Annotated in this window: 58 protein-coding genes and 3 pseudogenes (1 of these 61 running past the window's edge); 28 read left to right on the top strand and 33 right to left on the bottom strand. The window is 72.6% G+C overall.

Going from position 1 to position 54,866, the window contains the following annotated elements:
- A protein-coding gene (locus tag FHS34_RS39745) for a pentapeptide repeat-containing protein (RefSeq protein ID WP_184975106.1) crosses the window boundary here: on the top strand, positions 1–300 show its 3' end. Its footprint begins 534 nt before the window's first position; the window shows 300 of its 834 coding nt (coding positions 535–834); its start codon lies off the left edge, out of view; the stop codon is at positions 298–300.
- Between the two features lie 201 nt (positions 301–501).
- Positions 502–706 (top strand): annotated as a pseudogene (locus tag FHS34_RS43155) (transposase); the annotation flags it as partial.
- 280 nt (positions 707–986) lie between these two features.
- On the opposite strand, the gene FHS34_RS39740 reads toward FHS34_RS43155, so the two are convergent.
- The 3 genes from FHS34_RS39740 to FHS34_RS43150 form a co-directional block, all read right to left on the bottom strand.
- Positions 987–2,687 carry a DEAD/DEAH box helicase gene (locus FHS34_RS39740; RefSeq protein ID WP_184975104.1) on the bottom strand — a complete coding sequence of 567 codons (1,701 nt, stop codon included), beginning with the start codon at positions 2,685–2,687 and terminating at the stop codon, positions 987–989.
- Between the two features lie 89 nt (positions 2,688–2,776).
- Complete coding sequence (locus FHS34_RS39735) at positions 2,777–2,980, bottom strand: cold-shock protein (RefSeq protein WP_023544341.1); 204 nt, start codon at positions 2,978–2,980, stop codon at positions 2,777–2,779.
- A 1,020-nt stretch (positions 2,981–4,000) separates the two neighbouring features.
- Positions 4,001–4,411, bottom strand: a complete 411-nt coding sequence (locus FHS34_RS43150) for a PPOX class F420-dependent oxidoreductase (RefSeq protein ID WP_184975102.1) — start codon at positions 4,409–4,411, stop codon at positions 4,001–4,003.
- A 964-nt stretch (positions 4,412–5,375) separates the two neighbouring features.
- Between FHS34_RS43150 and FHS34_RS39725 the strand changes: the two genes are divergently transcribed.
- On the top strand, positions 5,376–6,599 hold the full coding sequence (locus FHS34_RS39725) for an esterase/lipase family protein (RefSeq protein ID WP_184975098.1): 1,224 nt from the start codon (positions 5,376–5,378) through the stop codon (positions 6,597–6,599).
- Positions 6,600–6,889: 290 nt separating this feature from the next.
- On the opposite strand, the gene FHS34_RS39720 is transcribed toward FHS34_RS39725, so the two are convergent.
- Positions 6,890–7,174, bottom strand: coding sequence for a hypothetical protein (locus FHS34_RS39720; RefSeq protein WP_184975095.1), 285 nt, complete (start codon positions 7,172–7,174; stop codon positions 6,890–6,892).
- 220 nt (positions 7,175–7,394) lie between these two features.
- Here FHS34_RS39720 and FHS34_RS39715 point away from each other — a divergent pair, with 220 nt between their 5' ends.
- Entirely contained in the window at positions 7,395–7,685 is a 291-nt protein-coding gene (locus FHS34_RS39715) for a GNAT family N-acetyltransferase (RefSeq protein WP_184975092.1), read from the top strand.
- Positions 7,686–7,764: 79 nt separating this feature from the next.
- Here FHS34_RS39715 and FHS34_RS39710 read toward each other — a convergent pair whose 3' ends face one another.
- On the bottom strand, positions 7,765–8,280 hold the full coding sequence (locus FHS34_RS39710; RefSeq protein ID WP_184975089.1) for an NUDIX domain-containing protein: 516 nt from the start codon (positions 8,278–8,280) through the stop codon (positions 7,765–7,767).
- Positions 8,277–8,870: a TetR/AcrR family transcriptional regulator gene (locus tag FHS34_RS39705; RefSeq protein ID WP_184975086.1), complete on the bottom strand. Its 594-nt coding sequence runs from the start codon at positions 8,868–8,870 to the stop codon at positions 8,277–8,279. Before FHS34_RS39705 ends, FHS34_RS39710 begins: the two co-directional genes overlap by 4 nt.
- 70 nt (positions 8,871–8,940) lie before the next feature.
- Here FHS34_RS39705 and FHS34_RS39700 point away from each other — a divergent pair, with 70 nt between their 5' ends.
- Complete coding sequence (locus FHS34_RS39700; RefSeq protein WP_184975083.1) at positions 8,941–9,834, top strand: NADP-dependent oxidoreductase; 894 nt, start codon at positions 8,941–8,943, stop codon at positions 9,832–9,834.
- 621 nt (positions 9,835–10,455) lie between these two features.
- Here FHS34_RS39700 and FHS34_RS39695 read toward each other — a convergent pair.
- The 3 genes from FHS34_RS39695 to FHS34_RS39685 form a co-directional block, all read right to left on the bottom strand.
- Positions 10,456–10,677: a hypothetical protein gene (locus FHS34_RS39695; protein WP_184975080.1), complete on the bottom strand. Its 222-nt coding sequence runs from the start codon at positions 10,675–10,677 to the stop codon at positions 10,456–10,458.
- A 520-nt stretch (positions 10,678–11,197) separates the two neighbouring features.
- The gene (locus FHS34_RS39690; protein ID WP_184975076.1) at positions 11,198–11,518 is read right to left on the bottom strand and encodes a GYD domain-containing protein; all 321 of its coding nucleotides are present in this window, start codon (positions 11,516–11,518) and stop codon (positions 11,198–11,200) included.
- A gap of 337 nt (positions 11,519–11,855) precedes the next feature.
- On the bottom strand, positions 11,856–12,053 hold the full coding sequence (locus FHS34_RS39685) for a hypothetical protein (protein WP_184975073.1): 198 nt from the start codon (positions 12,051–12,053) through the stop codon (positions 11,856–11,858).
- 155 nt (positions 12,054–12,208) lie between these two features.
- On the opposite strand from FHS34_RS39685, the gene FHS34_RS43955 reads away from it, so the two are divergent.
- From FHS34_RS43955 to FHS34_RS39665, 5 genes and pseudogenes are all read left to right on the top strand, one after another.
- On the top strand, positions 12,209–12,637 hold the full coding sequence (locus tag FHS34_RS43955) for a helix-turn-helix domain-containing protein (protein WP_308288339.1): 429 nt from the start codon (positions 12,209–12,211) through the stop codon (positions 12,635–12,637).
- 41 nt (positions 12,638–12,678) lie between these two features.
- Entirely contained in the window at positions 12,679–13,452 is a 774-nt protein-coding gene (locus tag FHS34_RS43950) for an RNA-guided endonuclease InsQ/TnpB family protein (protein WP_308288340.1), read from the top strand.
- 682 nt (positions 13,453–14,134) lie between these two features.
- Positions 14,135–15,853 (top strand): SpoIIE family protein phosphatase, encoded by a 1,719-nt coding sequence (locus FHS34_RS39675; protein WP_184975070.1) that lies wholly within the window; start codon positions 14,135–14,137, stop codon positions 15,851–15,853.
- 263 nt (positions 15,854–16,116) lie between these two features.
- Positions 16,117–16,695 carry a hypothetical protein gene (locus FHS34_RS39670; RefSeq protein WP_184975067.1) on the top strand — a complete coding sequence of 193 codons (579 nt, stop codon included), beginning with the start codon at positions 16,117–16,119 and terminating at the stop codon, positions 16,693–16,695.
- Positions 16,688–17,158 (top strand): annotated as a pseudogene (locus tag FHS34_RS39665) (transposase); the annotation flags it as partial. The gene FHS34_RS39670 and the pseudogene FHS34_RS39665, both read left to right, overlap by 8 nt.
- 232 nt (positions 17,159–17,390) lie before the next feature.
- Here FHS34_RS39665 and FHS34_RS39660 read toward each other — a convergent pair.
- The 7 genes from FHS34_RS39660 to FHS34_RS39630 form a co-directional block, all read right to left on the bottom strand.
- Complete coding sequence (locus FHS34_RS39660) at positions 17,391–17,798, bottom strand: TipAS antibiotic-recognition domain-containing protein (RefSeq protein ID WP_225817912.1); 408 nt, start codon at positions 17,796–17,798, stop codon at positions 17,391–17,393.
- 355 nt (positions 17,799–18,153) lie between these two features.
- Positions 18,154–18,576 carry a hypothetical protein gene (locus FHS34_RS39655; RefSeq protein ID WP_184975062.1) on the bottom strand — a complete coding sequence of 141 codons (423 nt, stop codon included), beginning with the start codon at positions 18,574–18,576 and terminating at the stop codon, positions 18,154–18,156.
- Positions 18,576–19,295, bottom strand: coding sequence for a methyltransferase domain-containing protein (locus FHS34_RS43140; RefSeq protein WP_184975059.1), 720 nt, complete (start codon positions 19,293–19,295; stop codon positions 18,576–18,578). The genes FHS34_RS39655 and FHS34_RS43140 overlap by 1 nt, the downstream gene beginning before the upstream one ends.
- A gap of 23 nt (positions 19,296–19,318) precedes the next feature.
- Positions 19,319–20,101, bottom strand: a complete 783-nt coding sequence (locus FHS34_RS39645; protein WP_221510039.1) for a DUF2071 domain-containing protein — start codon at positions 20,099–20,101, stop codon at positions 19,319–19,321.
- Complete coding sequence (locus FHS34_RS39640) at positions 20,098–21,042, bottom strand: BtaA family protein (RefSeq protein ID WP_184975056.1); 945 nt, start codon at positions 21,040–21,042, stop codon at positions 20,098–20,100. Before FHS34_RS39640 ends, FHS34_RS39645 begins: the two co-directional genes overlap by 4 nt.
- Positions 21,039–21,413 (bottom strand): DoxX-like family protein, encoded by a 375-nt coding sequence (locus FHS34_RS39635; RefSeq protein ID WP_221510038.1) that lies wholly within the window; start codon positions 21,411–21,413, stop codon positions 21,039–21,041. Before FHS34_RS39635 ends, FHS34_RS39640 begins: the two co-directional genes overlap by 4 nt.
- A gap of 112 nt (positions 21,414–21,525) precedes the next feature.
- Positions 21,526–21,765, bottom strand: coding sequence for a hypothetical protein (locus tag FHS34_RS39630; RefSeq protein ID WP_184975115.1), 240 nt, complete (start codon positions 21,763–21,765; stop codon positions 21,526–21,528).
- 564 nt (positions 21,766–22,329) lie between these two features.
- Between FHS34_RS39630 and FHS34_RS39625 the strand changes: the two genes are divergently transcribed.
- Together FHS34_RS39625 and FHS34_RS39620 are read left to right on the top strand one after the other, a co-directional pair.
- Complete coding sequence (locus tag FHS34_RS39625; RefSeq protein ID WP_184975053.1) at positions 22,330–23,541, top strand: M4 family metallopeptidase; 1,212 nt, start codon at positions 22,330–22,332, stop codon at positions 23,539–23,541.
- On the top strand, positions 23,538–23,840 hold the full coding sequence (locus FHS34_RS39620; protein ID WP_184975050.1) for a protealysin inhibitor emfourin: 303 nt from the start codon (positions 23,538–23,540) through the stop codon (positions 23,838–23,840). The genes FHS34_RS39625 and FHS34_RS39620 overlap by 4 nt, the downstream gene beginning before the upstream one ends.
- A gap of 102 nt (positions 23,841–23,942) precedes the next feature.
- On the opposite strand, the gene FHS34_RS39615 is transcribed toward FHS34_RS39620, so the two are convergent.
- The gene (locus FHS34_RS39615) at positions 23,943–24,659 is read right to left on the bottom strand and encodes an MOSC domain-containing protein (protein WP_184975046.1); all 717 of its coding nucleotides are present in this window, start codon (positions 24,657–24,659) and stop codon (positions 23,943–23,945) included.
- 598 nt (positions 24,660–25,257) lie between these two features.
- Positions 25,258–26,388 (bottom strand): carboxylate-amine ligase, encoded by a 1,131-nt coding sequence (locus FHS34_RS39610; protein ID WP_225817915.1) that lies wholly within the window; start codon positions 26,386–26,388, stop codon positions 25,258–25,260.
- Positions 26,389–26,788: 400 nt separating this feature from the next.
- Between FHS34_RS39610 and FHS34_RS39605 the strand changes: the two genes are divergently transcribed.
- Positions 26,789–27,460, top strand: coding sequence for a DUF4097 family beta strand repeat-containing protein (locus tag FHS34_RS39605; RefSeq protein ID WP_184975040.1), 672 nt, complete (start codon positions 26,789–26,791; stop codon positions 27,458–27,460).
- Between the two features lie 863 nt (positions 27,461–28,323).
- Here FHS34_RS39605 and rox read toward each other — a convergent pair.
- Together rox and FHS34_RS39595 are read right to left on the bottom strand one after the other, a co-directional pair.
- Positions 28,324–29,757 (bottom strand): rifampin monooxygenase, encoded by a 1,434-nt coding sequence (rox, locus tag FHS34_RS39600; protein WP_184975037.1) that lies wholly within the window; start codon positions 29,755–29,757, stop codon positions 28,324–28,326.
- 552 nt (positions 29,758–30,309) lie between these two features.
- A complete protein-coding gene (locus tag FHS34_RS39595; protein ID WP_184975034.1) occupies positions 30,310–30,654 on the bottom strand; it encodes a hypothetical protein in 345 nt (114 codons plus the stop codon).
- Positions 30,655–30,902: 248 nt separating this feature from the next.
- On the opposite strand from FHS34_RS39595, the gene FHS34_RS43945 reads away from it, so the two are divergent.
- The 3 genes from FHS34_RS43945 to FHS34_RS39585 all read left to right on the top strand — a co-directional run bounded on the left by FHS34_RS43945 (position 30,903) and on the right by FHS34_RS39585 (position 32,113).
- A complete protein-coding gene (locus FHS34_RS43945; RefSeq protein WP_308288341.1) occupies positions 30,903–31,082 on the top strand; it encodes a hypothetical protein in 180 nt (59 codons plus the stop codon).
- Between the two features lie 183 nt (positions 31,083–31,265).
- Positions 31,266–31,574 carry a hypothetical protein gene (locus FHS34_RS43940; RefSeq protein ID WP_308288342.1) on the top strand — a complete coding sequence of 103 codons (309 nt, stop codon included), beginning with the start codon at positions 31,266–31,268 and terminating at the stop codon, positions 31,572–31,574.
- Between the two features lie 158 nt (positions 31,575–31,732).
- Positions 31,733–32,113: an SH3 domain-containing protein gene (locus FHS34_RS39585; protein ID WP_184975031.1), complete on the top strand. Its 381-nt coding sequence runs from the start codon at positions 31,733–31,735 to the stop codon at positions 32,111–32,113.
- Positions 32,114–32,186: 73 nt separating this feature from the next.
- Here FHS34_RS39585 and FHS34_RS39580 read toward each other — a convergent pair whose 3' ends face one another.
- Entirely contained in the window at positions 32,187–33,344 is a 1,158-nt protein-coding gene (locus FHS34_RS39580) for an RNA-guided endonuclease InsQ/TnpB family protein (RefSeq protein ID WP_184975027.1), read from the bottom strand.
- A gap of 23 nt (positions 33,345–33,367) precedes the next feature.
- On the opposite strand from FHS34_RS39580, the gene FHS34_RS44310 reads away from it, so the two are divergent.
- On the top strand, positions 33,368–33,634 hold the full coding sequence (locus FHS34_RS44310; protein WP_184975025.1) for a transposase: 267 nt from the start codon (positions 33,368–33,370) through the stop codon (positions 33,632–33,634).
- Positions 33,635–33,843: 209 nt separating this feature from the next.
- On the opposite strand, the gene FHS34_RS39570 is transcribed toward FHS34_RS44310, so the two are convergent.
- Entirely contained in the window at positions 33,844–34,884 is a 1,041-nt protein-coding gene (locus tag FHS34_RS39570) for a vWA domain-containing protein (protein WP_184975022.1), read from the bottom strand.
- A 500-nt stretch (positions 34,885–35,384) separates the two neighbouring features.
- Complete coding sequence (locus tag FHS34_RS39565) at positions 35,385–35,930, bottom strand: hypothetical protein (protein WP_184975019.1); 546 nt, start codon at positions 35,928–35,930, stop codon at positions 35,385–35,387.
- Positions 35,931–36,680: 750 nt separating this feature from the next.
- On the opposite strand from FHS34_RS39565, the gene FHS34_RS39560 reads away from it, so the two are divergent.
- The 3 genes and pseudogenes from FHS34_RS39560 to FHS34_RS42085 all read left to right on the top strand — a co-directional run bounded on the left by FHS34_RS39560 (position 36,681) and on the right by FHS34_RS42085 (position 38,791).
- Positions 36,681–37,415 carry a class I SAM-dependent methyltransferase gene (locus tag FHS34_RS39560; protein ID WP_184975016.1) on the top strand — a complete coding sequence of 245 codons (735 nt, stop codon included), beginning with the start codon at positions 36,681–36,683 and terminating at the stop codon, positions 37,413–37,415.
- Positions 37,416–37,574: 159 nt separating this feature from the next.
- A pseudogene (locus FHS34_RS44305) lies at positions 37,575–37,643 on the top strand (hypothetical protein); the annotation flags it as partial.
- A 122-nt stretch (positions 37,644–37,765) separates the two neighbouring features.
- On the top strand, positions 37,766–38,791 hold the full coding sequence (locus FHS34_RS42085; RefSeq protein WP_308288343.1) for an RNA-guided endonuclease InsQ/TnpB family protein: 1,026 nt from the start codon (positions 37,766–37,768) through the stop codon (positions 38,789–38,791).
- Between the two features lie 255 nt (positions 38,792–39,046).
- Here the strand turns inward: FHS34_RS42085 and FHS34_RS39550 are convergent, their stop codons facing one another.
- The 3 genes from FHS34_RS39550 to FHS34_RS39540 form a co-directional block, all read right to left on the bottom strand.
- Complete coding sequence (locus FHS34_RS39550) at positions 39,047–39,826, bottom strand: hypothetical protein (protein WP_184975013.1); 780 nt, start codon at positions 39,824–39,826, stop codon at positions 39,047–39,049.
- A gap of 164 nt (positions 39,827–39,990) precedes the next feature.
- On the bottom strand, positions 39,991–41,124 hold the full coding sequence (locus FHS34_RS39545) for a DUF6183 family protein (RefSeq protein WP_184975010.1): 1,134 nt from the start codon (positions 41,122–41,124) through the stop codon (positions 39,991–39,993).
- Positions 41,125–41,496: 372 nt separating this feature from the next.
- Positions 41,497–42,015, bottom strand: a complete 519-nt coding sequence (locus FHS34_RS39540; protein WP_225817920.1) for a MarR family winged helix-turn-helix transcriptional regulator — start codon at positions 42,013–42,015, stop codon at positions 41,497–41,499.
- Positions 42,016–42,101: 86 nt separating this feature from the next.
- Here FHS34_RS39540 and FHS34_RS39535 point away from each other — a divergent pair, with 86 nt between their 5' ends.
- The gene (locus tag FHS34_RS39535; RefSeq protein WP_184975004.1) at positions 42,102–43,400 is read left to right on the top strand and encodes an amidohydrolase family protein; all 1,299 of its coding nucleotides are present in this window, start codon (positions 42,102–42,104) and stop codon (positions 43,398–43,400) included.
- 147 nt (positions 43,401–43,547) lie between these two features.
- Here the strand turns inward: FHS34_RS39535 and FHS34_RS39530 are convergent, their stop codons facing one another.
- Positions 43,548–44,096 (bottom strand): YciI family protein, encoded by a 549-nt coding sequence (locus FHS34_RS39530; protein ID WP_184975001.1) that lies wholly within the window; start codon positions 44,094–44,096, stop codon positions 43,548–43,550.
- Between the two features lie 491 nt (positions 44,097–44,587).
- Between FHS34_RS39530 and FHS34_RS39525 the strand changes: the two genes are divergently transcribed.
- The 3 genes from FHS34_RS39525 to FHS34_RS39515 all read left to right on the top strand — a co-directional run bounded on the left by FHS34_RS39525 (position 44,588) and on the right by FHS34_RS39515 (position 47,761).
- A complete protein-coding gene (locus tag FHS34_RS39525; protein ID WP_184974998.1) occupies positions 44,588–45,457 on the top strand; it encodes an alpha/beta hydrolase in 870 nt (289 codons plus the stop codon).
- 599 nt (positions 45,458–46,056) lie between these two features.
- Complete coding sequence (locus FHS34_RS39520; protein WP_184974995.1) at positions 46,057–47,445, top strand: FAD-dependent oxidoreductase; 1,389 nt, start codon at positions 46,057–46,059, stop codon at positions 47,443–47,445.
- 49 nt (positions 47,446–47,494) lie between these two features.
- On the top strand, positions 47,495–47,761 hold the full coding sequence (locus FHS34_RS39515; protein ID WP_372478650.1) for a carboxylesterase family protein: 267 nt from the start codon (positions 47,495–47,497) through the stop codon (positions 47,759–47,761).
- A gap of 529 nt (positions 47,762–48,290) precedes the next feature.
- On the opposite strand, the gene FHS34_RS39510 is transcribed toward FHS34_RS39515, so the two are convergent.
- From FHS34_RS39510 to FHS34_RS39500, 3 genes are all read right to left on the bottom strand, one after another.
- A complete protein-coding gene (locus FHS34_RS39510; RefSeq protein WP_184974992.1) occupies positions 48,291–48,836 on the bottom strand; it encodes a hypothetical protein in 546 nt (181 codons plus the stop codon).
- Positions 48,837–49,314: 478 nt separating this feature from the next.
- Positions 49,315–49,539: a hypothetical protein gene (locus FHS34_RS39505; RefSeq protein WP_184974989.1), complete on the bottom strand. Its 225-nt coding sequence runs from the start codon at positions 49,537–49,539 to the stop codon at positions 49,315–49,317.
- A gap of 52 nt (positions 49,540–49,591) precedes the next feature.
- Complete coding sequence (locus FHS34_RS39500; RefSeq protein WP_184974987.1) at positions 49,592–49,957, bottom strand: STAS domain-containing protein; 366 nt, start codon at positions 49,955–49,957, stop codon at positions 49,592–49,594.
- Between the two features lie 172 nt (positions 49,958–50,129).
- Here FHS34_RS39500 and FHS34_RS39495 point away from each other — a divergent pair, with 172 nt between their 5' ends.
- On the top strand, positions 50,130–50,609 hold the full coding sequence (locus FHS34_RS39495) for an ATP-binding protein (protein WP_184974983.1): 480 nt from the start codon (positions 50,130–50,132) through the stop codon (positions 50,607–50,609).
- A gap of 165 nt (positions 50,610–50,774) precedes the next feature.
- On the opposite strand, the gene FHS34_RS39490 is transcribed toward FHS34_RS39495, so the two are convergent.
- Together FHS34_RS39490 and FHS34_RS39485 are read right to left on the bottom strand one after the other, a co-directional pair.
- Positions 50,775–51,188 carry a winged helix DNA-binding protein gene (locus FHS34_RS39490; protein WP_184974980.1) on the bottom strand — a complete coding sequence of 138 codons (414 nt, stop codon included), beginning with the start codon at positions 51,186–51,188 and terminating at the stop codon, positions 50,775–50,777.
- 35 nt (positions 51,189–51,223) lie between these two features.
- Positions 51,224–52,066, bottom strand: coding sequence for an SDR family oxidoreductase (locus FHS34_RS39485; protein WP_184974977.1), 843 nt, complete (start codon positions 52,064–52,066; stop codon positions 51,224–51,226).
- A 130-nt stretch (positions 52,067–52,196) separates the two neighbouring features.
- On the opposite strand from FHS34_RS39485, the gene FHS34_RS39480 reads away from it, so the two are divergent.
- Complete coding sequence (locus tag FHS34_RS39480; RefSeq protein ID WP_184974974.1) at positions 52,197–52,709, top strand: MarR family winged helix-turn-helix transcriptional regulator; 513 nt, start codon at positions 52,197–52,199, stop codon at positions 52,707–52,709.
- 224 nt (positions 52,710–52,933) lie between these two features.
- Here the strand turns inward: FHS34_RS39480 and FHS34_RS39475 are convergent, their stop codons facing one another.
- Complete coding sequence (locus FHS34_RS39475; RefSeq protein WP_184974970.1) at positions 52,934–53,554, bottom strand: TetR/AcrR family transcriptional regulator; 621 nt, start codon at positions 53,552–53,554, stop codon at positions 52,934–52,936.
- 109 nt (positions 53,555–53,663) lie between these two features.
- Between FHS34_RS39475 and FHS34_RS39470 the strand changes: the two genes are divergently transcribed.
- A complete protein-coding gene (locus tag FHS34_RS39470; protein ID WP_184974967.1) occupies positions 53,664–54,323 on the top strand; it encodes a DUF998 domain-containing protein in 660 nt (219 codons plus the stop codon).
- A 54-nt stretch (positions 54,324–54,377) separates the two neighbouring features.
- Positions 54,378–54,590 (top strand): DUF4287 domain-containing protein, encoded by a 213-nt coding sequence (locus FHS34_RS39465; RefSeq protein ID WP_184974964.1) that lies wholly within the window; start codon positions 54,378–54,380, stop codon positions 54,588–54,590.
- Positions 54,591–54,866 lie beyond the last annotated feature (276 nt).

The raw sequence follows: 54,866 nt of genomic DNA, 5'->3' as shown, positions 1-54,866 counted from the left end.
CTCCTGAGCGGTGCCTCCTTCACAGGAGCGACCTTGCGCGAAGCCAAACTCTTTGAGTCCCACATCACCGAAGCCGACTTCACGGCTGCCGATCTCAAGAACGCCGGCCTCAATGACGCCGACCTCACGGGAGCTGTCCTGTACGGGGCGGACCTCAGCGGAGCGGACCTCAGCGGCGCGGACCTCACCGGAGCGGACCTCAGGGAAGCGAACCTCACCGGAGCGGACCTGAGCAAGGCCCAGTTGTCCGGTGCAAAGCTCGACGGGGTCCGAGGGCTGCCGGCATCCATGCGCCACTGACCTTCCCTGCCGGCGGCGGACTGCCGGCTCCGTCCTTCCGGTGCGGTCTCAACAAGACGCCCCGTGAGAGGGAAACGACGACCACAGCAAGGCTCGGCGCCTCCCACACCCACGAATTTTGCCGACCATCGATGCCGGCAAGACGACGCCCGAACCGCTGTCGAAATGCTGCTCCTCCACGTGAACAAAGCCAGGTGGAGCCTCTACCAGCACCGACAGGGCATCGAGGCCACCGTTTCACCAAGGTGTCCGCGCCTTCGGCCTGCGGCGGTCCCGATGCCGCGGCCATCCCAAGACCCGCCTTCAGCACCTCTTCACCGCCACCGCGATGAACCTTGCCCGGCTTGATGCCTGGATCACCGGGACACCCCGGGCCGGAACCCGCATCTCCCGCTTCGGACGACTGCGTCCCGCTGCCCGACGGCAGCGGGACGCAACCAAGGGGCCATTCACCAACGGTGTCCGGTCGGCCGGGCCCCTCACCGGTCCCGCTTTGCGTATCTCGGTCCAGTCGCGTATCCGGCTTGCTGGTCAGCGTTTCCGCATCGTGCGGGACGCGGACCTGCGGCCCGGACGGGCCCACGGCCCGCGTCCCGCCGCAGGGGTCCTGGAGGCAGCCGGTGGTGGCCTGCCGGCCGGGGTGGCGGCGGTGCGGGCGGGTCAGCCGGCGAGGCGGTGTGGGCGGGTCAGCCGGCGGCGGGGCGCCGGCCGGTGGTGCGGGTGGTCCTGGAGCGGCCGGAGCCGTTCGCAGCGCCGTTGGCAGTGCCGGCCGCGGGGGTGCGGCTGGGGGTGCGGCCGCCGGTGGTGCCGGTGGTGCCGGTGGGGCTGGTGGTGCCGTTCTTCGTCCGGCGGGTGGTTGCGCGGCCGCCGTTGGCGGGGGTGTTGCCGGTGGCCGGTGTCCCGCTCGCCCCGGTCCGGGGGGTGGTGCCGCGGCGTGCCGGGCGTGCCGTGGCGGGCGCGGTACCGGTCGCCGTACCGGTCGTTGCGCCGTTGCCGTTGCCGTTGCCGTTGCGGCGGCGGGACGGGCGCCGGCCGGGGGTGGCGGTGGCTTTCTGGTCGGTGCGGGACCGGGCGGGCGGGGTGGGCTGGGGGATGTCGAGGGTGACGGCCACGCCGGAGGGTTCGCGGGCGCCGGTGAGGGTGGCCAGTTCGGTGTCGGTGGAGGTAATGCGGGCCGTTCGGGGGCGGATGCCCGCGTCCGACATCAGACGGGTGATGTCGCGTTTCTGGTCGGGCAGGACCAGGGTGACCACGCTTCCGGAGCCGCCGGCGCGGGCGGTGCGTCCGCCGCGGTGGACGTAGTCCTTGTGGTCGGTGGGGGGATCGACGTTGACGACGAGGTCGAGGTCGTCGATGTGTATGCCGCGGGCGGCGACGTTCGTCGCGACCAGGGCGGTGACCTGGCCGTTCTTGAACTGTTCCAGGGTGCGGTTGCGCTGGGGCTGGGAACGGCCGCCGTGCAGGGCGGCGGCGCGGACCCCGACGGCCAGGAGCCGTTTGGCGAGCCGGTCGGCGGACCTCTTGGTGTCGAGGAAGAGGATGACCCGGCCGTCGCGGGCGGCGATGCGGGTGGTGACGGCCTTCTTGTCGGTCTCGTCCGCGACGTGGAGGACGTGGTGTTCCATGGTGGTCACCGCTCCCGCGGAGGGGTCCACGGAGTGCACCACGGGATCGGTCAGGAACCGCTGCACCAGGCGGTCGATGTTGCGGTCCAGGGTGGCGGAGAACAGCAGCCGCTGCCCGTCGGCCCGCACATGCTGCAGGAGCCTGGTGATCTGCGGCAGAAAGCCCATGTCGGTCATCTGGTCGGCTTCGTCCAGGACCGTGATCCGGACGTCGTCCAGGACGCAGTCCCCGCGTTCGACGAGGTCGTTGAGCCGGCCGGGGGTCGCCACGACCACCTCGGCGCCGCGCCGCAGCGTTGCGGCCTGGCGGGTGATGGACAGCCCGCCGACCACGGTGGCCAGCCGCAGGTTCACCGCGGTCGCATACGGGGTCAGCGCGTCCGTCACCTGCTGGGCGAGTTCCCGGGTGGGTACCAGCACGAGGGCGAGGGGCGCGGTGGGCTGCGCGCGCAGTCCGGCCGTGCGGGCCAGCAGCGCCAGCCCGAACGCCAGGGTCTTGCCGGAGCCGGTACGTCCCCGGCCCAGCAGGTCACGGCCGGCGAGCGAGTTGGGCAGGGTGGCGGCCTGGATGGGGAAGGGGGTGGTCACGCCCTGCGCGGTGAGGGTCTTCAGCAGCGCGGCCGGCATGTCCAGGCCGGCGAAGTCCTCGACGGCGGGAAGAGCGGGGGTCGTGCTTTCCGGCATCCGGAATTCCGTCGGCGACGACGCGGACGGCCTGGGGGAGGGGACACGCCGGTTCGGCTTCTGGGGCCTGCGGGACATGCGGTTCTCTGCCTTCCTTCACACAGCACAAACCGGGGTCCGCACCATGACGGTGCCGACCCCGGTGAGCGGGTTCAAGCGTCCGGCGATCAGGCGGGGACGATGTTCTCCGCCTGCGGGCCCTTCTGGCCCTGCGTGACGTCGAAGGAGACCCGCTGGCCCTCCTGGAGCTCACGGAAGCCCTGGGTGGCGATGTTCGAGTAGTGCGCGAAGACGTCGGGACCGCCGCCGTCCTGCTGGATGAAGCCGAAACCCTTTTCGGCGTTGAACCACTTCACGGTTCCCTGTGCCATGACCTTCTCCTTCTGATAGGCAGAGGCCCCATCCGGAGATGCCGGAAAAACAAATAATGCGCCCGAAGGAGAAACATTCCCGTCAGGCGCACATAGGTTCATGGGTACCACAACTGCAACACCGAAACGGTAGCACAGCTTCGCGGTCCGCGGTGGATCAACGAGACGTACGGGCCGGTTTTCCCGGCGCCTTATTTCGGTGGGCGTGCCCTCCACCCGGTTCCGGCCGGCCGCCGCCGCCCGCGCCCACCGCCACGCCCACTGCCCGGCCGCCACCCCTCCCGGCCACCCCCTCCCGCTCGGGCAGCCCACCTCCCGCTCGGGCGGCCCGAAGCGGCCACCCCCTCTCGGGCGGCCCGGGACGGCCGTCCCCCTCGTGGTGGGGCCGGGGCGCCGGCGGCACCGGGTTCCACCGGGGCCGGCCCGGCAAATGATCCTGTGGGGGCGGGCCGCACGGTCTGTGACGGGCCGCCCCCGGCCGGCGGGCCCGGCCGGGGCGAAGCGGCCGGCCACCGTACGGGAGGGGGTGAGCCGGTTGCGGCGAAGCGCTCACCGGGAGCGGACGTTCACCGTGCTCCCGCCGTGCGCCGGAGGGGCCCCTGAGCCTTCCCGGCGGGGCGGGGCGGGGCCGGGTGCCGGTGTCGGGCCGGTTCCGCCGGCCGGGGCCGGGCCGTGGCCGAGGAGCAGCCGAGGAGCGGCCGGCGGTCTGGTGCGGGCGCGCCGCGCCGGGCAACGGCGGTCCGCAGCACGGGCATCACACCCGGCGGGTGCCCGTCCGGTCCGCGGCACGCATGCGTCCGGGGGCGCGGCGACGGTGCTCGGGGGAGGGGCGGCGGCAGCGGGGCCGGGTGCTCTGCCCGGGTGTCCGGCCCGGCGGCCGGAGTCCCTGGGCGTGGCAGGCGCCGCCGCAGCCGCACGCCGGCGGGCGCCCGGCACCGGCCGGGACCGGCCCGCCACGCGCCGGCGGAGATCGCCGGAAGGGGCGAGAGTGCGGGCCCGGCTTGCCGGGGCGGGCGGTTTTCAGTCGGCGAAGGTGCCGGTCAGCCGCTGCGGGGTGATCCTGACGGCCACCCGCACGATCTGCGGCGGCAGTTGCCGGTACTCCTCGCCCGCGCCGGGCCCCTCGTACTGCTCGGCCAGTGCGGCGGCCAGTTTCCGGTCCGGGTCTGCGGTCACCGTCGCGGTGCCGCGTATCTCCAGGTACCGCAGCGGGTCGGAGCGGTCGTAGACGGTCAGGCTGACCCGTGCGTCGCGCTGCACGTTGGTGACTTTCCGGCGGCCGGCCGCCGAGGAGAGCAGCAGGTCGTCGCCGTCCCGGGCGACCCAGACCACCGAGGTCTGCGGGCTGCCGTCGGGGTTCACGGTGGCCAGCACCGCGGGGTTCACATCGTCAAGAAGCCTGCGGGCGGCATCGTTCAGCTTGATCGTCACGTCCGTGACCCTAGCCAGGCCGCCCGAGAAGTGTCGACGGCATGTCCCGGACCGGCCGGCGCACGCGTCGGAACACCCCCCGGGCCGGCCGGCCCGCAGCGTGCACGGCAGGGATCCCGGGCTCGTCTCAAAGGATCCCGGGCTTGTCTCATGTGTGAGAGCGATCAGCGGGCGGCACCGGGCGAGTTCGGCGCTCGCCCCCCCTGGCCGGGGACGTGCGCGGCGGCCGGCCGATGCGCCGCGGTGCTCTGGACCGAGCCGGCCGAGTCCGGTCATGCCGATCGAGCCCTTGCCGGCCCGCCCGGGCCCGGGCGGGCCCGTGTGCTGGGGGAGCACCTGGTGGCAGTGTCCGTGTCGTTTCCCGCCGCGGGAGGCGTCGGCGTGGCCGTCCCGCCCGGCCTTCAGCAGGCCGCGGGGGAGCCGGGAGCCGGGAGCCGGTGTCCGGGGGCTGGACGGGCCGGACGGGCCGGCGGGGGAGGGCGCCACGGCGGCCGGCACGGCAGGCACGGCACGGCAGGCACCGGCACGGCATGGCACGGCATGGGGAGGCACGGCATGGCACGGCATGGGGAGGCGAACGGGCCGGCGGCGGGCTGCTGCAGGGGTGCGTCACCCGACCGGCGTACGTCGCGCGCGGGGAACCGGCCGGGTCGCCGGCGGGGGCGCGGCGGGGGGGGTCCGGACGGGCAGGCCAGGGCCGTACCCGCCGGTGACGCTGCGGTGCGGGGGGTTCTTCCCGACCCGCTGACCTGCGAAGACGCGTCGAGCGGGCCGGGTGGGTGACCGGGCGCCGGGCGGGTGGCCCCCGCTTGCCGGAACCCCCGCGATTCCCCGGACCCCCCTGCGGAAGCACCGAAAACACGTGCGACGCACGAGAGCATTTCCGGCAGGCAGTGTGCCCGAAATGTGACTCATGATGTTTTCGTTCGTCTCCCCCCTTTCCCCTCCCCCGAGGAGTACGACCATGTCCGAAGCGACGGAGCCCCCCGTCATCCCGTTCACCGTCGGTGACCCGCTCGACTCGCCCTCCCGCCCCATCCCCGTACCGGACTTCGACGAAGAGTGGACCGTGGACAAGGGGTTCACCTGGGTCTTCTACGGCGAGGGCAACCGCGCCCTGACCCGGCCGGTGATCATCGCCGACGGCTTCAACCACGGCAGGAGCAAGCTCAAGGAGTTCTACGAGTTCCTCGAGGGCGAGGACTTCCCCCTCATCAGCGAACTCCGCCGGCGCGGCAAGGACGTGATCCTCCTCGGCTTCGACAACCGCACCGACTCCATCCTGACCAACTCCAAGGCGGTCGAGGGGACCATCCGTGAGGCCATCGACCGCCGCACGGGCAACGAGCGGCTGGTGGTCGGCGGCTTCAGCATGGGCGGCCTCGTCACCCGCTACACCCTCGCCAGGATGGAGAGCGACTTCCACGAGGACGAGCACCAGACAGGCGTGTACTTCTCCTTCGACACCCCGCACCGCGGTGCCTCCATCCCCGTCGGCGTCCAGGCGTTCGCCTATCTGCTCCCCTACGGCATCGACCTCAAGCCCCACCCCTTCGAGCAGCAGATGAACAGCCCCGCCGCGCGGCAGATGCTGTGGCAGCACTACGACAAGAAGACCCAGAAGATCGGGGTGGCCCCCGAGCGCACGGCGCTGCTGAACGAGCTGGACCGGGTCGGCCAGTGGCCGCGGATCCCGCGCAAGCTGGCCGTCGCCAACGGCCGCGGCGACGGCATCGGGCTGCCCGGCACCGGGCCCGGCGAGGTCGCACTGCGGCTCGACGTCCGCTACCCCGGCACCACCTTCTACACCCAGGCGCAGGGCGACGACGTGACGGTCGCCTACCTGAACCGGAAGTTCCCGCCGGCCGAGCGGACCATCACCACCAACGGCTTCCCGGAGCTGGACGGCGCACCCGGCGGCACGCTCGCGACGTACAAGATCCTCGCCGAGTCGATGACCGAGGCCGGCGGCGAGGCGGACCTGCGGCACCCGCACGTGTGCTTCGTCCCGTCGGTCAGCGCGGTCGACATCGCGGACTTCGGCCGGCAGGAGGACCTGTACGCGAAGGTCGACGGCATGGACCCGGCCCACAGCGGGCTGGACGAGTTCCGCTGCTCCTCCACGACGACCCCGCACACGCTTCCGACCGAGGAGCTGTGCACCTGGCTGCTGGAGCGGATGCAGTGACCGGGCGGTGAGCCGGTCCGGCACCGCGTCAGCCGCAGCCCGCCGGCTCCGGGGGAGCCGGGCCGGCGGGTGCTGGCTCGCTCCCGTCCGCCGACAGGTGCGCAGGACGGCGGACGGGAGCCGCTGGCGGCCGGGGCGAGGCCGGGCGGCAGCCGCCGGGCGACGGGGCCGGGCGCCCGGCAACCGCGCCCGGCCGGGCGACAGGCCCGGGGGGCGAACCGCGGGTCCGGGACGTCCGCGGACCATGACCGGCGCCGGCCGGGGCGACTGCCTTCGCCCTGCCCGTGGTCCTACCCGTGGTCCTGACCGTTGGCCCGGTCCGGGGCCGAAGCGCGACCGCGCAGGCGTTGCAGCAGGGTGCCGCCCAGCAGGACAAGACCGATGGCGATGGCCTTGCTCGCCTGGTAGGCCAGCGGTGCCGGGGTGTCCGCGGAGGCGGACCGGCCGAAGAACACCCACAGCTCCCAGGCGGCCCCGGCCACGACCAGCAGGAAGGCGCCCACCGGGCCGATCCCCCACCACCACGGCGCCTGGGGATGGGAACGGCCGGCCTGGTCGTGACCGTCGGATGCCATGATCGGTACTCCTTGTCCTGCGGCGGATCTGCCCTGCGGCGAGTGGGACCTGCGGCGGTGGGCCCTGCGGGATGGCGCGCGGCCGCCGGCGTGGGCCGTGGCCGCAGGGGAGACGGGCCGTGCTGGTCACGCCCCCCAGGGAGGACGGCCCGGCAGGGGCATGCGTTCCCGGCCGGGACGTGCGGGCTCGACGGGAAGACCGTGATGCGCCACGCGCCCGGTGCAAGGGTTCGGCCCGTGCGGGCAAACCCCTGCCGGCGCGGAGATCGGCACGCTCTGCACGGTGCCCGAAGCCTGGGGCACCGGGACCGGAAGGCAGTTGATGCCGGCCACGACGGCGAGTGTGGAACAGGCCGGCTGCACCCACGCCCCCTTGTGGGTCCTGCGGGACAACCAGCGCGCCCGGCGCTTCTGCGAAGCTGCCGGCCGGTGCGCGGACGGCACGGTCGTGCAGGACACCACCGGCGGGGGATCCCTCGGCAAGCTGCGTGGTCGCCGCGCTCTGAGCTGACGGTTCTGCGCCGGCAGGTGGTGCCGGAGGGGGATCCCCCGGACGGACGCGGTCGTCCTCCCCTTTCACGGCAGCCGGGTCAGATCCATCGGTAGGTGGTGTCGTCCAGGGCCGGCAGCAGGGCCCGGGCGGCGTCGAGCGGCGCGGTGGGGGCGGCGAGTTCGGCGAGGGGGACCGGCGGGAACAGCGCCAGGCCGGCCGTGTCCTTGTAGGGGTGCCAGAGGAGGCGGCCGGCGCCGGCGGTGTCGTCGTACTCGGTGGTGCGCAGGCGGGCGCGGACGGGGCCGGTGATGTGGACGCGGAAGACGAGGTGCAGTTTGCGGGGCGGGGTGCTGCCGGGGCGGGTGACCATGGCGTCCTGGAGCCAGGTCAGCTGCGGGGCACCGCTCGCCTCGGCCAGGTCCAGGGCCAGTTCCTCCTCCAGCTCGCGTGCGAGGGCGTGAGGCAGGGATTCGCCGGGCTCGACGTTGCCGCCGGGCAGGGTGTACTGGTCCCGGCCGTTCCGGCTGCGGTGGATGAGGGCGATCTCGTCGCCGTGGAACAGGGCCGCGGCGACACGGATCTTGATGCGGGTGAACGGCTCGGCGGCGCTCACCGGCTGCTTTCGGTGCAGGGGCGGGCGACGGCCCAGGCCGCCTCGATCATCGAGAAGATCTCGTCCACCGCGGCCTGCGGGTCGGCCGCCTCACGGGCCAGCGAGTAGGCGTCGATCACGAACCGCGCGATCGTCCGGCACGCGGTCGTGGGCTGTGCCAGTCCGAGACCGGCGGCGATGGCCGTGGCCAGCGACTGTGCATGACGCAGCCTCATCGACTCCTCGTACTGCCGCAGGGCGGCCGATTCCCCGATCATGCGCCAGAGCGGGGCGGCGCTGTCCGCCGTGCAGTGCCGCACCAGGGCGTGGATCTCGCGGCGCAGCGCGGGCAGCAGCGGCTCGTGCGGCCCCCGGTGGGCGACCGCCTGCGTGAGGCGCTGCTCGAAGCCGGCGTCCTGCTCGAACACCAGGGCCTCTTTCGAGGCGAAGTGGGAGAAGACGGTGGTGACGGCCACGTCGGCCTCGGCGGCCACGTCACGGATGCCCACCGCGTCGTACCCGCGTTCCAGGAAGAGCCGCAGGGCGGTGCCGGCGATCTTCTGGCGGGTCGCGGCCTTCTTGCGTTCGCGGCGTCCGGGCGGCACGGTCATGGCCGGAAACTATCAGATCCAAAGTCGAAACGGTTCTTAAACACTAACCGTTAGTGTTACGTTCGGCGGCATGAGGAAAGTGAGCTTCGCCGAGTTCGGCGGCCCGGAGGTCCTGCAGCTCGTGGACGCCGAGGAGCCCCACGCGGGCCCCGGCCGGATACGCATCGCCGTGCGGGCGGCGGGCGTGAACCCCGTCGACTGGAGGATCCGGGAAGGCCAGGTCCTGGGGGCCCACCCCGTCGAGCTGCCCTCCGGGGTCGGGCTGGACGCCGCCGGGGTGGTGGACGAGGTCGGCGAGGGCGTCACCGGGGTCGAGGCCGGCGACCGGGTGTTCGGCGAAGGCACCAGCACCTACGCCGAGTTCGCCGTGCTGTCGGCCTGGGCCCGCATGCCCGAGGGCCTGACGTTCGAAGAGGCGGCCGGGTATCCCTCCGTGGTGGAGACCGCGTTGCGCGTCATCGGCGAGAGCGGAGTGCGCTCCGGGCAGACGCTGCTGGTCAGCGGCGCGTCCGGGGGAGTGGGATCGGCGGTGCTGCAGATCGCCCGCGACCGCGGCATCACGGTGATCGGCACGGCCGGGGCCGCGAACCAGGACTACCTGCGCAGCCTGGGTGCCCTGGCCACGACGTACGGCGAGGGCTGGACCGAGCGGGTGCGCCGGCTCGGCCGTGTCGACGCGGCACTCGACCTGGCCGGCTCGGGCGTGATCCGCGAACTCGTCGAGCTGACCGGGGACCCGCACAAGGTGATCTCCATCGCCGATCTCGGTGCGCCCGAGCTCGGTGTCCGGTTCTCCGGGGTGGCCGGCAGCGTGCCGGCCGCGCTCGCCGAGGCCGTCAGCCTCATCTCGCGGGGAAAGCTCCACATCCCGGTCGAGAAGCCGTACCCGCTCGCCGGGGCCGCGGCGGCGCACACCGACAGCCAGGCCGGCCACACGCGCGGACGCCGGGTTCTGCTCATCTGAAAAACCGGCCGCGCCTCGCCCCCGACCGGACCGTCACCGACCGGGCCGGACCCCAACAGGGCCGGGCCGGAGGAGGCGACGGCGCCGGCGTGGAATCGAGGACGGCGCCGGCCCTAGGGGCCGGCAGCCTCGTCCTGGCCGCCGCGGCGATCGTCGGGTGGCCCCTGCGGCGATCGTCCAAGAGCCGCCGGAGACGGCCCGGGAGAGAAGGACCCGGCCGCATCCCGGGGCTTGAGCGGGCTGTGCACGGGAGGGGAAACAAGCGGAGAGCAAGACGGGAAGCCGCGAGGGACACACTCCTGCGCAGCTTCCGGGACGGCCCGCGGCCGGTTGCCGCAGCCGCCGTCATCCGTGCCGCCTGCCCCGCCTACGCCGCCTCGGGCCGCGTCCCGCCCCTGCCCGGGGCGGACTCCGGTGCGTTCCCGAGCGGCAGGGTCTCGTCCTCCCCGAAGTCAGGGGCCTGGAAGGGGTTCGTCACCGGAGGCGGCGAAGCCGCGGGGGAGCGGCGGGCCTGCCCTTCCGGGGCGGAGAACAGCGATGTCAGTTCGATGAGAGGTCTCTCTTTCGGTGCAGGCCCTCAAAAGAAAGGGGGGGCCTGGTGTGCCAAGCGGCACAGCGGTCCTACAGCTTGGTCATCTTGGCGTACGGGCTCAAGATCCGCATCTGCGCCGAGCCGAAATCCACGAGCGCCGCGATTCCCTCCTCGACGCCGATCACCCGGCCGAGGCCGTACATGTCGTGGGTGACCTGATCGCCCACGGCGAAGTGCTTGGGAACTGGTGTGACGGGGGCCTTGAAGGGGCTGGTAGGCAGATGACGCTTCGGTGCAGCAGGCTTGGTCATGGCTCAGTATGAGCCCACGCGCACCCCGTCCGCTGTGGCCATCGGCACAGATCTGGCTGAAAACAACCGCTGCACGCCGCTGACCTGCGGATTCGGTACCTGATAAGGAAATTCCGGCCGTGGGACTCCCACGCCGGCCGTGACCGGCTCAGGCGCCTGCCGCCGGCTCGTGCGCCTGCCGCCGGCAGCGGCACGAACCCTGGTGCCGGCGGCCGGCCGGCCACGACGGCGAGGGCGCAGCCTGCCGGCGGCAACCACGCTGCCGCAGGTGCGGCTTGGGGAGGCCGGCCGGCACCACAGGCGCGGCCACGGTCGGCGCCGGCCGGAGATCTCCTTGGCCCGCACCCCGGTTGGCGCCGCGACCGCCACCGGATGGATCCGCCGTGCCTGCGAACCGCCGCCGGTGGAGACGAGAACACCGGCCGTCAGACGCAAGCGCGCCGCCACTGTGTACGGCCCCCGTGGCCACCGAGCCCGTCTCGGGCCAGGGCCGCCGGGGGAGAGGCCGTCCCTGCGGGGTTCACGCGCCGGGCGGGCGGAAGGAGACCTGCCGGCGGGCCGCCTCGTCGATCTCCTCGACGGTGAGCAGGGCGGTGGCCCGGGTACGGAGCGCGCCGCTGGCCTTGACGCGGAGGCTGACGGCGGCCATGGAGACGGGGTCGGGGAAGTCGACGATGCACATCAGGTCGTCCTCCCCGAAGGCGAAGTACATCGCCTCGACCGTCCCGCCCAGGCCCGTGACGACCTCGTCGACGGCGGCGCGACGGCCACCGGCGCCCTCCTCGAGCAACCCCTTCGTACCCTCGGGCGTGTAGGCGGCCTGGATGAGGAACTTCGGCATAGGGGGCGCTCCCTGCCCGTGAGGCGTGCGGTGTGCACAAGGGGGACTGCCCGCTCCTGCGCCGGCCGCCACGCACCACGGCGCCGGATTCACTCGTTGGAAGCCGAGCACCTCTCCGGCGGCCGTAGCCCCTCTCCCGTGGCCGTAGCCCCTCTCCCGTGGCCGGCAGCCGCTCTCCCGTGGCCGGCAGCCGTCATCCCGGCTGGCAGCCGCTCGCGAACAGGGAATCGCCGTTGACCGTCACGGTGGAGCACACCGTCGACAGGTTGTGCACGACATAGGTGTGCGGGCCGGTGGGTGTCTGGGCGTTCGACGTCGCCGTGTCGACCGTGAAGCGTTAGGGCGCACCGCCGTTGACGAAGCCGCACGCCGACGCCGAGGCGAAGAGGTTGGGGAAGAGGTATCCGCTGCCGGCGGGCAGCAGGGCGATGGACGTCGACGTCGGGCAGTGGGCGGTGGTCGACGCCTGCGCGGCCTGGGCCGGAGCACCGACGGTGACGGCGCCCGCGGCCACGGCCACCGTGCCCGCCGCCACGAGGCGACGCAGGAGCTGTCTTATCCAGTCCCCTTCGTTTCCTCCCCCGGCTTCGGCCGGGGGAGGGAGCGAAGCTCCTGCGGAGCAGGGCAGGGAAAGCCGGTTCGCTCCCTGGGCGGACCGGCGTTGTCAGTGACGGCCGGCAGCTTGAGTACATGCATCTGCGCTGTTCCTTCCGGATCGAGCCGACGCCGGGTCAGCGCATCGCGCTGGCCCGTACGTTCGGCTGCGCCCGGGTGGTCTACAACGATGCGCTTGCCGCGCGAAAGGCCGCCTTCCAGGCGGACAGGTCGCGCATCCCGACGGGACTGCCGGCCAGGAAGGTGATCACCGAGGCGAAGCGGACGCCCGAGCGGCCGTGGCTGGCCGAGGTCTCCGTGGACGCGTTGCAGTCCTCGCTGCGGGACTTGGATGCGGCCCATGCGAACTTCTTCGCGTCGGTGACCGGCAAGCGGCGTGGGCGCCGCATCGGTCTGCCGGTGTTCAAGAAGAAGTCCGACGCCCGGCAGTCGGTGCGGTTCTCGAGGAACGGGTTCCGGCTGCGGGACAGCGGACGGCTGAATCTGGCGAAGCCGGTGACGTAAGGGTGCGCTGGTCGCGTCCGCTTCCCTCGCCTCCGTCGTCGGTGACCGTGATCAGGGAGTCGTCGGTCCGGTACTTCGCGAGCTTCGGCGTGGACGCCTGGCCGGAACCGGCCGAGCCTGTCACGGCCGAGGTCGGCATCGATCTGGGCCTGACCCGTTACGCCGTCCTGTCCGACGGCACGGTGATCGACAACCCCCGCTTCCTGCGCCGCGCCGAAGGCAGGCTGAGGAAAGCGCAGCAGGCCCTGAGCCGGAAGGCGAAGGGACCGAAGATGCGGGCCAGGGCCCGCATCAAGGTCGCCCGCGCCCACGCCCGGGTGTCCGACGCGCGCCGTGACCGGTGCCACCAGACAGCTTCGAGGCCGGTCCGCGACAACCAAGCGGTCTACCTCGAAGACCTGGCGGTTTCGGGACTCGCACGTACGCGCCTGGCCAAGTCCGTACACGATGCCGCGTGGGGCATGTTCCGGCGAGTGCTGGAGGGCAAGGCCGCCCGTGCCGGGCGGCACGTCGGTGTCGTGTCGCGGTGGCTGCCGTCGTCCCGGACCTGTTCGGTGTGCTGGGCCGTGGACGGGAAGAAACCGCTGCACGTTCGCACCTGGCGGTGTGAAGGCTGCGGTACTGAACATGATCGTGACCTCAATGCGTCGCGTGTGATCCTCGCCGCCGGGCAGGCGGAGAGGCGAAACGCCCCTGGAGGGCCGGTAAGACCTGAAGCGGCAATCCCGCGCCAGGCACGGCCCGCTGAACGGGGAACCCACCCGAAGCCCCAGCCGGTCACCACCGGCCGGCAGGCGGGAATCCCCCTCCTGTAGGAGGGGGAGGATGTCAAGCCATTCCTCCGGATCATCGGTACGCCGGGCCCGGCCGAGGCAGCCAGCCTCGCCGTGCCGCACCGCCCGTACCAGGCCCGTACCGGCCAGGCCGAAGAGCCCCCGCGTCGCGGATGCCCCCCCGGGGGCGGCACCCGGCGGGTTCGCCGTCGCCGGCACTGCTGCGGTGCCCTGGCTGCTGCTGCGGGCGTGACTGAGTGGAGTGGCCGGCCGCGGTGAGTGAGGGGACCGGAGTGAGGGAAGAGGAGGACGAGGCGGGTGGGGTGGGTGCGCTCACCGACTGGATCGCGTATCACGGCCCGCGGCATCCGAACCCCGGGCCGGGCATCCGGCCCTCCCGCCCAGCCGAAGCCCGGACTGGGACCCGGGGGTCTCCCGCCTTCACACCCGGATCCCCGCCCAGGGCCCCCGGGGACGCCCTCCGGCCGGAGGGTGGCACACGACCGCTGAACGACTCGCCGTGCGGCCGGCGCCCTGCCACAAAGATCATTCATATGCTGAGAAGACCCCTGGCCCGGGGAGGGGGAGCGAACTCTTGGCTGTGCAGGGCATAGAGGAGTCCCTCACGGGGCACACCGCATGGCGCACGCGTGCGCACCCCGCACGGCGCAACGCGTGCGGCGGGCGGAAGCCGGCTGGGCAGCCGGTCACAGGAGGCGAGGACATGGCAGGGCAGGAGAACGCGGAGACCGGCCTGAACCGGCCCCCGGCGGATGCGTCCGGGCTGGCCGCCGCCCTGGAAGCGATCAGGGCCGGCGCCTACGCCGTGGACGTGCAGGGCCGCATCGTCGCGGTGAACAGCCATGCCGAACGGCTGCTGGAACGGCCCGCCGGCGACCTCGTCGGGCAGGACGCCCACGACCTGCTGCACCGCGGGCCGCAGGGCCAGTCCCTGCCGGTGACGCAGTGCGGCATGCGCCCGGCCTTCCACGCCGGACTCCCGGCGCACGGCCGCGGGGACCACTTCGCCCGCTCCGACGGCTCGCTGCTGCCCGTGGCGTGGTCCCTCACGCCCTACGCCCTGTCCGGCCGCGAGACCGGCGCACTCGTCGTCTTCCACACCGAGCACGCCACCGACCCGCAGGCACACCCCGGGCAGGCCGCCGAACCGCTGGGCGAACTGCAGCGGCTGGCCCTGCTCGCCGAGACCACCACCCGCCTGACCTCCACCCTGGACGTGGACGAGGCGCTGCGCCGGCTGGTGGCCCTGGTCCTGCCGCGGCTGGCGGACTGGGCCGTCATCGACCTGATCACCGAACGCGACGAGGTGTGGCGCACCGCCGTCGTCCAGGCCGACCACGACCGCCTGGTCCACCACGAAGACCTTCAGGGGCCGATGCCGCCGGTCCCCGAAAAATCCCCGATGCCCCTGTCCAGAGCCCTGCGCGGCGTCGCCTCCACCCTCGCCGGGCCCGAGACCTACCAGCGCGCCCCGGACTCCGGCATCGCGGTCGAACAGCGCCGCCTGTTCGACGCCACCGGCATCCACTCCGCGGCCATCGCCCCCATACGCAGCACCCGCGAGGTCCTGGGAGCCCTCACCCTGGGCCGCGCCCGCCAGCCGGGCAACTTCACCACCGCCGACCTCACCCTCCTGGAGGACATCGCCCGCCGCACCGGCCTCGCCCTGGACAACGCCCGCCTCTACCAGCGCCAGCGCAAGGTCGCCGAGACCATGCAGAACCATCTGCTGCCCCAGATGCCCCACGTGCCCGGCCTGACGATGACCGTCCGCTACCTGCCCGCCCCGGACGCCTCCCAGGTCGGCGGCGACTGGTACGACGCCTTCACCCTCTTCGACGGCGCCACCGCCCTGGTCATCGGAGACGTCGTCGGCCACGACCTGGAAGCCGCCGCCGGCATGGCCCAGCTGCGCAACATGCTCCGCGCCTACGCCTGGGGCCACCACGAACCACCCAGCCAGATCATCGGGCGGCTCGACGAGGCGATCATGCCCATCACCGACGTCACCATGGCCACCCTCATCTTCGCCCGGATCGCCCGGACCGACGCCGGCCACTGGCAACTGACCTGGACCAACGCCGGCCACCCCCCGCCCCTGCTCGTCACCCGCGACGGACTGGCGCACTACCTCACCGACGGCCACGGCCTGCTCCTGGGCACCGGAGTCTCCACCTCCCGCCGCGACGCCACCGTCGTCCTGCCCCCGGGCTGCACCCTCCTGCTGTACACCGACGGCCTCATCGAGGCACCCGGCCGCACCCTCGACGACGGCCTGAGGCAACTGCGCCAGCACGCCGCGGCCCTCGCCCACCGCCCCCTGCCCTCCTACACCGACCAGCTCCTGCACCGCGTCCGCCCGCCCGGCCACGACGACGTCGCCCTCCTGGCCCTGCAGACCCCCATGGAACCCGGCCTGTAGCACGCCGGCCCCCCTTCCCCGTCCGCGGGCGAACAGGGCCGGCCGGCGCGGGCGGAGGCCGGCGAGAACCGCCCGGGGGCGAGGGCGCGATACGCCACGCCACGCCGCGTGACACGCCCCTGGGTGAGCCGGGCGGAGGAGGAGGGGTTCACCCGCCGGGGGGCCGGTCGCTCCCCGCGGCGGAGGCGGCGAGCGGGGTGAGCCGGAAGGCTGAAGGCGGTCGGGAAACAGCCCGACTCCCTTCATCCCGCTGAGGACTGACCATGCGAAAGCTCACCGGCGCCCTCGCGCTCACCACCGCGGCCGTGGCCCTCGCGGCCGGCACCGCCGCGGCCGCGCCCGCCACCCCCGTCGCGGCCCGGCACCTCGCCCTGCACAGCTGGACCCTGCTCAACGAGCACGGCCCCGGTCCCAACCCGGGCGAGCGGCTCACCGCGCGGGTCAGCGCCCGTACGGTCGACGGCCACGCCCGGGGGCACGTCGTGGTGCAGCACGTGTTCGAGGAGAGCGGCACCGTCCGGGCCGAGTTCGACGTCGACTGCCTGACCGTCGACGGGAACGGCGCCATCACCGTGACCGGGCCCATCTCGCGGACCGTGGTCACCCCGGTCGGGGGCGAGCCGTACCTCTTCGAGGAGGGCCGGCACCCCGAGGCCGGTCTCACCTTCTACCCGGCCGACGAGCAGCACCAGCGCCGGGCCGGCTGGAACCGGACCAGCCCCCGGACGGCTTCCGAAGTCGTCAGGTGCGGCGCGGTTGCGGCCGGCCTCTGGGTCATCGACGGCGGGACCTTCCTGCGCCGCCAGGCCGTGTACCGAAAGTGGATCTTGAGCTGTGAATGATCTCGGTTCATGGGTCGGGGGAGATCTCACGGACGAACAGTGGGCGGTGCTGGAGCCGTTGTTGCCGAAGGGCACGAGGGCGGGGCGGCCGCCCGTCTGGCCTCGGCGGCAGTTGATCGACGGCATACGGTTCCGGGCCCGGATGCTGGGAAAGGTCCGCGTGCCTCGCATCGGGCCGGGCCGGCCACGCCTCCGCCCCGACCGGGTGCGGGCCGACAAGGCGTACGCCTCCCGCAAGAACCGCGCCTACCTGCGCCGACGCGGGATCCGCTGCACCGTCCCGGACAAGGCCGACCAGGCGCCCAACCGCCGCAAGCTCGGCTCCCGCGGCGGCCGGCCACCGCGATTCGACCCGGCCGACTACCGCGAGCGTCACGCGGTCGGGTGCGGGATCAACCGCCTCAAGAGACATCGCGCTGTCGCCACGCGATACGACAAGCTCGCCGTCCGCCACGAGGCGGCCATCCTCGTCGCGACCCTTAACGAGTGCTGTGACCCGCGGTCTCACGCAGCGGGATCCACGCTCCACGCCGCGGGCAGATCGCTCCCGCAGAAGACGCAGACGAAGTCGTCCTCACGCACGAGGGTGCCTCGGCACCAGCCCGAGACCCCGGTCTCTGCTTCCTCCTCCCAAGGGCTGTGACAGCCCCTGGGCCTGGACCCCGCCCCTGCATGTCCTGGCCCGCGCCGCCCGACTACACCGAAGCCCCGGCCCCTGCGCTGGGGGCGAACCCGCTCCCCTGCCCGGCGAACACCTTGATCGCGGCGCCCAGGAACTCCACCAGCCCGGGGTGGTAGGAATCGTGGAACGCCCTCATGGCCTCGTCCTCGGCGTAGAAGAGCGACATGCCGACGTAAGCCTCCCTGGAGGGGGTGTAGAACCGGCAGATGATGTCGAAGTGCCTGCGGACGAGCTCCTGGATCTGCTGGTCCCCTGGCAGGCAGCCGCCGTCCAGGAAAGCCGTGATCTCCCGGTACAGGACGTCCCAGTCCTGGTGGACCCGCTCCCTGTCCACATGTTCCCAGTTGTTGGTCCCGGCAAGGCTCTTCGCCTGCTCCTCGGCCAACGACCGGCGACACTCGTCCTCGTAACTGTTCCCCACGGCACCGGTTCCCCTCGTTTCGTCACCTCTCCGGTGGATCCCCGAAGAGGCCGCCGACATGTCGGCATCGACCGGCCGCCGATGATCAACTGCCGGTCCAGGCCGAACGGTGACACACAGCCACCGGGTCGGCAAACCATTTCCTGGACCCTCCGGCGCTCCGTCCCGGTCAGCCGGCGGCGGAAAGGCGCGGCTCGAACGGCGAGCCGTCGGAGCGGGGCGTCCAGCCGCTCCACCGCGCGGCCCGAGCCGACCGGCGACCCGCCTGCGTCCCGTCCCATGCCTGCCGGCCGCCGGGAGGGCTCCGGTCCGGGTGGCGTTGCGGTCCGCGGCCGGTGCTCGCGTTTTCGGGCTGTCAGCCCGTCGCGTGCACCGTCGCCACGGCGAACACCGCGGTCACCCACGTCCACAGCACCGACAGCGCGACGTGCCCCGCCGTCCGCAGCCGGTGCCCCCGCCACAGCCGCGGGGAGAAGTAGGCGAACTCCATGATCCAGCGCAGGCCCCAGAACAGGGTCTGCCCGCACAGCAGAACGGTCGGCAGGCGGTCGCCGCTCAACAGCTCCGTCGTGCACGCCAGCGGCAGCGCGCCCAGCAGCACGCAGGTCAGACCGATGAAGAACAGGTGCGCGTAGGACACCTGCCGGGTCAGCAGGCTGGTGCCGCCGAGGTCGCCCGGCCAGCCGAGGATGCGCGGCAGGATGACGTGGAGCAGGCCCATGCCGATCAGGGCCGCCCCCACCAGGTGCAACTGCCCGGCCAGCGTCAGCAGGTGCATCACGCCCCGCCTCGGGCGAAGGCGAACGCCGTGACCAGGCCCGCGATACGCCGCTCGGCCACCGGACGCAGACCGGCGTGGCCGGCCAGCCGCAGCCACTCCGCACGCGGCCAGAAGTGCCAGGCGCCCGGCCCGAAGACGGCCGTGTTCGCGCCGTCGCGCAGGTGTTCCACCACGATCAGCCGGCCGCCTGGGCGCAGCACCCGGGCGCACTCCTCGAACAGCCGCCGGCGTTGTTCCGCCCGCCGCAGCTCGTGCGCGGCGAAGACCAGGAACACCGCGTCCACCGCGGCCGCGGCCACGGGAAGGGCGTCGGGACGTCCGGGCAGCGCGTGCGCCGGCGGCGGCACCCGGCGCCGGGCGCGGCGCACGGAGGCCTCGGTCATCACGGCCGGGTCGTAGAGGTCGACCGTCGTCTGCCGGGAGGCCGGCCAGCGGGCGGCCAGCACGTCGCTGGCCTCGTCCAGGCCGGTGCCCACCACCAGGTGCGCGGCCGGCTCCTGCGTCAGCACGGCGTCCAGCCAGCCGTAGCCGTACAGTTCGGAGCGGTCGTAGACGAGCCAGCTCGCGGCCGTGGCGGAGGCCAGCAGGCCGACGGCGGCCGCCGAGCCCGCGCGGGCGAGCGCCCGCGGCGCGGGCGGCAGCCGGCCCGACACCGCGGCCAGGCCCGCCGCGGTGGCCAGGGCGGCGGCGTACCGCGGCCAGTTGTAGGCGATCACGTCCCGCACCCCCGACCGGCGGATCACCGCCTGCCCCCGCTCTCGGTCCGGCGCACGCCGCGTTCCCAGCCGTACTCCAGGTCGGCGACGTGGAAGGCGTTGGCGAGGACCGGCCGGGTGCCGGCGAACGGGCCGTGGTCGAAGAAGGTCAGGCGGCGCACGTCGACCGCCACCGGCCGCGGCTCCCAGTGCGCCCGGAACGCCTTGACCACGATCACGGACCGGGTCTGCGGTTCGTACTCGAAGGTGTAGGGCAGCGGGCCCGCGAACCGCCGGGCGGCACGGGCGTCGGGGAAGGGGCTGCCCGGGGGCAGGGGCGCCGGCGCACTGCCCAGATCCGCCCGCACCCGCAGATCCGCCCGGCCGTCCGCGCTGTCCACACAGAACTCCAGCGTGCCGTTCACGGCCCGGCTGCTCATGCGGGCCATCCGGTAGTGGTAGCGGGTCAGCAGGTTGCCGCCGAGAGCCATCAGCCGGCGGTCGGTGTCACTGCGCAGGATCCGCAGTCCCCGCATGACGCGCCCGCCGGGGGTACGGAAACGGGCGAAGACGCGGTAGCCGGTGAGCAGGTGGTCCGCCCCGAAACGCGCGGGCAGCACAGCCGGCCGCAGCGCGCGGGTGTCCACCAGCGCGACCGCCACGAACCCGTACGCCCCTGCCTCCCCGTGCTGTCCGTAGGTCTCCAGCTCCAGGCCCGGGCCGAGCAGCGGACGCAGCACCGTCGCCGGCAGCGCGTACGTCAGGACCAGCGAGTGCGCGAAGCGGGCACGGATCGCCACCGGGTGACGCTGCAGCAGATACCTCACGGCTCGATCCTCCGGTCCCCGGCGGCGTCCCCCAGCCGCACCGCCCGCACCACACCCCACAGCGCCGAGCGGTCCTGCCCGGCCCAGCCCGGCCCGTGCGCACCCGGCTCCCGGGCGCTGCGCAGCACCACCACGCCGCCGGGCCGCACCGCGTGCCGCACGGCCGCCCGCAGCCGGCGCGCGAAGCCCGCGTCCGGGCCGTCCAGCACGTTCGAGAGCGTCACCGCGTCGTAGCCGCCGCGCGGCGCCCGCTGAAGCGTGTGCACCACATCGCCGTGGACCAGCCGCACCCCCGCCCCCGCCGCCGGCTCCGGCTCCGGTGGCGGGGCTGGGACTGCCGGCGGCTGCGCACCCGCCAGCAGACGCCACAGCCACTCGTTGCGCGCATTGGGATGCCGGCTCACCGTCCGCTGAAGACGCCGGCGCAGCACCTCGTCGAAACGCGCCGGCACGACCCCCGCGAACGACGGACGCAGCGCCACCGCCAGGGCCCCGCCGGGCCGCAGCCCGATGCGCATCAGCCGCCGCAGACCCGGCGTGTCCAGCTCCTGCCGCCAGCGGCGGGCCTGCTCCGCCGGATCGTCGAGGGCCAGAAAGTCCCGCAGCTTCTCCTGCCGCCACGCGGGCAGCAGCCGCGCGGCCGCGCCCCGGCCCACGCGCATGACCGCCTCCGCCGTTCCTTCCCGGGCCGCGCCCCCGGCCAGCCGCTCGCGCGCGTAGGCGAGCTGCACCGCGTTGACATCGACGGCCGTCACCTCGTACCCCGCCCCGGCCAGCGCCGCGGCCGTGTCCCCCGCCGAGGCGATGCACAGCACCCGCGCGCCCGGCGGCGGGAACACCGCGAGCTCGACACCCCAGTCCTCATACATCCGCCCGAACAGCAGGCGCGGCCCGCCGAATCCGCCGAGCAGCCGGCCCCGCGCCCACGGTGTCCCGCTCACTCGTCCACCGTCCAGGTCACCATCCAGATCAGCGCCAGGAAGGCCAGATCCTGCGTCACCAGACGTCCCGGCTCCTCGATCTGGCCGGGGCTGAAGAGCAGACCGCCCGAATTGAACGCCACCACCAGCACGCTCTGCAGCAGCGCCGCCGCCCGCGCCCGCCGCCCGCTGAGCACCCACACGCCGATCGCGACCTCGGCCAGGCCGATCCCGGCGAGCACCGCCGTCACCGCCCACCCGGGCAGCAGCGGCACGTCCCCCACGATCGCCCGCTGATCCGCCCGCCCCGGCCAGATCTTGCACCAGAACCCCTCGTAGAACCACACCAGGGCGATCGCCCACCGCGCCGCCCCGCCCCGCCCCGTACTCATCACGCGATGATCATGCCTGCCGCCCCGCCCCGCGCGATGGCGGCCCCCCTCCCCGCACCACCCCCCGGGCCCCGGACGCCGGCACGCCGCCCGTCCCGGGACCGACGCCGGCTCACCGCAGCGTGGCGGGACCGACGCCGGCCGGCCAGGGCCCGGTGACCGCATGGGCCGCCCCGCCGCATGGGCCATCCCGCCGCACGGGCCGGCCGCCGTGTTCGTCGAGGGTCCTGGTGGACCAGTAGCGGTCCCACTTGTCCCCCACGTGCTGGGGGACCATGGCCTGCGGGTAGCGGGCCCATCCCGCGGGCGGCTCCTCGCCGTCGGGGATGCAGTCACCGCCGGAGTTGTTCACCTGTTCCCTCCGAGGATGCCCCGGCCTTCAGGCCGGGGAGGAACCGGACTGCTGCGGAGCAGGGCAGGGATAGCCGGATCGCCGCCAGGGCGATCCGGGCACGTCGGGAGGTCGGCATGGGCTGAGGCCTTTCTGGTCGGATCTCGCCGGAAGCGCCCTTGAGTCTCACGGCCCCGGCGCAGCTGGGACATGAGCACCTCTACTCAGATGACACAGGCACACAGCTCAGGCGTACCCAGGGCGGCCCGGCTCCCGGTGCCTGCGTTTGCCGGTTACTGCGGACGGCAGGAGACTGGTGATACCAGCGTGACAGCGCCGCTGGAGAAAACACGGGGACGGCCGGTGCGCCGAACGCTTCCCCCCTTTGCCGCTGCACCAGCGGGCATCTGCGGGTCGTTTGCGGCCGGCCGTGCGCACGCCGCGGGCGACCGGCCGCATCCCACGCCGAAACACCGTCCCTGCGCCGGTGGTTGAACGCGATGAGTGGTGACCCGGGAACAGCCGAGCACACCGCCCAAATGACGAACGCCCGGCCGCCGGTGCCTCTCACCCAGGAGGTGTCCCATGAGCGGAACACGCCCCATCAACTGCATCATCCCCCCGTACATTCTCGACAAGCTCCTGGACAGCGAGAACAGCGAGGTACGTCAGGCCGCCCTGGACACCATGCTGCTCACCGCCCGCCTGCGGGGCGAGCGGGCGATCCGGTCGTCCTTCACCGGCGCGGCCGCCCCCGGCGACGGCCGGCGCACCGTCTTCGACTGCGAGCAGGAGGAATTCCTCCGCAACGCCGTCCTGGCCCGGCCGGAGGACGGCCCCGAGTCCACGGACCCGGCCGTCAACCGGGCGTTCGACGCCCTCGGTCTGACCCGCGACTTCTACAAAGAGGTCTTCCAGCGCAATTCGGTCGACGGGCAGGGGATGCGCCTGGACGGATACGTCCACTTCGGCTTCAAGGTCAACAACGCGTTCTGGGACGGACGGCAGATGCTCTTCGGCGACGGGGACGGACAGGAGTTCAGCAACCTCACCGGCTCCCTCGAAGTGATCTCCCACGAGCTGACGCACGGAGTCACCGACCACACCTCGGGATTCGTGTACCACAACCAGTCCGGGGCCCTGAACGAGTCGATGTCGGACGTCTTCGGCTCGCTGGTCAAGCAGTGGTCGCTGAAGCAGCGGGCCGAGGAGGCGGACTGGCTGATCGGGGCCGACGTGTGGACTCCGGGTATCGGCGGCGACGCCCTGCGGTCGATGAAGGACCCGGGGCGCGCCTACAACAACCCGCAGTTCGGGAAGGACCCCCAGCCCGACCGTATGAGCAGGTTCATCCACCTGCCCGACACCAAACGAGGGGACTTCGGCGGAGTGCACTTCAACTCCGGTATCCCGAACAAGGCGTTCTACCTGACGGCCGTGCGCATCGGCGGATTCGCCTGGGAGGCCGCCGGAACCATCTGGTACGAGGCACTCAAAGCGTCCAGCGCTGAGGACCAGTTCCAGGACTTCGCGACCACCACCTTCCAGAAGGCCGGGGAACTGTTCGGCGCCGGCGGCCCCGAGCAGGCGGCCGTGCTGTCGGCGTGGCAGGAGGTGGAAGTCCCGATCAGGGGCGTTCCCACCGGAGTCGCCCGGATACGGAGCTTCGCGGCCAACGGCAGCGGCGGCGCGGGCCGGGAGGACGGCCTGGCGGCCCTCGCCCGGCAGATCGGGACGCTGAACGACAAGGTCACGCAGCTGGCCAAGGATGTCGCAGAGCTGAAGGGCACCAGGTGAAGGTGGCCCTGGAGTCCTACGGCGGGCTGGCGGCAGCGGCCGGTCTGCGCCGCCCGCCCAAGGTGCTGGACACCACCGCCCTGCCCGCCGCGGCCGCGGCCGAACTGGCCCGGCTGCTGGCGGCGGCCGCCGCCACGCCCCCCGAGGAGCCCGACGGCCGCGCCAGGGACGCGATGAGCTACACGGTCACCGCGCAGGACGGCGACCGCGTGACGGTCCTCGAGCAGTCGGACGCCGCCATGACCCCCGCGTTCGCCGACCTGCTCACCTGGCTCAGGAAACACCACGCACAGCAGTGACACACGCCGGGGCGGCGCAGGGCACCCGGTCGACACCGCGCGGACACCCGGCACCAACCCCCGGCCCGCCCCCCGGCAACCGGGGGGAAAGAACAGTTTTCTTCAGATCAGTTCGACGGTGTCGCCGAGCCGTACACGTCCCGAGTGGATGACCGTGGCCAGTGCGTCCAGTCTCATGGCGTGGGCCTGCGCGACGGCTCGCAGGATCAGCGGGGAGTGCGGCAGGTCCTGCTGGGCCTCGTTGGTCATCACGCACCGCTCGCTGGACCGCTCGATCCTGATGCGCAGGGTGCCGCCTATCCGGGCCGTGCCGCCGAACCACTCGTCCTCCACGAACGGCGGTGTGCCCGGCGGTGTCCGCACCAGCAGGTTCGGCCGGAACCGGCGCTCATCGACCGGCACGCCCGAAACGGCCGCGCGGACCCAGTCGAGTGTGGCAGTGGTCAGCAGGCTCAGCGGAAGCTGGTCGAAGTGCGAGACCGTGCCCTCGCGGGCCACTTCGACGTCGTTGCGGTCCAGGTAGCGCCGCACGTAGTCGGTGGGATCGGGTACCGGGACGCCGTCCGGGCCCAGCAGCTCGGGCACCTCCGTGACCACTCCCGCGGGATACCGGGACCGCAGCCGCAGCAGCCCCGGCATCCGCCGGAACCGGCGCGTGCTCTTGCCCGAACCGAACTTCCCCTCGGCGTCCCGCACCGCGTAGAGCCTGTCACCGGCGACGCCCCGGGCACCGACGGCGGCCTCGCTCAGCAGCTCACCGCCGGTGGACTTGATGGGATACCGCCAGATCCGCTCGATCGTGCCGAGCGCCTTGCCCATGTCCGCCCCTCTCAGGGGCTGCTGTCAGCCCGCTTCCCGCTTCCCGGTCCACCGCGCCCCGACGCCGAAGGGACCGCGTCCTTGCCGGTCAACTGCCGTGGAAAAAGGTGCCGCACAGCTGACTGACACCGAGCGAGCGGCAGCACGGACGATAGGGCTCACGACGGAACAAGATCAAGAATCCTGCCCGGCTTCGGGCAGGATCAGCGGCAATGGGTCGGTGGCGGGTGCGTCGCCCAGGCCGAGGCCGGTTCCCCCGCAGCCGCCTTCCTCACCGCCAGGGGCTTGTGTGCCGCACTGGCCCTGAACCATGCCCGGCTGCCCCTGGACACGGCCGGCCACGCCGCACTCACCGCCACCGCCCAGGCACCGCACCCATGCGGCGCGTCAACGACCAGCTCGGCTACCTGCCCACCCACGAGGACCAACTCGCCCTGCAGCCCGCCGCCCTGCAGCCCGCCGCCCTGCAGCCCGCCGCCCTGCAGCCCACCGGCCTGCAGCTCGTCGGCCGGCCGCGCGTCACCGCCGGGCACCGGCCACCCGGCCACCCCACGGCCCCGGGCCCGGCCGTCCCCCGGAGGGTTCCGGGGCCGTCGGGTCAGAGGGATCCGTCGGCCGCGGTCATGGCGTGCGCCAGGTGGTCGACCACCTGCGTGAGGCCGCGCCGGGCACGGTGGACGGCGCGTTGACGGTCGGCGCCGTTGCCCAGGGCACGCAGGCGCGTCCAGCCCGCTTCGACGGTCTCCAGGTCGCCGTGCCGCGCCAGCGCGGGACGCAGCTGGGCCAGCAGCTGTTCCACGAGCACGGTCGTGGGAAGCAGCCGGCGGCTGTGCAGGTCGACGGACGCGCCGCTCAGGCCGTCGCGCGCGGCACGCCAGCAGGCACTGCGCAGGATCGCCGAGGGCGGCCGGAAAGCGGGCTCGCCGGCGTCGATGCCGGCGAGGGCGGTGGCGGCCAGGGCCCGGACGATCGCGGCGAGCAGGACGGTGTCCTGCCAGGTGGCGGCGGCGTCCAGGGCCCGGATCTCCAGCGTGGGCACATGGTGGGACGGCCGGATGTCCCAGTACAGCCCGCCGCGGTCCATGATGGTGCCGGTGGTGGTGAGATCGGCGACGAGCGCGTCGAAGTGCGCCCGCGACTCGAAGTACGGCGGCGGACCCGCGGCGGGCCAGCGGGCCCAGGCCAGCGTGCGCCAGCTGGCGTATCCGGTGTCCCGCCCCTGCCAGAACGGCGAGTTGGCCGCGAGCGCGATCAGCACCGGAAGCCGGCTGCGCAGATGGTTGCTGACCTGGAGCGCCTGGCCGATGTCCGGGATGCCGATGTGCAGATGGCAGGCGCAGATGCTCTGCTCGTCGTCCAGGGCGCCGAACATCGCCACGCTCCTGGCGTACCGGGGGCCGTCGGTCATCGGCGGCGGCAGCGGCTGTTTGAGCACGGGGGTGCCGCTGGAGATGACGCCGAGCCCGTGGCGTGCGGCGGCCCGGGCCACGGCGGCCCGCATGGAACGGATCTGCTCGGCGAACCGGGCCAGGCTGGTGTGGGGATCGGTGCGGGCCTCGACCTGGTAGCAGGTGATCTCCGTGGTGACCCGGCCGCCGAGTTCCGTGGCCGCCTCGGCCACCACCTTGTGCGCCTCCGCCCTCAACTCCCGTGTGACGGGGTCGACCAGCAGGTACTCCTCCTCGGCACCCACGGTCAGCGCGCCCCGGCCCCACCCGGCCCCGGACACGGCACCGCCGGCGGACGCACCGGGATCCGACGGGACCCTTGGGTGTCGCTCTGCACCGGACACGGCAGACATCGTGGCACAGCCCGCCGTGCCGCGGCCCGTCCAGGGTGAGCCAGATATACGCCCGACTCACCTGCCGCACAACCGGCCTCGTGCCGGATGCGCCACCGGACGGACCGGCCCTGCGGCATAGCGTTCACCCTCACCCATTGCAACGACCATAAGCGGATATCGTTGCGTTAGAACTGTAAACATTGCAACGATTTCACAGCAACTACCTGCGCGAATGGCAATCAGACGCAATGGCAGTGTTGCCTGAATCTCGAACGCAACGTAGCGTTTCCAATGTCAGAAACGGCGCGGGCCGATGGGACGCCCGCCGCAGGACAAGGAGCGCACGATGCAGAAGTTCGACACCCCCGCCCCGGTGGACGCCGTCCTCGACATCCCCGCGGGACGCATCCGGTTCATCGCCGCCGACCGGAGCGACACCACCGTCGAGGTCCTCCCGGCGGACCCCTCCCGCAGCCGTGACGTGAAGGCCGCACAGCGGGTCGAGGTCGCCTGCGCCGACGGCGTCCTGCGGATCCAGGCGGCGCAGACGGCCAACCGGATCCTGGGCGACTCCGGCAGGGTCGAGGTCACCGTCCAACTGCCCGCCGGCTCCCGCGTGCGGGCGAAGGCGGCCGTCGCCGAGCTGCGGGGCGTGGGACGGCTCGGCGACGTCACCTTCGAGGGCGCGCAGGCCACGGTCGAACTCGACGAGACCGACAGTGCCCGCCTCACCCTCCAGGCCGGCGACGTCTCGGTCGGCCGCCTCGGCGGACCCGCCGAGATCAGCACCCTCAAGGGCGACCTGACCATCACCGAGGCGGTGCGCGCAACGGTCACCCTGCGCACCGAGTCCGGCCGGATCTCGGTCGGCGCCGCCCGCGGCGTCTCCGCCTCCCTGGACGCGCACACCGCCTACGGCCGCATCCACAACGCGCTGCACACCACCGACGGCGCCGGCACCGCCCTGACCATTAACGCCACCACCGCCCACGGCGACATCACCGCCCGCAGCCTCTGACCCAAGGAGCCCATTGCATGACCGAGTTGGCCATCGCGGCGCACGGGCTGTGCAAGTCCCACGGCGACAAGACCGTGGAGAGCCGCCGCCCGCTGCCCCGCCTGCGCCAACATCAGCTGCCGACGCGACGGTGTCCGCCGAAACAGCCGAGGCACCAGGCCCCCGCGGCCATGCCGGCTCGCCGCGCGCCGGCCCCAGGGCGCTCGCCCTGTGAGCGCCCTGCCCACGGTCCATACCGGCAAAGAGGCATGCCCTTGAACCGTATGAACCGAACGAACGCAGACGGCTGTGGGCCCGCGGCCCGTCGCGACCCGCGCAGGGGCGGGTTTTCGAATGCCGGTGCCGGCGAGAAGCCGTACGAGCCCCACGACCGGCCACCACTGTCCCAGCAGGCACTGCTCCGGCGGGCCCGAGCCGAGGACACCGCGCTGCCGCGGCGACGCGATACCGATACCCGATGGCTCTGGGCATCACCGCCGAGAGCCTGGACCGCCAAGCAGGTACGCCCGGCAGGCGGCGACACCGTGCCCTACGACCGCCTGCTGATCACCACCGGCACCAGAGCGCGGCCCTGGTTCCACCCCGGAGCTGGACGGGGTGATCGAGGGCCTTGCCGCCCGAGCACACCCTGACGGGCGGCAACCGGCGCCTGACTGCCGCTCTTGAAGGCCGCGGCGCAACGCCCACGCCCGTCACCGCGACGACTTGGCCGCCGAACGGTCAGCAACGCGCCCGCATCCGCCACCAGACGCGCCCCTGTCGGCAGCGAAGCTGTCGCGGCCTGAAGAACCCTGCGAACCCGATCCCTCATCGCGGACGGCCCGGATGGGTAGCTACGGCAGGGCCGGTTCCGGATCGCGGGCTCAGCCGACGGTGGTGCCGAACCACTTGGGCAGGTGGGTCAGCAGCTCCTGCTGGTCTTCACCGGCCCAGGCAACGTGGCCGTCCGGGCGCAGGAGCACGGCGGGTACGTCCAGTTCCCCGCTGGTATCGACGACGTGGTCGATCCGGTCTTCCCAGCCCGCCACCGACAGCCGGCCGGTCTGGTCGAGGAGCAGCCCGCGGCCGGCGTGCATCAGTTCGTAGAGGCGGCCCCGCTTCAGCGCGACGTCCCGCATGCGCCGGCCGAGCAGCTCGTGGCCGTCGCCGAGGTCGTAGCGGACGCCGACCGCGGAGGTCATCTCGGTCACGTACCGGTTCACCTCCTCGAAGTCCAGCAGCTTCGAGAACAGCTCCCGCAGCGCCACCGCGCCCGGGGTGTTCTGCAGAAGCGCGGTCTGCGCACGGGTGTTGGCCACGACGGCGGCGCCCACCGGGTGGCGTTCGGCATGGTAGGTGTCGAGCAGCTCCGCCGGGGCCCAGCCGTTGATCTCGGCGGCGAGTTTCCAGCCGAGGTTGAACGCGTCCTGAACGCCGAGGCTGAGGCCCTGTCCGCCGGTCGGCGGGTGAACGTGTGCCGCGTCGCCGGCCAGCAGCACCCGGCCGACCCGGTACCTCTCGGCCTGCCTGGTGGCGTCGCCGACCCGGGACAGCCAGCGCGCGGAGTGGACTCCGAAGTCGGTGCCCACGTGGGCCCGCAGCTGCTCCTTGAACTCATCGAGGGTCGGCTCGGCCGTGCGGTCCTCGGCCACCTCGCCGGCGGGCACGATGACCCGGTACACACCCTCCCCCATCGGGACGGTGCCGAAGCGGACGTGGACCTTGCGGGCCTCGGCCGTGATGGCGGCCACCCTCGCCGGATCCTCCGACATCTCCATGTCGCCCAGCAGCGTCTGGACGGTGGCGGGCTCACCGGGGAAGCCAACGCCGAGCAGCTTGCGCACCGTGCTGCGGCCGCCGTCGCAGCCGACGAGGTAGCGCGCACGCAGCCGCGTGCCGTCGGCCAGCTCGACGCTCACCCCGTCCGCGTCCTGGCTCAGCCCGACCAGTTCGCAGCCGCGCCGGATCTCGGCACCGAGCTCGGTGGCGCGCTCGGCCAGCAGTTGTTCGGTGACGGTCTGTGGAGTCGCGAGGCCGAACGGGTGCGCAGTGTCCAACAGCTCCGGCCGCAACTTGGTCAGACCGCCGAAGTCACTGGTCCGGTACTGCTCGCTGACCGCGAGGAACCGGTCCAACAGGCCCCGCTGGTCCAGCATCTCCACGCTGCGCACCTGAATCCCGCGCCCGCGGGACTGCCCGGCCGACTCGGTCAGCTTCTCGAGTACGACCGTCCGTACCCGGGCCAGCCGCAGCTCGGCGGCCAGCATCAGCCCGGTCGGCCCGCCACCGGCAACGATCACGTCGACCGCGTCGATCATCAAGTGCTTCCCCGTTTCTGCAGGTCGTGGCTTCGAGTGGCGATTCTGCTGCACGACCCGGGCCTTGCCGCAAGCCCCCCTCCGGGCTATAAATTGATCATGGCGAGGAGCGGGACGACCCCCCTTGCCTTCTCCTCGGCTGCTGGGACAGGCAACCTCTTGGCGAAGCGGCGATGTGCCGCCCACGAGCGGTAGGGCGTAGCCGGCCCGCCGCGACCACACGCCGCCTCGTCGTTCGGGCCGGGTGCCGTCGGCAGAGTACAGCCGGCGCAAGGCCATGGATCGTCCTCCACGGCCCGAACCGTTGGGCGGGCACAGCACTGCACCCCGGCTCACACCCGGTGCACAGTCCACCGATCACTCGTTGGTGATTGCGCCACCTGCCCCAACGCCTTGTGCTGTCCGACAGGAAAGGTCGCAGCCGTTCGCACTGGGCATCACCTGGATGATCTGGCGGCGGAATCGCAGGCTTCGCAACGCCCCGGCGGTCGGCCCTGACCGCCCGCATGCTCGCCCCTCCTACCGGGGGTTCCCATGCGGCAAGAGCACCACCTAGGGCAGGTCGGCGTGGTGCGTCATCACGCGCAGCGCCGACGCGGCCGGGCGCGGTGGCCCGCAGGGCGGTGAGTTCGTCGCCGAAGGCGGGCCGGGGGAGGCAGGGCAGGGGGTGAGGAAGTCGGGCAGCCACCGGTTGGAGGCGACCAGGGAGCACAGCAGCCGGGTCTGCGCGGCATCCAGAGCCGTGAAGGTGTCCTGCAGGCGGCGGAACCAGGGGAGTTGTCTCGGATACTGGCGGGGATGCGTCCACATGCGCAGGCTCAGCACCGTCTCCTGCAGAGGCGAACAGGCGAAACCCGCCGACGCCAGGCCGGCCAGGTCGAGTACGAACCGCACCATGAAGCCGGATGCTAAAGGAATTCACTCCGGCCGCCGAGACTGCTGGGATCGGCGCATGAGCATGGCCGCTGCCCCGCACGGCTCTTCCCACCCCGCACCGACCGATCACACCCCGCCAGCACCCGCCCCACACCCGCCCGCCGCACGGCGCTCCGGCGCGTCGGCAGAGCGCCGGGAAGGGCGTTGAGCGATGCGGCCGCCGCCGTGGCGCTGGGCGGCGTCGTCACCGTCGGCGCTCGGTACAGCGCATGACGGGCATGGGCTTCGCCCTGGTGTCGGTGCCCGCGCTGGCGCTGCTGTTCAGCCCGGAAGACGGCGTCGCGCTGGTCAACTGCGCGGCTGGCGTCGTCAGCGCCGCCGGGCTGGCGGGCACCTGGCGGCAAGTGCACCTGCCCGCGATGAGCGTGCTGGTCGCGGCGGCCGTCTGACCGTCCCGCTGGGAACCTGGACGGCCACCCGGCTGCCGGCACCCGCCCTGCTCGCCTTCCTGGGAGCGACGGTGAGCGCCGCCGTCCTGCTGGTACTGGGTGGCGTCCGGGTGGCGTCCCTGTGCGGCACCCGCGGAGCCCTGGCCGCCGGGGCGGCGAGCGGGTTCATGAACGCCGCGGCCGGTGTCGGCCGGACCGGCCCTGTCGCTGTACGCGGCGAACGCCGGATGGCCGGTACGGCAGTTCGTCCCCAACGCGCTGTTCTACGGCGTCATCCTCAACGTCTTCTCCGCGGCAGCCAACGGACTGCCCGCACTCACCGGCCGGGCCTGGTTGACGACGGCCATCGGCCTGACGGCCGGCACCCTCCTCGGCGAGGCCCTCACCCGGCGGATGTCGCAGGCATGGATCCGGCACACCGTGATGCTGCTGTCCCTCGCCGGAGGACTGACCACCCTGCTGCGCGGCCTGTGGCAACTCGGCCGGCCGTGACAGACCGCCCACCGGTGACTACCGCCGAGGTTTACCGCACGTCCAACTGGGTGGACGTGCCGGATGCGAGAGCTTCCTAACGTATCGACCTGTCAGGAACGGCCCGGCGGGCGCGGGATGTCCACCGCACCCGCCCAGTCCCCCGGGGGGAGCTCCTCATGCGCATCGCCACGCCACGCGTCCTCGCCGCCGCGCTCGTCGTCACCGCGGCGCTGTTCACGTCCGCCGTCACCGCAGGCCCCGCCCACGCCGTGGCCGCCTGCGGCAAGCGGGTCGGCGACAAGGACAGCAGCACCTGGCACGCCACCGCCAACGGCGCCAACATGCGTTCGGGCTCCAGCACCGGCTGCCACATCAACGGACTGGCCGCACGCGGCGACGTGCTGGACTACCACTGCTACACCTGGGGAGCCTGGCAGGGTGAGCAGCGCTACGCCTGGACATACGCCCGCAACACCCGTACGGGCGTGGAAGGCTGGCTGCGCACCGACACCCTGAGTGACTTGGGCAGCGACGTGTACTGCGGCTTGTCAACTTGACCCGGCCCTGAAGGAGCGGGCTTGGAGGTAGCGCCCAACTGGCTGCTGGATTGACTCCTCCGTCCAGACACCCCTATGGGGTGGCCGGGACGCGTGACTCACGCCCCGCATTCCACACGGTTACGCCGCGTTGGGCGATGTTGTGGGAAGCATTCCGGTCGGCGTGGGCAACGACCCCGCACCCCCGGCAGATGAAAAGCCCCTGGTCAACGCGGTTTCGCTTGTCAATGTGGCCGCACTCGGCGCATGTCTGGGACGTGTACGCGGGATCAACGAAGACCAGGGGCACACCGGCCCGCTTGGCCTTGTAGACGACGAAGTCTCCGAGCTGGGCGAACGCCCAGGAGTGGAGGGTGACCCGTTGGGGCTTGCGGAGCCGTACCCTCCGCCGGATTCCCTTGAGTTCTTCCAGGGATATCCCAGCGGAGGTGCGTTCAGCCTCGGTCACGATCGTCTTGGCGATGACGTGGTTGGTGTTCTTGAGGTGCCGCTGTTCCCGGCGGGAGCGCTCTTTCAGGCGGCGCTTGGCGCTCTTGGTGCGCTTCTTCTGGAGCTTGGCCCGCAAGGTGAGCTGCCGCTTGCGGTACCGGTTCAGGCCGCGCCCGGCGGCCTGGTAGCCGGTGGACGTGGTGGCGAGGTTGACGATACCGAGGTCGACTCCGATGAAAGAGTCCGGCTCGTAGGGGGCGCCCTCGGGGATCTCGCAGGTGGCGATCAGGTAGAAGCTGCCGTCACGCTCGATCAGGTCGGACTCGCCCTTGCGATACTGCTGGAGCGTCGTGAGCGCGTGAGGCGAACATGCGAAGGGCACGCCCTTGATCCGTCCTGCGGTGGTCCAGATGGAGACCGTCTGCGCGTCGTACTGCCAGCTCAAACAGCGGTCGTCGTACGGCTGCGCGGCATCGGACCGGAATGCGATCGGCTTGGAATCGACCTTCCGGCGGCGCTTGCTGCCGGGCTTGCCGTAGTTCCCGGCCCTGAGGTTGGCGTGCAGCGTGGTGTACGCGTCACGCACCTTCTTGATCACGTGCTGCGCGGCCTGCGCCCCGAGTCCGGAGGCTTTGAGGTGTGCGTACGTGTGCTTGCGCAGCTCATACTCACGCGGCACGTCGTTGACGAACGCCACCTCGGACACCCAGGTGGCCAGGTCGTTGACCGTGCGCAGGGTCGCCGCCAGCGCGGCGGCCTGGCCGGCCTCCGGGATCAGCTTCACCTGCGTCACGATCTTCAAGGGGATGATCCTAACAATGCTCTATGTCACCTCGATGGGAGCCAGACCCCGGAATCCGCAGGGGCCGTAGCGTCGTCCGCACCCTGCACGCGCACTTGGTCTTCACGCCGAAGTACCGGCGCGGCCCGTTCACCGACAACATCCGCAAACGCTGCGAAGAAGTCATGCGCGACACGTGTTACCTGTGGGGTGAGCACTTCTGGTCCCCGTCCCACTTCGCCGCATCGTGCGGCGGCGCACCGCTCGCCGTGGTGAAGGAGTACATCGCGCACCAGAAGCGTCCCGAATGAGATCAACAGTGCGGACCCGTGCGCCCGTGCAGGTCACCCCTACCTTGAGAAGGAATTCCTCCCGGGCGTGAACGCCCGGGGTTTTTCGCTAGATCCCGCTGAACCGCGGCACACACACGACATGCCTGGAAGACCGCCACGGTGCCGCCCCGACGAGACCCTGCGGCACCGTGACGGCACCGGCGGCGCCCTGACGGAATGACGCGAGGTCAGATCATCAGCAGCAGCCGCGTGTTCGCCACGAGCTTGCGGTTCACACTGGTGCTCTGCACGAAGATCGTGAAGTCGTCGTTGTGGTCCGGCTTGACGCGGACCTCCGCGTCCGGCAGACCGAGCAGCACCCGCGCCTCGGGCCCCGTGTACACCCGGTCCGTCTTCTTCTCCAGCACCGCGATCTGCTTGCGCGCCTGTATCTTCTCCGACTTGCTCAGCTGGTAGAACGCACCGCCGGTACGGTAGGTGTGCCCGCACTCCACGACCCAGTCCCGGATCGCCGCGTCCCGCGCCACCGCGATCAGCTGGTACTGCGACGGATCGGCCGGGGTGAGGCCGGCCGCCTCGATGGTGTCCTTGTTGACCGCCTCCGCGCCCGTGGAGAACACCGCCCGCGATCCCCGGATGCCCTTGGTGCGGCCCACCATGAACTTCTCCGTGGCCTGCTGGATGACCTGCCCGGCCTCCTCCAGGCCCTGGGTGCTCGTGGCGTCCCAGATGGCGATGTTGTCCTTCGGGAAACCGCACTGCATGGCCTCGCGCTTGCCCATCTGGTCCGGCACGAGCACGGCCAGCGTCCAGTTGGCGTCCTGTGTCTCGATCATCCGGGACACGGCCTGGACCAGCTGACGCTGATCGCGGGCCGGGGCGTCCGGGCAGCGGTGACTTGCGTTCTCCTGCCCGTCGGTGAGGACGAACGTCAGGAAGCTGTGGTCGCCGTACAGTTGGGCCGTCTGCGCCAGCTCCCGCTGCGACTTCAGCGCGGCCGCCAGCAGAGCCGTCATACCGCCGACCCGGTACAGCTGCTTCAGCGACGGCATCCGCAGCACGTCCTTGTCGTAGATGACGCACTCCACCTGGTCCGCGAAGACGTACACCGTGACGCGGGTCTCCTGGTCCAGCTCCTGCGACCGGCGGGCGAGATACGCGATCTGCTGGTCGGCGACCTCGACGACCTTGCCGCTCAGGTGCGACATCGACGAACTGGCATCCAGCACAAGAGCGACGTGATTGATGTAGTTCTGGCTCCCGGACATGGCAGCTCCCCCTCTGTGTGACTCGATGAACCCACCGTCTCACGCACCACTGACAATCGATCTTGGCTCCCGGCCCCCGACGGCCACGCCGCCCGCCCCCTCCGATCAGCTGCGAGCTGCCCGTGCCGGACCGCGTCGAACGACTGCTCATGCGCGGGCTCGGTCTCAGCCGCACCCGGATACGGCGCAGGGCCGCGGACCGGCGGATCCGCCTGCCGCCGGCCGGACGCCAGACGCACCAGGACTTGAGCCGACCCTCGACCCACCCCGGTCCCGCCAGGCCCCACAAGGTCGTGCGAGGTGGGACACGGACGCGTGATACGAGGCCCGCCATTCGGCTCAGCGCCCGCCCGCCCGGACGGACCGCCCCGCGGGCACCCCTGCCGCCGGCCCCTCGCCGCAGCTGGATTCGGCCGCCGGCGCCAGGGGCCGGGCAGGAGGCCGCGTGCCGGGGCCGCCCTCACTCCTTCGACGCACCGCCCGGGGCGGGTGCCGGGCGGTCAGCCGTCGGTCTCGTCCTCAGGGCCGGGCGCATCGCCGATGGCCACGCGCAGGTCATGCATGCCTTGCAGGATGTCGATGAGGGCTTCCTCCGCCCCGCTCAGCGCCTGCCGGGTCCCCTCGGTGTCACCGCGCTCCGCGTGCAGCTGGGCGCCGAGCGCGTACACCGCCGTCATGACGGCGGCGAAGGCGGCCTCCCGGCCGGGCGGCAGCTCCTCCGCCTCGGGTTCGGAGACCTGCAGCGCGGTGCGCTGCAGCCTGTTGGTCACGACGTTGATCGCGAGGCCGGGATCGCCCTCCAGCCCTTCCCCCCAGCCGAGCAGCGTCTCCAGGACGTCCTCGACCTCCTCTTCCTCGCTCAGCCGGGTCGCGACGGTGATCTCGAACTCCGTCTTCGCCAGCAGACGGCCCAGCAGGCGCAGACGGTCCGCTTCCCCGCCCCCTTCGGGACGCTTCCCGGGCTCTGCCGCCGGCTCCGCCGCCAGGGCGGCCAGCGCCGCGTGGATCTGCTCCGCACTCGCCGGACGCTCGCTCCTGATGCTCACGCCTTCAGCTTCACCCAGCGAAGGCCCACCCGCCCGTCAGGACACCTCCGCGTCCCCCCGCCGCGTCACCGGCGAGGGCCGGCTGCGCGGCCTGGACGCTTCACGCGACCCGTATGTCCACCAGCGGTGCGAGCCGGGCGGCCGTCCATTCCTGGTCGTGCAGGCAATCTCCGGGTTCGGCCGGGGAGGGAAGGCGTCCTTGGTTCGGAGCCGCGAAGCGGCGCGGGGTCGCTGCGGATCCGGGGTGACGGACAAAGAGGCCGCTTCTGGCCTTCGATGTGCCGGCGGATCACGGTGAGCGGTGTGCCGCCGCAGGAGCCGCCGAGAACAGGAGCGGGACCAGCACACCGCTGGCGGACGCCGCCGTGGACACCTTCCTGCGGGCGTCCGGCACCGACCGACCCGGCCGCCACCAGTCCGGCACCGACCGACCCGGCCGCCACCAGTCCGGCACCGACCGACCCGGCCGCCACCAGTCCGGCACCGACCGACCCGGCCGCCGCCCGTCCGGCACCGGACGGGCAAGGGGTGATGCGGTCGTCCGCTCATGGCTTCGACAGTGCGACGCCCACGGCTGTTTCCGGTCGCGTCATCGCCCGCGGTCGACCACGACACGTGGACGCCCGCCCCCGAACACCCGTCCAGGCCTGGCCCGACGATCTGCGGCCGCACGGGCGACACGGACGGCGCCGGTGGCGGGGAACAGATCTCACGCGAGACGCCCCGCAGACGAGCTGGAACACTGCGGGTATGTCCAAGAACCGGGATAACTCCCCACCGCCGCGCCCCCGGTGGCCGCGGTACGGCGTTGACGCTCCTGCGTTCCCGGCGGTACTCGGCGCCGCCGGCACGGCCTGCTGCCTGGCCGCCGGCCGGTGGCGGCCGCGACGCAACGCGATGGCGACCGCGGGGGCGGTACTGCTCGCCGGCACCGGCGTCTACCTGCACACCACCCTGCACGGCAAACTGCGCATCTGGCAGCGGGAACTGGACCGGGCCGGCCTGACGGGCGACGAACGGCTGCTGGACCTGGGCTGCGGTCGCGGCGCGGTGCTCATCGAGGCGGCCAGACGGCTGCCGAGGGGACAGGCCGTGGGCGTGGACCTGTGGTCGGGCGAGGACCAGAGCGGCAACCGGCCCGAAGCAACTCTCGCCAACGCCGCTGCGGCCGGAGTCGCCGACCGGGTGGAAGTACGCACGGCCGACATGACCGAACTGCCCTTCGCTGACGACTCCTTCGACGTCGTGACGAGCGCCCTGGCGATCCACAACATCCCCACCTCCGAGAGCCGCTACCGCGCGGTGGACGAGGCCATGCGGGTGCTGCGCCCGGGCGGCCAGCTGATCATCGCCGACTTCTGGCCGATGGCCAGGAAGTATGCCGCGCACATCGGCCAGGGAACGCTGCGCGGACTCGGCCCCGGCTACTGGTACAGCGGCCCGTGGCTCGGCGTCACCCTGCTGCACACCGTCAAGAAGGGCTGACCGCGCCATCCCGCCCCTGACCGGATGTCTTGAGCGCAAGCCCCGCCCTTTAGGGCGGGGTTAGCTCGTCCTCGTGCCGGAGCCGCGAAGCGGCGGAGTTCGCTGTGTTGTCGGTGGCCCGCGCTAGCGTGATCACATCAGTTGGCGGGGGGTGTTTCTATGCTGTCGGGTCGCAGGTACCGGCTTGAGCTGACGGCCGAACAGGCAGAGCAGTGTGAGAAGTTCGCGGACGTGTGCCGGTCGGTGTGGAACACCGGTCTGGAGCAGCGCCGCGAGTACCGGCGGCGCGGGGCGTGGATGAACTACGCGCCGCAGTGCAAGGAGCTGGCCCAGGCCAAGTGTGTGCATGAGTGGTTGAAGGCCGCGCCGTCGCACATCCTCCAGCAGACCTTGAAGGATCTGGACGGGCGTGCCGGGACCACGGCACGTTCAAGGTCCGGTGGCGGTCCAAGGCCCGCTGGTCCCCCTCATTTCGCTTCCCCGACGCCAAGCAGGTCACTGTGGAGCGGCTGGGCCGCAAGTGGGGGAGAGTGAAGCTGCCGAAGCTGGGCTGGGTCCGGTTTTGGTGGTCGCGCCCGCTCGGTGGTGAGATCCGCTCCGCGACCGTGTCTTGGAAGTCCGGGCGCTGGTTCGTGTCGTTCCTCGTGGACGACGGAGCGGTCACGCCTGAGCGGCATGCCATGCCGGGCACGGCCGTAGGGGTGGACCGGGGTGTTGCTGCGGCGGCCGTCACCTCGGACGGCGAGTTTTTCGACCGGGAGTTCATCACGCCTGGCGAGACCACCCGGTACCGGCGGCTGCAACAGCGCCTCGCCCGCACCAAGAAGGGCAGCACCAACCGACACAAGGTGATCACGGCCATGGGCCGGATCGTGGCCCGGGTCACGGACCGGCGCGGAGACTTCTGGGCGAAGACGGCTGCACACCTGGTGCAGAAGAACGCCCTGGTCGTCCTCGAAGACCTGCGGGTCAAGAACATGTCCGCCTCGGCGTCCGGAACCGTGGCCGAGCCCGGCCGCCGGGTCCGTCAGAAGGCAGGACTCAACCGGGCCATCCTCGACAAGGGGTGGCATCGCCTGGAACTCGCCCTCACCAGCGCCGCCCGGTACACGGGAACGACGCTGGTGAAGGTGAACCCCGCGTATACGTCGCAACGCTGTTACGCCTGTGGGTTCGTCACCGAAGGAAACCGAGAGAGCCAATCGGTCTTCGTGTGCAAGAACCCCGGATGCGGCAACGTCGATCACGCCGACGTCAACGCGGCCAAGAACATCCGGCACGCGGGCGGGCAGCCCGTGTCAGCCTGTGGAGACCTCGGCACTGGCCAGTCTGCGAAGCAGGAACCCGGCAGCCGGGCGACCGGCCAAGCCACCTGAAAAAGGGAATCCCGGTCCTTCAGGGCCGGGAGGATGTCAACGGACAACCCCCCACCACACACGCGGCATTGGGGGCCGACCGAGCGCCGGGGGGAGCCGAACCGGGCCAGCCGTACGGCCCCCGGCACCGCCCTCGGCGCACACAGCCGCACGCCCCACACCTCCGCGACCACACCGCACCGCACCCGGCCCGTTCGCCCCTCCCTCAGCGCGCGGTCGAGGCCTTGATCAGGCGGAGCTGTCGGTCGTACCCGCTCAGCCGGCCGATGTGTTCTGTGTCGCCTCGCGTGCCTCGGTGAGGGCTCGCTGCCTGAGATTGCCGCCGAACAACTGAATCGTGGTGGCGGCCAGGACGTCATCCCTGCCGATGGTCCGCCCGTCCCCCCTGCGGGTGGACAGCGCCTGGAGGGAGTCCTTGAGGGACGGGGGCGGGGCCGCTTCGCCCGGCATCGCCAGGGTGACCGTACCGAAACGTCTGACCCCGCGCTCGCGGACGACCATGGCCGCGTCCCGGGCGAGGTTCGTCAGGAACACGCTCGCGATTCCGTCCAGGTCGCGGACCATCGCCGGGACGGCCGTCGCCCCCTGGCTCCACAGCAGCTTCCTGACCCCGGCCTCGAACCTGTGGGCGCCGACCACCGCACTCGGTTTGCGCGACCTGCTGCGCTTGGGAGATGGCACCATGACACCCTCGGCGTCGTACAGGACACCGATCCGGCTTCGAAACGTCGGGCTGTGGTCGTACCACTTGCCTGCGACCTCGAGCTCGACGTTCCGGTCGATCGCCGAGAGAAGGTCCCCGGGAATCAGCTTCTTGCGGGCCTCCTTTGCCGCCGCTCTCCTCGCGCCGTCGATGATCTCCGCCAGCACTGTCCGCGTCACCGACGCGGCGGCCGACGCGGCCGGCCGAGAGACGTGCATCGAGGTCACGTCCCTGAACACCGCTTTGACGAGAGAAGACTTGAACGGCGAGACATCCATGACCGAGGCGGTCCCGGGACCACTGCGCTCAGGGCGTGCGGACTGTGCGGGCATCGAAGAAAACGCTCCCTGCTGTCGGAGTTGTCAGAGTTGTCAGAGTGCCCCACTTCACCACGCAAGCCCGCTCTCTTCCCGCTCCACCCCCGGGCGAGCGGGGCGAGGCGGGTAGCCCGAGCCGCCGAAGGCAACGGCGTCAAGGCCGTTGCGGCCGGACGCCTTCAGTCGGCGTCCGTCGCGGCGAGTACGGCGATACGGCGGCCGTCGGGGGAAAGGGCGGCGATGCCGTAGTCGCTCACCTCGTTGCGGAACCATCCGGTGTCGGCCCCGAACCGGTACCAGCTGCAGGCCCGGGCCCGCTCCTCGACCTCACGGGCGCTCGCCTCGGGGTACTCGGCTCCGCAGAGCCCCGACAGGGCGAGCCACGCGCTGAAGCGCCCCCAGGCGCCGTGGACACCCGGTGAGCCGATCCCTCCGGTCGAGGCGGTCATGAACAACGTCAGCCAGACCGTGCCGAGCGTGCACTCCTCTCCCTCGAACCGGTCCCGCTCACCCAGCCCGCGCAGGCAGTCCAGCGGCAACGCGGACACGACGTGCGGCAACTCCCTCGCGGTGACGGGCTCGTCCAGGGCGAAGACCCGGGCTTCGTGGTCGCACCACCTGCCGTCCCTGGCGGGCCTGCCGATCAGTTCGACCAGCTGCGCGGGCGTGGCCTCCCGGACCCGGTGAACCCCACCGGCCCGGCGTGCGGCCGCACCGACCGGCGTCGGCGACTTCATCGGCGCGGGCGAGCCGCTGGCGCTGTTGAGATAGCCACGGCTGGGCAGCCACGCGCTCAGGTCCGGCCCTTCCATCTCCGCCGGCCGGGCCGGCAGCCAGGAGAGCCCGCTCCAGTGGCCCGGGCGGAAATCGGGGCGCCGGCCGGCACGGGGGAGCAGCTCGTCGGGGTCCGCCCCGCGCAGCAGCAACTCGTGGAAGAGACAGGCCCGTAGCTCATGGTGCTCGATCGCCTCGGGGTGCCACAGCACGTACAGCGCGTCGTCGAGGGACTGCGCTTCCGCGATCAGCGACGCGAGCAGACGCTCGTCGCTCGCTTTCGAATGCCGCACCTGAGTGCTCAACGACAGAAGCCGCCGCAGGAACGCACGCCCCGGAGTGAGCGCCAACGCCCGCTGCATGAAGGCGAGATCACGGTGCAGCGTTTCCAGCCGTTCCCCGATCTGCCGGGCCTCCGCGGCGAGCGCCCCGCCAGCCGCCCCGATCCGCTCGGCCTGCCCGCCCCTGGCCCACGCCTCGACGGTGTGCCAGGAGTACCGCTCAGCACCGCCCCCGCCCACCGTGCCCCCGCCCGCCATGCGCCGCCTTCCTTCGTGAGCCGGTACTGCCGGTCCCGAACACGTACGAGCGTAGAAGGCCGAGGACCCGCGTCGCCCGGCAGGCACCGGTGTCCAGGACACCGGCCATGGCGATGCCGGGCGGCAACCGCACGTGACGGGGCACGTGGTGACGGTACGTCACGTCGGCGCGGTCCGGGCCGGACAGGGACCGGGCGGGGCGATGAGGGCCGGGGCTTCGGCAGCACCGCTGGGCACGCCCGCGTCCGCAGAGGGCCGGTCCCGGATCGGCGGGACGCACCTTGCGGGCCGCCCGGCCACGCCCGCCCAGCCGGCGGCCTCTCGGCGTCGGCGTCCTTCGACTGCCGGCGTTCTGTGACCCCCGGCGTCCTCTCAGCTGCGGCGCCCCCGGTCGCCGGGCAGCGGGACGGCCCGCAGGGCGTGAGCCGCGGCGTCCAGGTCCTCGCCCGGTACGCCGTCGAAGACCTCGGCGTGGGCCGCCGCGTTGCCCAGGAGCGCGCGCTCGGCGAGCTCGACGCCCTCGGGGGTGAGCCGGATGAACATGCTGCGCCCGTCGTCCGGGTCGGGACTGCGGTCGACCAGCCCCCGCGCGGCCAGCCGGTTGAGCGTGTTGGTGGTTCCGCCGGACGACAGCAGCACGGCGCGCCCGACCTCGTGCGGCTTCATCCGGTACGGCTTCCCGGCCCGCCGGAGCGCGGCGAGGATGTCGAACTCCGCGCCGGTGAGCCCGTACCGGGTCAGCTCCCGGCGGGTCGCCGCGTCCAGGGCGGCGGCCAGCAGCATGACGCGCTTGGCCAGTTCGGAGCTCGGCCCCAGCACGGCGGGCAGTTCCCGGTGCCAGGTGTCGAGCAGCTCGTCGACCCGGTCCGGGCGAGGGGTGGAGGAACTCACCTGGGCAGGGTAGGTTATGGCCCACATAGCTTTCTCAAAAGCTTTCATGGAAGAGGCTTTCGGGGTGTACCCGAGGGGGAACCACCATGCCCGGCACCACCGCCTTACCGCCCGCACGCCTGCTCCTGCGCGACGCCTGCGTCATCGACACCGAGCCGCACCCCGTCGCCCTGCCGCACCACGACGTCCTGATCGAAGGCGACCGCATCGCCGCCGTCGGCCCCCGCCTGCCCGCCGACGGCGCCCAGGTCCTCGACGCCCGCGGCCACATCGTCCTGCCGGGTTTCGTGGACACCCACCGGCACCTGTGGCAGACCCCGCTGCGCGCCGCCGCCGTCGACACCGACCTGGACGGCTACCTGCGCCACGTACTGGGCGAACTCGGCCCACGCCTGCGCCCCGAAGACCTGCGCACCGCCAACCTCGCCGGCGCGCTGGAGTGCCTGGACGCCGGCATCACCACCGTGCAGGACTTCTCACACGCCCAGTACACCCCCGACCACACCGCCGCGGCCCTGGACGGCCTGCACGCGGCCGGCATCCGCGCCGTCTTCGGATACGGCTACCCCGTCTTCAGCCCCGAGGCCCGCCGCACCGACGACGTCCGCCGCGCCCACGCCCTGCACACCACCAGCGGCGCCACCGGGCTCGTGTCCTTCGCGCTCGCCCCGCTCGGCCCCTCCTACAGCCCGATCGACACGGTCACCGAGGACTGGCGGCTCGCCCGCGAACTCGGTCTCCGCCTCGCCGTCCACACCGGCGCGAGCCCCGACACCCCACGCCCCGTCGACGCGCTCGCCCGGGCCGGCCTGCTGGGCCCCGACACCCTGTACGTGCACGGCAACTCACTGCCCGACGACGAGCTGCGCCGGATCGCCGACTCCGGCGGCACCGCCTCGATCGCCCCCGCCGTCGAGGCCGCCATGGGCCACGGCGCGCCGATGATCAACCGGCTGCGGGCCGCCGGGGTGACCACCGGCCTCGGCGCCGACGTGGTGACCACCGTCGCGGGCGACATGTTCTCCCTGATGCGCGCCGCCCTGACCACCGGCCACCTCTGCCCCGACGGGGAGCGCCCCACCGCCGCCACCGTGCTGCGCATGGCCACCCAGGACGGCGCCGCCGCCCTCGGACTGGCCGACACCATCGGCTCCCTGCGCCCCGGCAAGCAGGCCGACCTGATCCTCCTCAGGGCCGGCGCCGTCAACCTCGCCGCCCACCACGACCCGGTCGGCGCCGTGGTCACCTGCGCCCACCCCGGCAACATCGACACCGTCCTGGTGGCCGGCCGCCCGGTCAAACAGGCCGGCCGGCTCCTGAACCCCCACCTCACCGACACCCTCACCCGCCTCCACGACACCGCCGCCCGCCTCCGTCACCCCTGACACCCCCTCCAGGCGCTCCGCCAGGCCACCGGACGGGCCCTCGGCCAGAACGCCGGGCACCCGTCCGTCAGCCGCCGGACGCGGCCCGGGCGGGCTCCGCCGAGCACCAACCGCCGCACGCCCGGGACGCGCGGCGGCCCCGGTCCGTCACCGCCGCCCCCCGAACTCCCAGCCATGGACCTCGATGTCCGCATACCGGTCCGGGGCCAGGACGGCGCAGGCCCGGTCCGGGTCCGCCGCCCGGACCAGCGCCGCCGTCCCCAGCCGGGCGGCGCCGTCGTCGGACAGCAGCGGCCCGAACGCGATCAGCTCGTCCCGGCCGGCCGGCGGCACGGCGAGGCCCGTGGCCCGCCCCGGGCCCAGACCGATCACCAGATACCGGCTGCCGCCGCTGCGGCCGCCGGGGAAGTCCCACATGGTGCGCCCCAGCATGTTGTGCCACCGGCGCAGCAGCACGTCGCGGTACACACCGGCCTGGTAGTTGGGCTCGTCGAAGGCGAACGCGCGGGCAGCGGCGGGGCCGGGCAGGTCGACGATGTGCACGCTGCCGGTGGACGTCTCACCGTCGCCGGCGAAGGTCGGGCCGCGCGCGATCATCTGCGCCGCGTACCCGTCCATGTAGGACCAGTGCGCCTCCAGCAGCTCGTCGCGCAACGCCACGGAGCCGGCCCGGTCTCGGTGATAGCAGAACTCCATGACCCTGGACCCTTCCCCCGCACCAGGCGGCAGAGCAACCGGCTTTCGCCCCCCACCCTCGCCCGGCGCCACCCGGTGCAGGAAGCAACCCCGCTGCCCCACAAGGCCGTTGACGCAGGCGCTACTCCGTGCAGCCGGTGCACGAACTGCCGCGGCCGGCCGGCAGAAGGCGCGGACGGGGTGGCGCGTCCCTCGCGCGAAGCACCCCACCCCCACCCCGCGGTACGGCAGTACGAAGCACAAACGGAAGGGCTTCTGCGGTAGTGCGGATGATCTTCGTTGCGTAGGCTGACCCAGCGGATGCCGGGCAGCCGTCCGCGCTGCCCCCAAGACTCCGCGCTCGACCGCGTGGCGCCTGCCACGCCCGAAGACGTCCCCGCGGCGAGGACGCGCGCAGCACCACGCCCGTTCCCCGGCCGCGAGGTGGCCCGCGGTGGCGGGAACGGTACTGCGCGTACCGACGCCCGGGGCAAGAAAGCGAGCAAGAACCCATGCAACCGACCTTCGTACTGGTTCACGGCGCCTTCGCGAACTCCTTCTCCTTCGCGCCGCTCCAGGCCGAACTCGGCCTCCTCGGACACCGTTCGGTCGCCGTCGACCTGCCCGGCCACGGATTCGGGGCGACCTACTCGCACGCCTATCAGACGCCCCAGGACCTCGAAGGGCTCGCCACCGCGCCCGGCTCGATCAAGGGCGTCACGCTCGCCGACAACGCCGCGCATCTGATCCAGATCCTGGAGCGGGCCAAGGAGAACGGGCCGGTGATCCTTCTCTCGCACAGCCGCGGCGGCATCACGGCCACCGCCGCGGCCAACGCACGTCCCGACCTGATCGACCGCATCGTCTACGTCTCGGCCTGGTGCCCGGTCGACCTCGACGTCAACGACTACTACGCCGAGCCGGAGATGGCCACGGTCGACGCCGCTTCCCTGGGGCTGGCGATGGCCGGGAACCCGGCCGAACTCGGCCTGCTCCGCGTCAACTTCCGCACCGCGGAGCCGCGCGCCCTCGCCGCGTTCAAGGCGGCCTTCCTCGCCGATGGCACCGACGAGGAGTTCCTGACCTTCCTGAACACCTTCCAGCCCGACGAGAACCTCGACGTCGGCACCTCCGCCGACCGGGCGCAGGCCGCGACCTGGGGCCGGATCCCGAAGACCTACGTGCGTCTGGCCGACGACGCGAGCCTGCCGCTCGCCATGCAGGACCGGCTGATCCGCGAGGGCAACGCGCTGACCCCGGACAACCCCTACGACGTGCGCACCCTCAAGGGCAGTCACCTGAAGTGGCTGACCGACCCGGCACCGGCGGCCCGCGCCCTGGGCGAACTCGCCGCGCTCCCGGCTCCGCCCGCCCGCTCGTGAGCGGAGCCGGACGAGGCGCGCGGCGGCGGTGACGGCGCCGGGACAGACGCACCCCCACCTGCCGGACGGGGTGCCCACGGCGGCGAACCGCCCGGGCCTGCCCGGCGGCCCGGGCTGCCTGCTGCGATCTGTGTGCACCACGGCGAAGCCGGGAGGGCGCCCGCCGTGCGAACCCCGTCGCAGGCGGGCGGCCCTGTGGCCGTTCCCCTCCGGAACCACGTGACGGATGCCGCGCCTGCCCCCGGCGGGCGCGGATCCTGCGGCCGCCGTACGCCGTGCCGGCGAAGACGCCGTCCGGCGTGCGACCGGGGGCGCCCGGGCGCACCGCCTCCCTCAGCGGGAGTTCAGCGTTCGAGGGCGGCCCGTCAAGGGCAGCCCCCTCCTCGGCGCAGCCGACCGAATCCGGCCGTACGCCGCGAGGGTCCGTGGACCGATGCTTGACGATGTGCCGGGCGCCGGCGCCGGACCGGGCCCGCACGCGCTCCCCGGATGCTTCCCGAGCCCCGTACCGGGCGCCTGGACGGGGCCGTTGACGTGGCTGGACGGCCCTGCCCCGCACCCCGACGACGCAGGGGAGACGACGACACGTGGGAGACGCCATGAGAACCGATCGCCCGTGGGGCAAGGCCGTTGTCATCGGCGGCAGTTACGCGGGACTGGTGACCGCGCGCGTGCTGGCCGACTTCTTCACCGAGGTCGTCCTCGTGGAACGGGACGCCGTCGACGAGGACACCGGCGTCCATCCCGGAGCCCCGCAGGGCCACCACGCGCACGCGATGCTGGCCAAGGGCGGTCAGATCCTCGAGCGGCTGTTCCCCGGACTGCGCGCGGAACTGCGCGAGGCGGGAGCACCGGTGTTCGACTACGGAGAGGGCATCGACTTCATGCTGCCCGTCGGACTCGCACCACGGCACCGCACGGGCGTGCGCATCCAGACCTTCACCCGCGACGAACTGGAACGCCGCCTGCGCCGCAAAGTGCTCGCACTGCCCCAGGTCACGCTGATGCCGTCCACCCGGTGCACGGGCCTGACCCGTGACGCCTGCGGCCGGGTGAGCGGCGTGACGTGCCGGCCGCACGATGACACGGAATCCCCCCAGCCCTCAGCGCCGTTCGAGCTGGCCGCCGACCTGGTCGTCGACGCCTCGGGACGCTCCAGCTCACTGACGGACTGGCTGGGCGACGCGGGGATCAGCGTGCCGCCCAAACGGACCGTGAAGGCCAAGGTCACCTACACGTCGATGAACTTCGACCGGCCCGACGAGGGCCACCCCGGCCACCCGGACTACTACATCGCCTACCAGATGCTGTTCGCCCCCGGCGTGCCCCGGGCCGGGGTCCTGCTCGCCGTGGAGCGCAACCGCTGGACCTGCTCGCTCTTCGGGTTCCAGGACCAGCCGCCGACCGACGACGAGGGCTACCTGGCGTTCGCCGAGACCCTGGACAACCCCCGCCTGGCCGAGCACATCGGCCGGCGCACCCGCCAGGAGCCCACCCACCGCTACACCAACACCGACAACCAGTGGCGGCCCTACCACGCCGTCAAGGACTGGCCGGACCGCCTCATCGCCCTCGGCGACGCCGTCTGTGTCTTCAACCCCGTCTACGGCCAGGGCCTGACGGTGGCCGCGATGGAGGCGGAACTGCTCCAGCGCATGCTGACCGCGCGCCGGGCGTCCAAAGACCTGGACGGCGTCGCCGGAGCCTTCCAGAAGAAACTGGGCCGACTGCTGCTGGGCCCGTGGACCCTCTCCACCAACTCCGACCTGATGTGGACGCCCCAAGGCCAGCCCCTGCCCGCGCGCTTCGCCCACTGGTACAACACCCGCCTCTTCCACGTCGCGGTGAAAGACCCGGCCGTGTGGGCGAGGTTCGTACGCGTGGTCAACATGGTCGCCTCACCGGCCCTGCTGTTCCACCCCGTCGTGGCCCTGAAGGTCCTGACCGGATGTCTTGAGCGCAAGCCCCGTTCCTTAGGGCGGGGTTAGTTCGTCCTCGTGCCGGAGCCGCGAAGCGGCGGAGCTCGCCGTGTTGTCAGTGGCCCGCGCTAGCGTGATCGCGAGCGAACTGCCCTACCTCTTCGACCTGGGCGGCCGCCCCCGCGACCTGACCACGGCACAGCACCGGCTGGCCGACACCATGATCGACTACTGGACCCGCTTCGCCCGCACCGCCGACCCGAACGGCCCCTCCTCGCCGCCCTGGCCCCGGCACACGGTGCTCTCCCTGGCACCGGACCGCATCGTCCCCACCCGCACGACGCACACCCGCCACCACTGCGCGTTCTGGAACGCCCTCGGCTGACCTCGCGCGGACGTACCGCCGTGAGGGTGTCCCCGCCGGCGTCGACCGCACCGTTGGGACATCGACGGAGCGGTCGGCGTGGTGACCGGTCACGTCCACCGGCCCCGGCGAGGGCCGTCCGGCCGTCTGGCCCTGCCGGCCCCGCCTCGGCCGCAGGACCGCGAGCCTTGAGCAGAACGCCGCCTCCCGGGCACAAGCCCGCCCGCCCCCGACGCCCGGGGGCCCGGCCGTGCGCCGGCCTCGCTCCCCGGACCTGCCGGGCGCCGGGCGAATGGCCGGTAGCCGAAGAAGGGCCAGGGGATCGAAGTGGCGTGGGAGATCCACTTCGACACGAGTTCCACGAGTACGGCGCCGGGACGCCGGTTCCCACGGCACTGCTGCGCGTCCGGGAGCCCGGGTGACCACCGCATGGGGATCGCGGCCGGCGGTAGGGAGCACGTGGACGAGTTCGAGCTGACCGGCCCGAAGCAGCCGCACCGGCTGTGCGGCGGGCTCCGCCGCACAGCGGCCCGTGCCCGGCGGCCATGGTTCAGCCGGCCGTGGCGGCCAGCGTTGCCTCGACCTGGCGGGTACGCCATTCCTCGAGTGTGGCCTGCTGCCGCCGGGCCCGTTCGAGCAGCCTGTCGAGCAGGACGGGGTCCAGGCGCTCGTCCGTCGCGCAGAGCCGGCGCAGACTCTGCCATCCGGCCGCCTTGCCCTCCACCCCCAGCCGGAGGGCTTCCAACTCCAGCAGCGTGCTGAGCGGAGAGCGCCGGACCAGGCGGCCGTTGCCCTTCAGCCGTGCCAGTTTCTCGCCCGTCCAGCCCGCGCACACCTTGTAGCGGCGAGTGGGCACCCCGACCTTGCGCATGAGGTCCACCAGCGCTGTCCGGTCCTGTGCGATCTCTGCGGCGACAGGCCCCAGCGCACGGCTGAGCGCGGAACCCCGGGTGGCACGCACCAGGTGTGCGGCGCGTTGGGTACCGGCGGTGGCGCCGGCGAGGTGGTCGTTGAGATAGATCCCGAGCAGTTTCCCCTCATCGCCGGCGCCGGCTGTGCCTTGCCGGCGCTTGCCGGAGTACGGAAGGACGTTCATCTTCGGCCTCCTTCGAAAGTGTGGGACGCCTGTGTACGCCCGACGCTCACGGGCGTGCGGCGTGCTCCCCGCCGTCGGGCGGCGGGAGCGATCTGACCGAACCGATCACCCGTATCAGCCGTCCCGTCCGCGCGCGCCGACTCCCCCGGAGGTACACCGCGAAACCTGAGCGCGGACCGGTGTGGCTGAGCTGTACGGGGACGGAAGCCGGGTTAGTGCAGAGGAGAGGGAGGTCGTCGCGCTCCCCGCGCTCCCCGCGCACGTCGCGTCTCGTTGCGGACGGGCTGTGGACCGCACCCGCGCCGAGTCCGGTCCCGGCGCAGCCGGCCCCGTGCCGTCGCGCCGGACCGGGGTGGTCGTCGTCAGCCGGGCACTGCCAGGAGCAGGCCAGGGCGCGTGGCAGCGCGCCCTTCGTCGTGCCTTCGCCCTCCCGTCCGGCAGGACAGGAGGCCGGTGACCGATGGGGGCATGACGTCCCTCAAGCGATGACGTCCCTCAAGCGGTCGGCACCCGCGTCGGAGCCGGCCGCGCCGGTGGCACCGGTCGTGAACAGTTCCTCGGTCTGGGGCAGCCGCAGCACACGTGCGGGTGGGGACTGCGGCCCGCTGACGGCGAGGCGGCCGCCTTCGGCGTGGACGCGGCGGCGCGGCAGCACCGGCTCCGGCGGCGCACGCGGGCCGTGGTGCCTCGCCGAAGAGACCACCTCGTGAGGCCGTACGGGCCGCGGCGGAAGAGCGCGCCTGCCGGGCGGGCGGCTATGAGTTGCTGAGCGCCTGGCGGAGGGTTTCGCGGCAGTCGATGACGGCGTCGACGCCCACGATGCTCAGGATGCGCCGCACGGGCCCGGTGGGCGCGGCAAGGCGCAGCCAGCCGCCGGCTTCGGTGACGGTGCGGTGGGCGGCGATGAGGATGTTGATGCCGGTGGAGTCCATGAACGTGACGCCGTGCATGTCGATCACCAGGCGGGGCCGGGGCGTGCCGGAGACGTCCAGCCCCTGTCGCAGCCGGTCGCCGGTGTGATGGTCGATCTCTCCGGTGAGGGTGAGGACGCGGATGCCGTCGGTGGCGGTGACGACGACCGAGAAGCGGCCCGGCTGCCCACCTTGTCCGGCGTTCGTCATTTCTCCCCTGGCACTGTCGGTGATACTGGCATGCCGGGCCCCTCGCCCAGAGTGCCGCCCTGCATCGTAGGGGCGGTTCCCTTGGGTGGCGGAGCCAACGAACAGGCGCACTGGGCGCCCCTGGCGTCCCCCGGGGGTACGCGCGGGCGTGTGAGCGGGAGCGAAGGCAGCGATGAGGGAACCGGAGCCGCTGGGCGAGAGGGATGCGGCCTCGGCCGGTTGCCCCTTGCAGATCACGGTGGCTCTGGCCGGGGACGGCACGGACATCGCCCGGGCCCGCCACCTGGCCGCCGACTTCCTCAGCCGGGGACGGAGCGAGCACGCTCTGGCGGTCTCGCAGCGCGGCATGGACCTCACCCAGCTGGTGGTCAGCGAACTGGTCACCAACGCCTGCAAGTACGCGCCGGGTCCGGCGCTGATGGGCCTGCGCATCGACGGCGGTGCGGTCGAGGTGACGGTGTGGGACTCCGATCCGGTGCTGCCGGTGGCGAGGGCCGCCGACGCCGGCCGGGTGGGTCAGCATGGTCTGGAGATCGTGATGGCCGTCGCCCAGGGTTTCCAGGCGCAGCGGGAGCCGGTCGGCAAGCGCGTCACCGCCCGCATCCCCCTCACCGACGCTCCCGGCGGCCGGCTCGACGGGTCCGGCTGCTAGGAGTGTTCCGCCGCGCCGAGTGACCTCACCTGGCGGGTGAGCATCTTCGTACAGTCGAGCCGGGGGAGCGGGCCGGTTCCGGGGTGAGTCATCGGAGTTCCTCGCGGAGGTCTCCGGGCGCTGCCCGCGGCGGGTGCCGGCGGTGGGGCGCGTATCCGCGGGGGGTCAGTGGCCTTCGAGGTTGCGGGTCATGCGTTCCAGGACGCTGACCGCGGTGCGGTACTCCTCGGCCGTGATGCCGGCCGTGGACAGTTCCCGGAAGGCGTCGACGCGTTCCTCGACGGAGGCGAGGCGGCGCTCGCCGTCCGCGGTGAGGGCGAGCCGGCCGGGTGCGGGACGCGTCGTCCAGCCGCCGGTGAGCACGGTGTCGACGGCGGCGGCCAGGGCGCCGGCGTCGGCGTTGGCCGCGAGTGCGGTGCGGACGTCGCCGTCGGTGGCGTGCGTGCCCGGCGGGGTGGCGCGGACGACGTTGAGGACCTGCCAGGCGGTCCGGGTGAGGCCGAACCCGGCGAGCATGGCGTTCATGTACGCGGTGAGGGCCTTGTCGGTGCGGTTGAGCCAGTAGCCGATGGGCTTCATGGTGTGCTCCTGCGAGAGGCGGTCGGTCGGCGGGGTCAGCGGGCGGCGAACGCGGCGGCGTTTTCGGCCGCCCACTGGCGGAAGGTGCGCTCGGGCCTGCCGAGCAGGGTGCGGGTGGTCTCGGCGATCGGCGCCGGGCCGGCGCACGCGGCGGCCCACAGGGCGAGCAGGGAGCCGGCCATCGGGGCGGGCATGAAGCGGCTCATCTGCTGCTCGGCCTCGGCGTGGGTGACCGTCTCGACGGTGATGCCGCGGTCCAGGACCTCGGACAGCACGGCGAGCTGCTCGCGGAAGGTGAGGGACTGGCCGCCGGTGAGGGTGACGGCGCGGCCCCTGAGGGCGGTGCCGGTCAGCGCCTCGGCGGCGATGTCGGCGATGTCCTCGGGGTGGACGGGCGCGAGGTGCGCGTCGGGGTAGGGGAGCTGGACGGGCAGGCCCTGGCCGATGGGACGGGCCCAGCCGAACGCGTTGCTGGCGAAGGCGTCCGCCCGCAGGAAGGTGCAGGGCAGCCCGGATGCGGCGAGGGCTTGCTCGACCCGGAGGCTGTGCGCGGCGAGCGGGTCGGTCTCGGCGCCGGGCGCCAGGACCGAGGAGGAGGACAGCAGGACGACGTGCTCGACGCCGGCGGCCCGGGCGGCCTCGGTGAAGGCGCCGATGCCCGCGGGCTGGGGATAGAGGAAGACCTGGCGCACGCCGTCGAGCGCGGCCGGGAAGGTCTCCGGCCGGTCCAGGACCAGCTCGGCGATCTCGACGCCGGCCGGGACGGTCAGCTCGGCCGGGTGGGCGCCGGCGGCGCGGACGGGCACGCCGGTGCCGTGCAGGCGGCTGGTGACGGCCCGGCCGACCTTGCCGCGCGCGCCGGTGATGAGAACGGTCATGGCAACCCCCGTGGTCGTGATGGCGACTTGCCGCGGCGGCGTTCACCGCCCCGCGACATATGCATGCTTACATGCATGTAATTGTGCGTCAACACATGCCTTCGGATGTCCATGGACCTACGATGGGCGCATGACGACGAACGGCACGCCACAGGAAGCGCGGGCGCCGGAGGAGCCGACCGCCGAGGATCTGCTGAACGCGGTGGGCCCGGCATTCGGCAAGCTGCGCCGCACCTCACTGCTGGAGGTCGAGAACCCGATCTCGGCCAAGGACCTGAGCCGCACCCTGGTGCTGGGCCTCGTCCTGGAACACACCCGCGACAGCGAGAAGGAGATCACCGTCGGCGCGGTCGCCGAACTCCTCGGGGTCGATCCCTCGGTCGCGAGCCGCATGGTCACCGACAACATCAAGGCCGGCTACCTGCTCCGCGCGGCCTCCCAGCAGGACGGCCGCCGTACCGTCCTGCATCTGAGCCCCGAGGGCACCGAGCTGATGGCCCGCTTCCGCCGCCACCAGCGCGCCGCCTTCGAGTACATCACCGCCGACTGGGCCGAGCGCGACCGCCTGGAGTTCGCCCGCCTCATGCTCAAGTACGTGGACTCCCTGGGCCGGCTGAAGGAGCGCGGGCAAGCAGGCGGATGAACCGGCCGTCCGGGCACGGCCCCGTCGCGGCCGGCGGGCCCCGCGACGGAAGCCCCCGCACCGGCCCGGGCCGCAACGGCGAGGCGAACGCGCCCGGAACCGCTCGCCCGCCGAGCCGCTGACCGGCCGGGCGGGCGAACGGCCGGCCGCGAGCGGGGGAGGGGCGGCCGGCCGTGGTCCGCCCCGTGGCCCGGCCGTGGTCCGGGCCCGTCCTGCCGTTGCCTTCAGCGGTAGGCGCCGAGGAACGCCTTCACCCCGGCGGTGGCGTAGCGGTCGAGGTCCTCCTGGGTGTGCTGGGGGCCGCCGTGGAACATGGCCTGGTTCACCGGGATCCACAGCAGCAGGCCGGAGAAGTGGTGGGCGGCCAGCAACGGGTCGTCGATCCGGAGCAGCTTCTCGTCGGCGAGGCGCTGGAAGGCGGCCGCGAGCGTGGCCAGGACCCGCTCGAACCCCTGCTCGTACCAGGAGGCGCCGAGTTCCGGGAAGGCGTCGGCGTTGGCGATGATCAGGCGGCGCAGCTGGAGCACCTGGGGCCGGGTGACGGCGGCCAGGAACTGGCCGGCGAGCCGGGTGAGGTTCTCCTCCAGCCGGTCGGCGTCGGCCGGGATGTCTGCCACCAGGGCGACCATGGCGTCGACCCGCTCGGTGGTGGCCATGACCATCTCGGCGAAGAGCTTCTCCTTGTCGGCGAAGTGCTTGTAGACGGTCTGCTTGGAGACCGCGGCCAGCTTCGCGATGTCGTCCATGCTGGTGCCCGCGTAGCCCTTGGCCATGAACGCCTGCGTCGCGGCATCCATGATCGCCCTGTGCTTGCGGGCTGAGCGGCTCTGGTCGTTCGCTTCCATACCCACCTCCCCATTCAGTACTGGACAGTCTAGTTCTTGTGCGGCTACTGTAGCCGTCAGAGCGAGCGAGTACCACACCGTCTAGTTCTGTTCTGGGGGAGACACCACCATGACCCACACCATCGAGGCCCCGGCCCCGGTCACCGCCGCGGCGTCGCCCAGGCCGGCGACCCGCACCCTCCTGGCCGGCGGCATCGTGGCGGGCCCGCTGTTCCTCGCCGCAGGCGTCGTCCAGGGCCTGACGCGCGACGGCTTCGGCTTCACCCGCAACGCCCTCAGCCAGCTCAGCCTCGGCGACCACGGCTGGATCCAGGTGACCAGCTTCCTGCTGACCGGCGCGCTCATCATCGCCGGCGCGGCCGGCCTGCGCCGTGTGCTGCGCGGCGAGCCCGGCGGGACGTGGGCGCCACGCCTGATCGGCGTCTTCGGCGCGTCGTTCCTGCTCGCCGCGGTGTTCACCGCCGACCCCGGCGGCGGCTTCCCGGCCGGGGACCCCGCCGCCCGTTCCGCCTCGCTGAGCTGGCACGGTGCCCTCCACATGCTCAGCGGCATGGTCGGATACCTCGCCCTGTGCGCGGCCTTCCTCCTGCTGGCCCGCTGCTTCAGCGGCCGCGGGCACCGGGGCTGGGCCGTCGGCTCCCGGGTCGTCCCGGTCGGTGTCCTGGCCGGATTCGCCGGCTCCTCCACCGCCGTCCTGGCCTTCACCGTCGGCGCCGGACTCGGCCTGCTGTGGCTCGCCGCGGCCACCGCCCGCCTGCGCACGGCGTAGCCCGCCCACCGCAAGAGCCACCGACTTCACGAGAACAGCAGACAGGAGAGCACGATGACCGCGTCACCCAAGGGGCCCGCGAGCTACTTCCCCTCGATCGAGAAGAAGTACGGCCGCCCGATCGCGGAATGGACGGACCTCATCCGCACCTCGCCCCTGACCAAGCACATGGAGCTCGTCAACTGGCTCAAGACCGAGCACGGACTCGGCCACGGCCACGCGAACGCCCTCGTCGCCCACACGCTCGCCGAAGACAAGGGCAAGTAGTCCGGCCGGCCGCGCCGGGGGCCTCCCCAAGGCCCCCGGCGCAGCCGTGCTCCCGCTTCCCGTGTCCGGGCCGGGCGGGGAGTGGCGGCTCCGGGAGGGGCGCCCGGCTCGCCCCGGGGGCCGGTGCAGGCCGGGTCGGAAGGTCGGTGCCGGCCGGTCCGGAGGGCGGTGCCGGCCGGTTCCGGGGGCCGGTTTTCGGCGGGAAACGGGTGACGCGGCCCATAGGGGCCATATCACGTCCTAAACGGGGCCGTAGACACACAGCGCGCCGAACAG

Origin of the sequence: Streptomyces echinatus, from assembly GCF_014203595.1 — a bacterium.
GTDB lineage: Bacteria > Actinomycetota > Actinomycetes > Streptomycetales > Streptomycetaceae > Streptomyces > Streptomyces echinatus.
Note: the sequence above shows the minus strand (reverse complement) of the source record. Positions and strands in the feature narration are given on the sequence as shown.

Bases quoted from the DNA above. Each gene is read 5' to 3' on its own strand.
- FHS34_RS39740 (WP_184975104.1), bottom strand. From the start codon at position 2,687: ATGTCCCGCAGGCCCCAGAAGCCGAACCGGCGTGTCCCCTCCCCCAGG.
- FHS34_RS39735 (WP_023544341.1), bottom strand. From the start codon at position 2,980: ATGGCACAGGGAACCGTGAAGTGGTTCAACGCCGAAAAGGGTTTCGGC.
- FHS34_RS39725 (WP_184975098.1), top strand. From the start codon at position 5,376: ATGTCCGAAGCGACGGAGCCCCCCGTCATCCCGTTCACCGTCGGTGAC.
- FHS34_RS39720 (WP_184975095.1), bottom strand. From the start codon at position 7,174: ATGGCATCCGACGGTCACGACCAGGCCGGCCGTTCCCATCCCCAGGCG.
- FHS34_RS39705 (WP_184975086.1), bottom strand. From the start codon at position 8,870: ATGACCGTGCCGCCCGGACGCCGCGAACGCAAGAAGGCCGCGACCCGC.
- FHS34_RS39700 (WP_184975083.1), top strand. From the start codon at position 8,941: ATGAGGAAAGTGAGCTTCGCCGAGTTCGGCGGCCCGGAGGTCCTGCAG.
- FHS34_RS39695 (WP_184975080.1), bottom strand. From the start codon at position 10,677: ATGACCAAGCCTGCTGCACCGAAGCGTCATCTGCCTACCAGCCCCTTC.
- FHS34_RS39690 (WP_184975076.1), bottom strand. From the start codon at position 11,518: ATGCCGAAGTTCCTCATCCAGGCCGCCTACACGCCCGAGGGTACGAAG.
- FHS34_RS43955 (WP_308288339.1), top strand. From the start codon at position 12,209: ATGCATCTGCGCTGTTCCTTCCGGATCGAGCCGACGCCGGGTCAGCGC.
- FHS34_RS39675 (WP_184975070.1), top strand. From the start codon at position 14,135: ATGGCAGGGCAGGAGAACGCGGAGACCGGCCTGAACCGGCCCCCGGCG.
- FHS34_RS39670 (WP_184975067.1), top strand. From the start codon at position 16,117: ATGCGAAAGCTCACCGGCGCCCTCGCGCTCACCACCGCGGCCGTGGCC.
- FHS34_RS39655 (WP_184975062.1), bottom strand. From the start codon at position 18,576: ATGCACCTGCTGACGCTGGCCGGGCAGTTGCACCTGGTGGGGGCGGCC.
- FHS34_RS39635 (WP_221510038.1), bottom strand. From the start codon at position 21,413: ATGAGTACGGGGCGGGGCGGGGCGGCGCGGTGGGCGATCGCCCTGGTG.
- FHS34_RS39625 (WP_184975053.1), top strand. From the start codon at position 22,330: ATGAGCGGAACACGCCCCATCAACTGCATCATCCCCCCGTACATTCTC.
- FHS34_RS39615 (WP_184975046.1), bottom strand. From the start codon at position 24,659: ATGGGCAAGGCGCTCGGCACGATCGAGCGGATCTGGCGGTATCCCATC.
- FHS34_RS39605 (WP_184975040.1), top strand. From the start codon at position 26,789: ATGCAGAAGTTCGACACCCCCGCCCCGGTGGACGCCGTCCTCGACATC.
- rox (WP_184975037.1), bottom strand. From the start codon at position 29,757: ATGATCGACGCGGTCGACGTGATCGTTGCCGGTGGCGGGCCGACCGGG.
- FHS34_RS39595 (WP_184975034.1), bottom strand. From the start codon at position 30,654: ATGGTGCGGTTCGTACTCGACCTGGCCGGCCTGGCGTCGGCGGGTTTC.
- FHS34_RS43945 (WP_308288341.1), top strand. From the start codon at position 30,903: ATGACGGGCATGGGCTTCGCCCTGGTGTCGGTGCCCGCGCTGGCGCTG.
- FHS34_RS39585 (WP_184975031.1), top strand. From the start codon at position 31,733: ATGCGCATCGCCACGCCACGCGTCCTCGCCGCCGCGCTCGTCGTCACC.
- FHS34_RS44310 (WP_184975025.1), top strand. From the start codon at position 33,368: ATGTCACCTCGATGGGAGCCAGACCCCGGAATCCGCAGGGGCCGTAGC.
- FHS34_RS39570 (WP_184975022.1), bottom strand. From the start codon at position 34,884: ATGTCCGGGAGCCAGAACTACATCAATCACGTCGCTCTTGTGCTGGAT.
- FHS34_RS39560 (WP_184975016.1), top strand. From the start codon at position 36,681: ATGTCCAAGAACCGGGATAACTCCCCACCGCCGCGCCCCCGGTGGCCG.
- FHS34_RS39550 (WP_184975013.1), bottom strand. From the start codon at position 39,826: ATGCCCGCACAGTCCGCACGCCCTGAGCGCAGTGGTCCCGGGACCGCC.
- FHS34_RS39545 (WP_184975010.1), bottom strand. From the start codon at position 41,124: ATGGCGGGCGGGGGCACGGTGGGCGGGGGCGGTGCTGAGCGGTACTCC.
- FHS34_RS39535 (WP_184975004.1), top strand. From the start codon at position 42,102: ATGCCCGGCACCACCGCCTTACCGCCCGCACGCCTGCTCCTGCGCGAC.
- FHS34_RS39530 (WP_184975001.1), bottom strand. From the start codon at position 44,096: ATGGAGTTCTGCTATCACCGAGACCGGGCCGGCTCCGTGGCGTTGCGC.
- FHS34_RS39525 (WP_184974998.1), top strand. From the start codon at position 44,588: ATGCAACCGACCTTCGTACTGGTTCACGGCGCCTTCGCGAACTCCTTC.
- FHS34_RS39520 (WP_184974995.1), top strand. From the start codon at position 46,057: ATGAGAACCGATCGCCCGTGGGGCAAGGCCGTTGTCATCGGCGGCAGT.
- FHS34_RS39510 (WP_184974992.1), bottom strand. From the start codon at position 48,836: ATGAACGTCCTTCCGTACTCCGGCAAGCGCCGGCAAGGCACAGCCGGC.
- FHS34_RS39500 (WP_184974987.1), bottom strand. From the start codon at position 49,957: ATGACGAACGCCGGACAAGGTGGGCAGCCGGGCCGCTTCTCGGTCGTC.
- FHS34_RS39495 (WP_184974983.1), top strand. From the start codon at position 50,130: ATGAGGGAACCGGAGCCGCTGGGCGAGAGGGATGCGGCCTCGGCCGGT.
- FHS34_RS39490 (WP_184974980.1), bottom strand. From the start codon at position 51,188: ATGAAGCCCATCGGCTACTGGCTCAACCGCACCGACAAGGCCCTCACC.
- FHS34_RS39485 (WP_184974977.1), bottom strand. From the start codon at position 52,066: ATGACCGTTCTCATCACCGGCGCGCGCGGCAAGGTCGGCCGGGCCGTC.
- FHS34_RS39480 (WP_184974974.1), top strand. From the start codon at position 52,197: ATGACGACGAACGGCACGCCACAGGAAGCGCGGGCGCCGGAGGAGCCG.
- FHS34_RS39475 (WP_184974970.1), bottom strand. From the start codon at position 53,554: ATGGAAGCGAACGACCAGAGCCGCTCAGCCCGCAAGCACAGGGCGATC.
- FHS34_RS39470 (WP_184974967.1), top strand. From the start codon at position 53,664: ATGACCCACACCATCGAGGCCCCGGCCCCGGTCACCGCCGCGGCGTCG.
- FHS34_RS39465 (WP_184974964.1), top strand. From the start codon at position 54,378: ATGACCGCGTCACCCAAGGGGCCCGCGAGCTACTTCCCCTCGATCGAG.